Origin of the sequence: Soonwooa sp. (assembly GCF_030151385.1) — a bacterium.
Classification (GTDB): domain Bacteria; phylum Bacteroidota; class Bacteroidia; order Flavobacteriales; family Weeksellaceae; genus Soonwooa.
This window is the reverse complement of record NZ_JASLDS010000026.1, coordinates 115,344-161,231: the sequence shown is the minus strand read 5'-3', so window position 1 is coordinate 161,231 and position 45,888 is coordinate 115,344. Positions and strand designations below refer to the sequence as shown.

At 33.7% G+C, this 45,888-nt stretch carries 43 protein-coding genes, 1 tRNA gene and 1 pseudogene; 14 read left to right on the top strand and 31 right to left on the bottom strand.

Going from position 1 to position 45,888, the window contains the following annotated elements; translation table 11 throughout:
- Positions 1-117: pseudogene (locus tag Q1V95_RS16285) on the top strand (DDE transposase); the annotation flags it as partial.
- Positions 118-250: 133 nt separating this feature from the next.
- Here Q1V95_RS16285 and Q1V95_RS04380 read toward each other — a convergent pair.
- The 10 genes from Q1V95_RS04380 to Q1V95_RS04335 all read right to left on the bottom strand — a co-directional run bounded on the left by Q1V95_RS04380 (position 251) and on the right by Q1V95_RS04335 (position 8,439).
- Positions 251-335: transfer RNA gene (locus Q1V95_RS04380), tRNA-Ser, on the bottom strand.
- Between the two features lie 287 nt (positions 336-622).
- The gene (locus Q1V95_RS04375) at positions 623-1,474 is read right to left on the bottom strand and encodes a GLPGLI family protein (protein ID WP_300670756.1); all 852 of its coding nucleotides are present in this window, start codon (positions 1,472-1,474) and stop codon (positions 623-625) included.
- Positions 1,475-1,554: 80 nt separating this feature from the next.
- Positions 1,555-2,055: an SRPBCC domain-containing protein gene (locus Q1V95_RS04370; protein WP_300670753.1), complete on the bottom strand. Its 501-nt coding sequence runs from the start codon at positions 2,053-2,055 to the stop codon at positions 1,555-1,557.
- 113 nt (positions 2,056-2,168) lie between these two features.
- Positions 2,169-3,275, bottom strand: a complete 1,107-nt coding sequence (locus Q1V95_RS04365; RefSeq protein WP_300670752.1) for a prolyl oligopeptidase family serine peptidase — start codon at positions 3,273-3,275, stop codon at positions 2,169-2,171.
- A gap of 61 nt (positions 3,276-3,336) precedes the next feature.
- Positions 3,337-4,155 carry a helix-turn-helix domain-containing protein gene (locus tag Q1V95_RS04360; protein ID WP_300670716.1) on the bottom strand — a complete coding sequence of 273 codons (819 nt, stop codon included), beginning with the start codon at positions 4,153-4,155 and terminating at the stop codon, positions 3,337-3,339.
- Positions 4,156-4,222: 67 nt separating this feature from the next.
- Positions 4,223-4,828, bottom strand: a complete 606-nt coding sequence (locus tag Q1V95_RS04355) for a hypothetical protein (RefSeq protein ID WP_300670714.1) — start codon at positions 4,826-4,828, stop codon at positions 4,223-4,225.
- Between the two features lie 228 nt (positions 4,829-5,056).
- The gene (locus Q1V95_RS04350; protein ID WP_300670711.1) at positions 5,057-5,851 is read right to left on the bottom strand and encodes a hypothetical protein; all 795 of its coding nucleotides are present in this window, start codon (positions 5,849-5,851) and stop codon (positions 5,057-5,059) included.
- A gap of 15 nt (positions 5,852-5,866) precedes the next feature.
- Complete coding sequence (locus Q1V95_RS04345; RefSeq protein WP_300670709.1) at positions 5,867-7,027, bottom strand: hypothetical protein; 1,161 nt, start codon at positions 7,025-7,027, stop codon at positions 5,867-5,869.
- A 39-nt stretch (positions 7,028-7,066) separates the two neighbouring features.
- A complete protein-coding gene (locus Q1V95_RS04340) occupies positions 7,067-7,597 on the bottom strand; it encodes an NADPH-dependent FMN reductase (protein WP_300670706.1) in 531 nt (176 codons plus the stop codon).
- A 335-nt stretch (positions 7,598-7,932) separates the two neighbouring features.
- Positions 7,933-8,439 carry a GNAT family N-acetyltransferase gene (locus Q1V95_RS04335; protein ID WP_300670704.1) on the bottom strand — a complete coding sequence of 169 codons (507 nt, stop codon included), beginning with the start codon at positions 8,437-8,439 and terminating at the stop codon, positions 7,933-7,935.
- Between the two features lie 336 nt (positions 8,440-8,775).
- Between Q1V95_RS04335 and Q1V95_RS04330 the strand changes: the two genes are divergently transcribed.
- The 3 genes from Q1V95_RS04330 to Q1V95_RS04320 all read left to right on the top strand — a co-directional run bounded on the left by Q1V95_RS04330 (position 8,776) and on the right by Q1V95_RS04320 (position 12,188).
- Positions 8,776-10,290 carry a glycosyltransferase family 39 protein gene (locus tag Q1V95_RS04330; RefSeq protein WP_300670701.1) on the top strand — a complete coding sequence of 505 codons (1,515 nt, stop codon included), beginning with the start codon at positions 8,776-8,778 and terminating at the stop codon, positions 10,288-10,290.
- A gap of 133 nt (positions 10,291-10,423) precedes the next feature.
- Entirely contained in the window at positions 10,424-11,224 is an 801-nt protein-coding gene (locus Q1V95_RS04325; protein WP_300670699.1) for an AraC family transcriptional regulator, read from the top strand.
- A 124-nt stretch (positions 11,225-11,348) separates the two neighbouring features.
- On the top strand, positions 11,349-12,188 hold the full coding sequence (locus tag Q1V95_RS04320; RefSeq protein WP_300670697.1) for a hypothetical protein: 840 nt from the start codon (positions 11,349-11,351) through the stop codon (positions 12,186-12,188).
- Here the strand turns inward: Q1V95_RS04320 and Q1V95_RS04315 are convergent.
- The 8 genes from Q1V95_RS04315 to Q1V95_RS04280 form a co-directional block, all read right to left on the bottom strand.
- On the bottom strand, positions 12,160-12,468 hold the full coding sequence (locus Q1V95_RS04315) for a 2OG-Fe(II) oxygenase (RefSeq protein WP_366143266.1): 309 nt from the start codon (positions 12,466-12,468) through the stop codon (positions 12,160-12,162). The two genes, Q1V95_RS04320 and Q1V95_RS04315, sit on opposite strands and share 29 nt — an antisense overlap.
- On the bottom strand, positions 12,465-13,217 hold the full coding sequence (locus Q1V95_RS04310; RefSeq protein WP_300670694.1) for an SDR family oxidoreductase: 753 nt from the start codon (positions 13,215-13,217) through the stop codon (positions 12,465-12,467). Before Q1V95_RS04310 ends, Q1V95_RS04315 begins: the two co-directional genes overlap by 4 nt.
- A gap of 72 nt (positions 13,218-13,289) precedes the next feature.
- The gene (locus Q1V95_RS04305; RefSeq protein WP_300670691.1) at positions 13,290-14,135 is read right to left on the bottom strand and encodes a methylated-DNA--[protein]-cysteine S-methyltransferase; all 846 of its coding nucleotides are present in this window, start codon (positions 14,133-14,135) and stop codon (positions 13,290-13,292) included.
- A gap of 558 nt (positions 14,136-14,693) precedes the next feature.
- Positions 14,694-15,230 (bottom strand): MFS transporter, encoded by a 537-nt coding sequence (locus tag Q1V95_RS04300; RefSeq protein ID WP_300670688.1) that lies wholly within the window; start codon positions 15,228-15,230, stop codon positions 14,694-14,696.
- 63 nt (positions 15,231-15,293) lie between these two features.
- Positions 15,294-16,247: a helix-turn-helix domain-containing protein gene (locus Q1V95_RS04295; RefSeq protein WP_300670687.1), complete on the bottom strand. Its 954-nt coding sequence runs from the start codon at positions 16,245-16,247 to the stop codon at positions 15,294-15,296.
- 289 nt (positions 16,248-16,536) lie between these two features.
- Positions 16,537-17,706: a serine hydrolase domain-containing protein gene (locus Q1V95_RS04290; protein WP_300670684.1), complete on the bottom strand. Its 1,170-nt coding sequence runs from the start codon at positions 17,704-17,706 to the stop codon at positions 16,537-16,539.
- Between the two features lie 342 nt (positions 17,707-18,048).
- Positions 18,049-18,519, bottom strand: a complete 471-nt coding sequence (locus Q1V95_RS04285) for a DUF4259 domain-containing protein (protein WP_300670682.1) — start codon at positions 18,517-18,519, stop codon at positions 18,049-18,051.
- Positions 18,520-18,732: 213 nt separating this feature from the next.
- Positions 18,733-19,674 (bottom strand): hypothetical protein, encoded by a 942-nt coding sequence (locus Q1V95_RS04280; RefSeq protein ID WP_300670680.1) that lies wholly within the window; start codon positions 19,672-19,674, stop codon positions 18,733-18,735.
- A 387-nt stretch (positions 19,675-20,061) separates the two neighbouring features.
- Between Q1V95_RS04280 and Q1V95_RS04275 the strand changes: the two genes are divergently transcribed.
- Both Q1V95_RS04275 and Q1V95_RS04270 read left to right on the top strand, forming a co-directional pair.
- Positions 20,062-21,516: a serine hydrolase gene (locus tag Q1V95_RS04275; protein WP_300670677.1), complete on the top strand. Its 1,455-nt coding sequence runs from the start codon at positions 20,062-20,064 to the stop codon at positions 21,514-21,516.
- Positions 21,517-22,142: 626 nt separating this feature from the next.
- Positions 22,143-22,355, top strand: coding sequence for a hypothetical protein (locus Q1V95_RS04270; protein ID WP_300670674.1), 213 nt, complete (start codon positions 22,143-22,145; stop codon positions 22,353-22,355).
- Between the two features lie 152 nt (positions 22,356-22,507).
- Here Q1V95_RS04270 and Q1V95_RS04265 read toward each other — a convergent pair whose 3' ends face one another.
- The 5 genes from Q1V95_RS04265 to mnmE form a co-directional block, all read right to left on the bottom strand.
- A complete protein-coding gene (locus tag Q1V95_RS04265) occupies positions 22,508-23,740 on the bottom strand; it encodes a type II toxin-antitoxin system HipA family toxin (protein WP_300670669.1) in 1,233 nt (410 codons plus the stop codon).
- Positions 23,737-24,042 (bottom strand): helix-turn-helix transcriptional regulator, encoded by a 306-nt coding sequence (locus Q1V95_RS04260; protein WP_300670668.1) that lies wholly within the window; start codon positions 24,040-24,042, stop codon positions 23,737-23,739. The genes Q1V95_RS04265 and Q1V95_RS04260 overlap by 4 nt, the downstream gene beginning before the upstream one ends.
- Before the next feature lie 121 nt (positions 24,043-24,163).
- Positions 24,164-25,426, bottom strand: coding sequence for a type II toxin-antitoxin system HipA family toxin (locus Q1V95_RS04255; RefSeq protein ID WP_300670667.1), 1,263 nt, complete (start codon positions 25,424-25,426; stop codon positions 24,164-24,166).
- Positions 25,427-25,428: 2 nt separating this feature from the next.
- Entirely contained in the window at positions 25,429-25,695 is a 267-nt protein-coding gene (locus Q1V95_RS04250) for a helix-turn-helix transcriptional regulator (RefSeq protein WP_300670664.1), read from the bottom strand.
- A 213-nt stretch (positions 25,696-25,908) separates the two neighbouring features.
- A complete protein-coding gene (mnmE, locus tag Q1V95_RS04245) occupies positions 25,909-27,366 on the bottom strand; it encodes a tRNA uridine-5-carboxymethylaminomethyl(34) synthesis GTPase MnmE (RefSeq protein ID WP_300670662.1) in 1,458 nt (485 codons plus the stop codon).
- A gap of 231 nt (positions 27,367-27,597) precedes the next feature.
- Between mnmE and Q1V95_RS04240 the strand changes: the two genes are divergently transcribed.
- From Q1V95_RS04240 to Q1V95_RS04215, 6 genes are all read left to right on the top strand, one after another.
- Positions 27,598-27,750 carry a hypothetical protein gene (locus tag Q1V95_RS04240; protein WP_300670659.1) on the top strand — a complete coding sequence of 51 codons (153 nt, stop codon included), beginning with the start codon at positions 27,598-27,600 and terminating at the stop codon, positions 27,748-27,750.
- 12 nt (positions 27,751-27,762) lie between these two features.
- Positions 27,763-28,845, top strand: coding sequence for a hypothetical protein (locus Q1V95_RS04235; protein WP_300670657.1), 1,083 nt, complete (start codon positions 27,763-27,765; stop codon positions 28,843-28,845).
- A gap of 97 nt (positions 28,846-28,942) precedes the next feature.
- Positions 28,943-30,856 (top strand): M12 family metallopeptidase, encoded by a 1,914-nt coding sequence (locus Q1V95_RS04230; RefSeq protein WP_300670655.1) that lies wholly within the window; start codon positions 28,943-28,945, stop codon positions 30,854-30,856.
- Positions 30,857-30,864: 8 nt separating this feature from the next.
- Positions 30,865-31,659 carry a hypothetical protein gene (locus Q1V95_RS04225; RefSeq protein WP_300670653.1) on the top strand — a complete coding sequence of 265 codons (795 nt, stop codon included), beginning with the start codon at positions 30,865-30,867 and terminating at the stop codon, positions 31,657-31,659.
- A gap of 283 nt (positions 31,660-31,942) precedes the next feature.
- Complete coding sequence (locus Q1V95_RS04220; protein WP_300670650.1) at positions 31,943-33,163, top strand: S-adenosylmethionine:tRNA ribosyltransferase-isomerase; 1,221 nt, start codon at positions 31,943-31,945, stop codon at positions 33,161-33,163.
- Positions 33,164-33,349: 186 nt separating this feature from the next.
- On the top strand, positions 33,350-34,240 hold the full coding sequence (locus Q1V95_RS04215) for a 3-hydroxyacyl-CoA dehydrogenase (RefSeq protein WP_300670647.1): 891 nt from the start codon (positions 33,350-33,352) through the stop codon (positions 34,238-34,240).
- Positions 34,241-34,352: 112 nt separating this feature from the next.
- On the opposite strand, the gene Q1V95_RS04210 is transcribed toward Q1V95_RS04215, so the two are convergent.
- The 4 genes from Q1V95_RS04210 to proS form a co-directional block, all read right to left on the bottom strand.
- On the bottom strand, positions 34,353-36,122 hold the full coding sequence (locus Q1V95_RS04210; RefSeq protein WP_300670645.1) for an aminopeptidase P family protein: 1,770 nt from the start codon (positions 36,120-36,122) through the stop codon (positions 34,353-34,355).
- 140 nt (positions 36,123-36,262) lie between these two features.
- Positions 36,263-37,597, bottom strand: a complete 1,335-nt coding sequence (locus tag Q1V95_RS04205) for an Nramp family divalent metal transporter (protein ID WP_300670643.1) — start codon at positions 37,595-37,597, stop codon at positions 36,263-36,265.
- Positions 37,598-37,701: 104 nt separating this feature from the next.
- A complete protein-coding gene (locus Q1V95_RS04200; protein WP_300670640.1) occupies positions 37,702-39,042 on the bottom strand; it encodes an OmpA family protein in 1,341 nt (446 codons plus the stop codon).
- Positions 39,043-39,121: 79 nt separating this feature from the next.
- The gene (gene proS / locus Q1V95_RS04195; protein ID WP_300670637.1) at positions 39,122-40,597 is read right to left on the bottom strand and encodes a proline--tRNA ligase; all 1,476 of its coding nucleotides are present in this window, start codon (positions 40,595-40,597) and stop codon (positions 39,122-39,124) included.
- Positions 40,598-40,742: 145 nt separating this feature from the next.
- Between proS and Q1V95_RS04190 the strand changes: the two genes are divergently transcribed.
- Positions 40,743-41,780: a prolyl-tRNA synthetase gene (locus Q1V95_RS04190; protein ID WP_300670629.1), complete on the top strand. Its 1,038-nt coding sequence runs from the start codon at positions 40,743-40,745 to the stop codon at positions 41,778-41,780.
- 53 nt (positions 41,781-41,833) lie between these two features.
- Positions 41,834-43,264: a hemin receptor gene (locus tag Q1V95_RS04185; RefSeq protein WP_300670625.1), complete on the top strand. Its 1,431-nt coding sequence runs from the start codon at positions 41,834-41,836 to the stop codon at positions 43,262-43,264.
- A 55-nt stretch (positions 43,265-43,319) separates the two neighbouring features.
- Here Q1V95_RS04185 and Q1V95_RS04180 read toward each other — a convergent pair whose 3' ends face one another.
- The 4 genes from Q1V95_RS04180 to Q1V95_RS04165 all read right to left on the bottom strand — a co-directional run bounded on the left by Q1V95_RS04180 (position 43,320) and on the right by Q1V95_RS04165 (position 45,885).
- Positions 43,320-43,442: a hypothetical protein gene (locus Q1V95_RS04180; protein ID WP_300670622.1), complete on the bottom strand. Its 123-nt coding sequence runs from the start codon at positions 43,440-43,442 to the stop codon at positions 43,320-43,322.
- A 52-nt stretch (positions 43,443-43,494) separates the two neighbouring features.
- A complete protein-coding gene (locus tag Q1V95_RS04175) occupies positions 43,495-43,833 on the bottom strand; it encodes a HopJ type III effector protein (protein WP_300670620.1) in 339 nt (112 codons plus the stop codon).
- Between the two features lie 87 nt (positions 43,834-43,920).
- Entirely contained in the window at positions 43,921-45,255 is a 1,335-nt protein-coding gene (locus Q1V95_RS04170; RefSeq protein WP_300670618.1) for an MFS transporter, read from the bottom strand.
- 21 nt (positions 45,256-45,276) lie between these two features.
- Positions 45,277-45,885, bottom strand: a complete 609-nt coding sequence (locus tag Q1V95_RS04165) for a bifunctional nuclease family protein (protein ID WP_300670615.1) — start codon at positions 45,883-45,885, stop codon at positions 45,277-45,279.
- Positions 45,886-45,888 lie beyond the last annotated feature (3 nt).

Genomic DNA, 45,888 nt, shown 5'->3' with positions numbered 1-45,888 from the left:
AGCACAAATGCTTCAGCAGAAAGTTTCAATGCCAAAATCAAAAACTTCAGATTACAACTTCGCGGCGTAAAAGATAGATCCTTTTTTCTATTTAGATTATCCAATCTTTTTGCTTAGTCCCCAGGTTTTGTTCTTGATCCGATTTAATTATTTAAGTGAAAAGTTACAGTATAATTCTATCTGTTAAAGCTCCTACTTTTTAATCACAAAAAAAACCTAGAACTTTTGTTCTAGGTTTCTTGTAATTCTGCGGAGAGAGAGGGATTCGAACCCCCGGACCTGTTACAGTCAATAGTTTTCAAGACTACCGCAATCGACCACTCTGCCATCTCTCCAAAACAGCGATTGTGTCGTTGTTTTGAGTGGTGCAAATATATAAAGCTTTTAGATATTGACCAAATTATTTTTTAAGTTTTTTTCTTAATCTTAATTTCACATCATTTATCGCGTAAAAAGGCAGGTGCTTAAAAGACAAATATAAAATCAACAAATGATTTGTAATATTAAAATGTTATGATTTTTTTGATTGGAAATAGTAGTTTATTTTTATGATGTAACAGGGGAACTTTAAATCCCTTATTGAGGACTTCTTACAATAGTGAATCAGCGATTTTCCTCAAACTTACTTATAATAATCTAACTCAATAAAGTTGTTGTAATTTTTGAAATAAGCCTTCGCACCCTCTTCTTTTCGCTTTATCAAATCTTGCTTTGTTAATGGACTTCCATTTGGTCCCATAAAAATGGTTTCCGACATTTCAGAATTTCCATGGAGAAGCTTTATGACTTTGGCTGGATCTTTTTTATACTCGTTCCAATACTGATTAAACTTTTCTTTGCTAATCGATATTTCTTGTCTTTTCAATTCCATAATGGCTGGTTCTTCGCTAATTTTTTGACTTCCTACGAACTTAAAATTATGATCACCTTTATCATCTGCAACATTTAAAATAAGACCTGGAAGATTAGCAAATTTATAAGGACCATCCTGAATCGGAATCACAGATGTAAACCAAGCTGTCCATTTTCTTCCTCCAAATTCTGTGGTCGCTTTTTGAGACTTAAATCCCTCAATACTCATCGTGTCTGGAAGAATTTTCCAAGAAATTTTGTTCAATTCTTTTATTGAGAAATTATCAGCATTAATGGAAGTATGATAAAAAGTTTCAAAAGAAGGATACATCTTAGAAATTCTAAAATTCGCTTTCGATCTTCTAAGGCTTGTGGCATCCAAAACGATCGATTTTGAGGCACGACCTCTTTCTATTTGCGCATGCAAAAGAGAATCGCGAGATACGAGAAGAGCACTATAAAAGTTAGAGCCGCTTTTTGTAATATCAAGATTCATAATTTCTTTTTCGACTTTGTCTTTATGAAGCGAGTCTAAACGGTAACTATATTCGTACATAAACCTTTGACTCTGTGAGAAAAAAAACACAGAAACAAAAAGAAAAAAGATGCTTAAAATTTTCATATTTAAATAAAAGAATAAAATGTTTTAATACTAAAAGACGCTGAAAACAACAAGATAAAATTGGGATAACAAATTCATTATTATTTGTTTTCTGACAATTGCGCCAATAGTTTTGGTAATTTTATGCGTAACTGCTTTTTCCAACCCATTTGCATAATATAGCTTATCAACACGAATTTTAAACCTTTGTAACCCGATTGTTTCATTGTTAAAATTGTTCCACCACAAGTGGGTTCAAGACTAAAACTTAAAATAGTATCCAATTTAGCAAAAATCCCCTTTGTTAATTTATCAGCAGCATCAGAATGTACACCTGCGCAGGCTAAAGCTTTTTCGCCTGTAGCTTCGCCACGATACGTGTAAGATAAAAACGCTTGTGGCTGAATTTTAAGAACTTGACAATGCGTGATGCCATCCCAACCTTTTTGAGGTTTCATTCTAAATGTAAACTCACGTCCCAAAACAGGTTCAAAATCATTTTCCATAAACCAAGTTCCCAAAAGTTTTGAGTCTGTAACCGCCTTCCAAACAAGGTCTTGATCATATTCTAAAACCGTTTTTAGTTTTATCGTCCTTTGCATTGTAACTTTTTGATATATTGAATGAGGTCATTTAAAAACTTTTCAAAAATATAAAAACCTCAATAAATTTCGGTTTACTGAGGTTCTATTTTTCTAAAATTTAAATATTTTTTCTACTTCATTGTTTTACGAATAATGTCAGTCAAAATTTCTCCACCATTTTCGTTATAAATTAAGCCGTGACCGCCAGTTTCCTGAGTTTCGAAATGCCAATTTTTATTTTTGTTTTGTTCATAAATTTGGTGAACTTCATCATACTTAAAAATATCATCATCTTTGGCATTAATGGAATAAAAGGATTTTGAAATCTTTTTAAAATCTACATTTTCAACTTTTAACTTCGGTGTTGCCGAAACTGCAAAGTAGCCACTGTAAGGCATATTGGGCTGTGTCGCAAACCAAAATGTCGCCGTTCCACCATTTGACATTCCACCAAGTACAATTTTGTTTTTGTCGATATTATATTTTTTTTCAACCTCTTTGGTAATCGCCACAACATTCTTAAAAGCTTCGATTTGATTGACCCAACCAAAATCTTTTTTCGCAAAAGGATAAATAATGATGGTATTTTCGTCCTCACCAAATTTAAAAATCGGTTCCGTAACCACATCTGGTTTATCATAATAATAGTCAGAAATGCTTACAACACCACCATGGAGAAAAACCACTGCTCGACTTGCCTTTTTTTCATCATAGGTTTTGGGAACAAAAACCAAGTAAGGAACATTTTCGGTGCCAGCTTTTGATAAATATAAGGCATAACCAGCATTTGCTTTTTGAAAATGCTTTGACGTTTTGTTTGCCGGAAGCGCATTTTGAGAAATTAATTTTATCCAATCGTCTTTTTTCTTTGCAAGATTAGCTTTAATGGAAGATATAATTTGCTTCCACGCTTCGGTATCATGGACTTTTTCAAAATTTGGATCTTTTTCCAAATAGTCCACCTCACCTTCTTTCATGCCAAGTCCTTTATTTACGGCTTCTTCCAGCCAAGTCAAAGCGAGTTTATCATTATTACAATTAATTGCGGAAACCGAGGCATAATAATATTCGAAATTAGAGCTTTTATCCTGCTTTAGATTTTTCTCGAAAACTTTAACAGCACTGCAATAATCTTTATTTTTTATAAAATTGTCAGCCGCTGACATTTCACTTTCATAAGATTGAGATAAGCAAAAAACAGAACTTAATAAAAGTGTCGATATAAAGAGATTTTTCATTTTAAAATTTTATTCGAAAATAGATAAAATGAATAACCAGTAATTGTAAAAATGGGACATCTTAGTCTTTCAAATGCCAAACGATGTCTTCTTGTCCCAGCAATGAAGCTTTATTGAAAAAGGCTTTCGGCGAATTGTTGGTGAAATTTTTGTAAACTTTATTAAAATGTGATTGATCAAAAAATTGAAATTCGTGCGCAATTTGTGTGAAATTCTCCACCGAATTTTGATGTAACTTTTTCTCCACTGTTTTTCGAAATGCTACAATCTGATGAAACTTCTTAATAGGAACGCCTATATTTTGTTTAAAAACACGATTAATATGTTTTCTACTAATCCCAAGTTCTTTAGAAAGCTTTTCTACATTGAAATTTTCAGTATTCTCGAAAATGGAAATAAGACTTTTTTCGATAATAGGATTGCTAATTTCTTGAAATCTCAAAAGAAGAAAACGGTCCAAATATTTTGTAATAATCTCCACATCTTCAGATGATAACAAATCCTGAATTTCTGAATCCGTAAAAAAACTATAATAATGAATAATTGTGCTAAAATCAATGTTTTTATAAAATTGATTAATCCCGAAAGCTTTAAAAACAATAACAATCCGATGGACTTTTCCCGTTTGTTTTACATTCAAAACTTTCTCGCGAACTGGCGTAAATATTTGAATTGGCTTCGCGATTTCGAGAAATTTCATATCAGCAATATCAAGCCGATTATGTGATTTGTACAACGAAATTGTATTATTATAATGCGGAAAACACTCGTATTCGGTGATGATATTTTCTGGTTTTATGTCCAAATAATAATAGTCAACATACTTCTGAACCTGCAAATCTTGAGGTTTAAAGGTTCGAAAAATGTTTTGATTATTCATGGTCTTGATTGAAGTATTTTTGCAAAAATAGAAAACAAAATATAGTCTTGAGATTTATACTTTAAACTCATTCCCTGTCAATAAATTTAATATCGACGATTTTCCAAGTATTGTTTTCTTTTTCTAAAATTACAGTTGACAAAGGTGATTGCGAATTGTTCTGTTTATAAGTTTCATAGATATCAACGGATGCAGAATTGTCATTAATCTTTTTTACATTTTTAGTAACAAATCCATCTGGCGTCTCTTGACTTTTTAGCCAGTACATATAATACATATCTGGACATTCCTTGTCATAATCATAAGCTTCGGAATTTTCATAATCCGAATACTTAAGAGTGGAAATAAAAGCAGCACAACCAGATAATCTTTTTCGCTCTTTTATTATTAGTTTTTCGGAAACCGTACCCAATTTTCTCAATTCGGTAAAATAAGAAAGTGTGTCAAGTTTGGACATTCCATCTTTATCTTTGATAACATCACAATTGGGAAACTCGTTCTTAAAATACCAATCGTAGAAAGACTTTCCGTTTTTTTCAATATTAGCAAGATCATCTTCATTGCTGATTTTTTCAATATTCTTATGTTCGGAATTTGACACTTGATTCTCAGCTTTTTTATCACAAGAATGGAGAATTAAAAAGGATCCGAATATATAGGCTAATTTTTTCATGTGTTTTTATTTAATAGTTTTAAGTGCTCTTTTATTCATTATTCGAAGTTGTTTCCAAAACTTCTTGTTTGCGTTAAGTAACAGCATCGTTTGTTTTAAAGAAGATTTTCTCAAAGTCAATATAATGTTCGTTTTCATCTAACAAGTTGACAATTTCATATTCCGATTATTCTCAAAATTAATTTGAAAACCTGCAGCATGAAGGGCAAAAAATATTATGATATTACATTATTTTGAAATTTTATAGGCTTTAATCTCCCCAAAAATTGACCAGATTGCAAAAATATAAAAACCAATATTTGCGATGGCTGTTACTACAAGCTGTGCGCTAAATCCATCTTTGGGAAAAGTTTTAATAACATAAATCGAAAAAAGTGGACAGATTAATAAAATAACAATACTAATGATGAGCGATTTTTTACTAAATTTTTGTTCCTCTTTTATCTTTGGAATATACCTTTTGTCAAGCGTTTTTTGATAGGATTCAAGTTTTGAAAATTCTCCATCAGTAGTCATGTCAAAACCAGTTCCTTGTCCGATTAAATCTTCAACAATAAGAAATCTGAGTTCACCAGCTTTATCTGTTTCAATGGCGTTAATCTCATTTTCAAGTTCTTGAAAAAGCTCATCCTCAGAATTATAAAAACCGAAAAATTCCCAAATATTAAGCTCCAAATAATCGTCCGTTTCGAATTTTGATTTTATAAAATCTACAAAATCACTATAGAGCGGAAAAACGCTGGGATAATTCTTTCGGAGAAAAACCCGACTCCTATTCACATTCTTTTCAAAAGTTGGCAAATCAATTTTAAAACTGGGCGATTTTTTTTCTAAATAGTCTTCGGCTTCTTCTTCGCTGTGATTTTTCTCAAATTCAACAAGTTTTTTCCAATCTTGCTTATTTTGTTCAATGATATTTTTATCCAAAAATGTCACCCAAAAAAATGGTAAAGCATTGTTAGCTTCAAAAAGATAGTTTTCCCTTTTTGGATTTTTCAAATACAAATAGCTGCGGTTTCCCATACTTTTTTTAATATATTAAAAACTATTTTCAAACAATTCTTTGTAAAAATTAATTTCGTTTTGATAATAATTAGCAGGCATTTGCTGAAGTTCCGGAAATTCCTTAAAAATAAAATAGTTGCCCGACTTTGATTTACTAATCAAACAAAAAGCTTGTGCGTCGCCTCTCTGATAGATTAGACTTTTGTCAGTCTTAGAAACAAGTTTGCAATTTTCGGAGTAGAAAAATCTAAAATCATTATCAAACAGATACTTAAAATCGTTTTCATTAATCTTAAGCTTTGTATTTGGAGAGATTGTGCTAAGCTTTTTCCAAACGTCCTCCATTTTTTGATTAGTTTTGAAAACACTATAATATTTCGTATTCCCTGCGTCAGCAGGAGAAAAACTCTCTCGATTTGGGTCAGATTTATAAGCGTTAACAACTTCGGTATTCAATTTTTCAAAAAAACTATTTTCTAATTTTGACAATTGAGATTTGTACATTGACCAATTTTGCGTTTGAGAAGTAATTGGTTTAAGCACATTTTTAGCCATTCTTAAATGATAAATTAATTGATTAACTTCTAAATCTGGACTTAGCTCAGGCCGAATATTCCAAAAAGGAGAATCGCTAGAAAACAAGATATATTCTTTCTTATCAGCTAAATAGTCAAAATATATTGCCTTGTATTTACCATCAATTATATAGATTGCGCTGTTGTTGTCTTTGTAAATTACTTTGTCAGCAGGTTTGATGAAATCCTCAATCTTAACGTCAGAAGAATTGTTTTTCTTGAAGATATAAAACTCGCCTTGGTCAGACGAAAACGGTATTATGTCTATAAAATTATAGACTTGGAATCTTCTAAAACCCTCAGATTGACTGTCAATTTCGAAGTCAGGTTTTACTTTCCAGCACATTTTAAAATAATGATTTGGAGTATTCTCTGTGGATAGTTCATTGACTCTATAATTGAATGGAAGATTGAATTTATAATCATCTAATACCTGTGTATATCTGGTTGTCGGGAGATTAAGTATTGCCGTAATCTCATTAGTATTAACTTTCGTATCCTCCGATTCTTTAATTGTTGTGATTGTAGCCTCCTCAGTTGTCGGCAGCGGCTTTTTGTCTTTGCTATCACAGCTGAAACATACTGCTAAACAAATAAAAGTTGAAAAAACTTTTGACATAACTTATTATATTTTCTGATAGTTAAGATAAAAAATATTTTACTTCCTCAAGCAATTTTCAAGACTATTATTAAAGTTAAACATGATTTGTTTAATCTGTTTTTCCAAATCGGCATTCATCAATCCATTTTCATCAAAACGACCTTTAATTCCTTTTATTAAAAGACAATCATTGTCATTAATATTTGCGCCAAGGGTTTTAAGAATTAAATTTAGTTCTTCATGACCTTTTTCGCCACTAGCCGAAGCAGTAATAATTGAAACTGGTTTTTCGTCAAAAATTGTCGTCGAAACACACCATTCCAAAAGGTTTTTTAAACGACTCGGAATACTAAAAATATATTCTGGCGTCGAAAAAATTATTCCATCGGCATTTTCAATTTTCTCACGGAAAACTTCTACTATTTCTGGTGTATTTTCGGTGGTAAGTTCGGTGTCAAAATGCGGTAAATCCGAAAGATTATTAATAACCTCGATTTCAAAATGTGGCATTAGCGCTTTGATAGATTCTACCAACTTTAGATTTGAAGAATTTTGGGTCGCACTCCCAATAAAGGCTAAAATTTTCATTTTTTAAAAAATTATATTCTATTTTTCAAGTCAAAAAAACACATTACAAAACTACTTCTAGCCTTTTCCAATCTCCTTTACAACAAAATCCATTTGTCTATCGAAACCTGTTTTTAAATCTTCTGCTTCAATTAAATAATTTTGAAGATACAGTAATTGTTTCTCTCGAAAATCTTAATCAAAGCCAAACCTACAAGACAAGATTAGTGATTAATAACTTTCTAGGAGTCATTTGGTTAAGTTATAATTTCAAACGGATTTTGGTCTATAACGAGTTTCGAAATATAACCAAACTGTTTATAATTTAATATTTGGGTTGGTTTTTAAATTCAATTTTATAAAGCAACGCGTTTGCCTAATATTTTCAAGCCATATTCTTCTCCCTTGAGTAATGCTATGTTTGGAAGAGTTGCCCAATCTTCGAATCCAAAATATCTGAATAGTTTTAAGCTTGGTTCATTATGTGAGAAAATAAAACCCAGCAAGGTTTTTATACCTAAATTGGGAGCCGCATCAATGCAATATTGTAAAACTTGTTTGCCAAGTCCTTTGCCTCTTTGGTTTTCGTCCATATAAATGCTTATCTCGACGGTTGCATCATAAGCAGGACGCCCATAAAAAGACTGAAAACTGACCCATCCAATGATTTCCTGCGCGTCGTTTTCGATAACCCAAAGTGGACGATTGCTAGAGTTGTGCTCGTGAAACCATTTTTGTCTGCTCTCAACCGAAACTGGCGTTGTATCAGCAGTTACCATCCCTGAAGAAACAGTAGTGTTGTAAATTTCTACAATTCGGGGCAAATCCGATATATTAGCATTTCTATATTGTAATGTTGTCATGTGATTTTTGATTTTAAGGTTGCTTCTCTAATACAATTTGATTCCAAACATTCGATTTAAAAGGAAAAGAGCTGTAATGTTTTTGCAAATTTACGAAAGGGATTTCTTTTTTTATACATTAAATTGGGCTGCTTTGCTTTTGTAAATTAGCTTTAACTTAAAATTTGGTAAAATAAATGACAGGTTATTTTAGCTCTTTTAATTCTTTAAAATACTTTGAATTCGTCTTTTTACTAATTTTGTAAAAGCTAAAGATTTGGATTAAAGAGCGATTTTTTATTTCAAATATTTGTAACAAATTGAGATAAAATGTTGTCTAAATGATAAACAAGCGCCATGAAGAACAAGATTATCTTATTATGCTTTATCCTAATCAAATTTCTCATTCAATATTCGCTGATTAGTCCTGATTATGAACTGCAAAGAGATGAATATCTTCACTTAGACCAAGCCAATCACTTAGCTTTTGGATATTTGTCGGTGCCACCTGTAACATCTTGGATTTCGTACATTATTCAACTTTTTGGAAACTCTGTTTTTTGGATTAAATTTTTTCCTTGCCTTTTTGGTGCTCTTACCATTGTGGGTGTTTGGAAAACTATTGAAGAACTGAAAGGTAATCTTTTCGCACTTATTTTGGGTGCTAGTTGCGTTACGTTTTCGGTTTTATTTAGGCTCAATATTTTGTATCAACCCAATTCTTTGGATGTTCTTTGTTGGACGTTGTTGTATTATTTCGTCATTAAATATTTGAACAGCAATAAGTCAAAATACTTGTATTTAATAGGCTTAAGCTTTGCATTTGGCTTTTTGAATAAATACAATATTATTTTTCTGATTTTAGGAATTCTTCCTGCGATACTTCTAACAAAGGAAAGAAAAATCTTCACCAACAAGAATCTTTATTTAGCAGCTGCTTTGGCATTTTTCCTTATTTTGCCCAACCTTATTTGGCAGGTTAATAACGACTTTCCTGTGCTTCGACATATGAAGGAACTTTCGGATACACAATTGATCAACGTTAATCGTTGGAGTTTTGTACGATCACAGTTTGTATTTTTTCTCGGAACTTTCGTGGTGATTTTTATTGGGCTTTTTGCGTTATTAAAATATCAAGAATTTAAAAAATATCGTTTATTCTTTTGGTCATTCATTATTACTATTGGTATTTTCTTATTTCTGAAAGCCAAAGATTACTATGCCATCGGAGTTTATCCTATTTATTTTGCTTTTGGTTCTGTGTATATTGCCAATCTTTTGGAAAATAAGGCTGGAAAGGTTTTAAAACCAATCGTCATCATTTTGTCAATCGCTTGTTTTATTCCTACTTATCTTATCGCTTTTCCGAATAAGAGTCCAGAATACATCGTAAATCACCAAGAAAAATATCGAAAATTCGGAATGTTAACTTGGGAAGACGGCAAAGAACATCAATTGCCACAAGATTTTGCCGATATGCTGGGTTGGAAAGAGCTTGCTAGAAAAGTTGATAGCGTTTATGCAACAATTCCAAATCATAAAAACACCTTGATTTTATGTGATAATTATGGACAAGCTGGTGCAATTAATTTTTATACAAAAAAGCAGTTGCACGCCGTTTCATTTAGTGCTGATTATATTAATTGGATTGATTTGAGTAAAAAATATGAGAATTTAATTCGTGTAAAAAATGCCTCCGAACGCGAAGATGAATTAAAAGAAACATCGCCATTTTTTCAGCATTCTGTTATTGCAGATTCTATTACAAATCCATATTCTCGAGAGTATAAAACCTCCATTTTCTCCTTTACCAACGCGAAAATTGATATTACGGAAAGAATAAAAAAGGATATTGAAGAGGAAAAGAAGTGATGAAAATTAAGAATTGGTTATTTTGTATTTTTGCAAAGCCTAATTTTAGAAAGCCAATTTAGTTTTAATCAATCAAAACGGAGTGCGCGTTTTTCGAATGTAGAAGAAGTTTTTCAATGTTGATAGTCAAATCATGAATATTCATTTTTATAAAACCCAAAATCCAATTCTAGCCAAATATATCGAGGGATATTATTTTATTTCGGAAGACGAAAACATCAATGATATCAAGTATTGGACGTTTCCTAATAACTACGTAGTTTTTACGTGCAATCAAAATATTGATGTTCAAGTTAATGACAATCATGTTAGCATACAATTATCGGAAACCGAAAACCTTTTGACGAGCCTTGTTCCGAAGTATACGAAGCCAATTCTGATTCATTATAAGCAATTAATCAATGAGTTAACGATTTACTTTAAACCTTTAGGAATCAATTATTTTACAAATGAAACGGACATTATTTTTTCAAAAGAGATAAATGTTGATTTTAAGTTGTTTCCTGATTTTGATGAGGTTTTACTCAATATTTTTAATTCTTCTTTAGAAGATAAAATTGAAATTCTAGAAAACTATCTCGTTTCAAAACTTCAAAATAAAGATTTCAAACTTGTCGAAAGCATTCTTTTATCTATCGAAGATGATTTTAGCATTCAAGAAATTGCCGAACAGCACGAGATTAGCAGACAATATTTGAACAAAGTTTTTAAAAATCATGTTGGTAAATCTTTGTCTGAATACCGAAAAATACACAAATTTCGTCAGTCAATTATTCAACAAAAGGAAAGCAAAAACTTCACAGAACTTTCGCAAAATAGCTTTTATGATCAATCACATTTTATAAGAAGCTTTAAAGATTTGACGGCTATAAAGCCCAATACATTCTTTAAAAACGTAGATACCGAAAAAGAAAATATTTGGTTATTTTTTTAAGAACATGTTTAATATTTTATCAATAAATTTTTAAACAAGTTCTAAGAGGTTTCCATTTATACAATTCTAGTATTAATCGATGTTTTAGCTTTGTAAAGTAATTATTAATTAAAGCCTCTACATTATGAATTGGAAGAAAATCCATGCGTTACTCTATACTTTTTGCAGATATTTTTTAGCGACAATTATTATCTCTTATGCCTCAGCTAAAATATTCGAAACGCAATTTACCGCTCAACCAAGCGTTTACGACAAACCTGTTGGAACATTGACAGGCTTTCAATTGACGTGGTTTTACTTTGGATATTCTTATTGGTACGGTGTGGTTATCGCTTTTACGCAAATCATTAGTGCGTTACTTTTATTCTTCAAAAAGACAACCCGAATCGGAATTGTGTTGTATCTGACCTTTATGATCAATATTTTGTTAATGGATTTCGCATACGACATTGAAGGAGCAAAGGGAATGGCAGTTACATTGACCCTTATGGCGCTTTTTGTCTTTTTCTCCGATTACAAAACATTACTCAAATATTTTGTACAAGAACCACCATTATTTGACAAGGAAGATTTTCCAAATTGGTTAAACAAAATAAGCAAGGCTAAATTTGTTTACATTCCTTTGGTATTTATTGGCTTCGCTTGCTTAGCCATTACTTTGAAAAACAAATACATGGGAAAAACGCCTTTTTATGGGGCTTGGAAAAATGTCGAAAACGAAGATAAATTGTATTTTGAAGCAATGCAAACTTTTCAAATCATTAAAAAAAATGAGCAAAACAATTATGTTAATGGCAAATATACTTTCACAAAAGATAGTGTAACATTAGCGACTTCCGACGACAATGATAATAAAAAACAAACTTTCCTAAAAGCGAAATATGTTTTGAAAGACAGCATTATGACGTTATATACGCCGCAATCTAAATTAGAATTTAAGAGGGTTCGGTATTCAAAGCATTAAACCATGCGTTTGCAATAGGGGCAAGGTATGGATAAACGTTTGTTCTGATTTGTTGAATGATATCAGGTAAAGGATAATTGAAATATTTGTATTCGCCCAAACCAAAACGGTAGCGTTCCATAACTACCGTTTTCCTGTAAGCTTTTGAGTTGTTGTATTCCGATTTCAGCGTTTCGCATTGTTCGTCTGATAACAGATTTTGAATAATGGCGTAACCGTTTGCATGCATTTTTTCGGTTATATTTTGCCAATCTGCATTTTGTAATTTTTGTGTTATCATCTTATCACCGAAATACCTGCGTCTACTGTTAATTCTGTTCCATGAATGTATGAAGCCTGATCCGAAGCAAGAAAAAAAACCGCATTGGCAATTTCTGTTGGCTCGCCCAATCTTTTGAATGGAATTGTAGGAATAATGCTTTTAATTGCACCCTCAATTTGTTCCGTATTTAACCCTGTATTATTGAAAATATTAGTTTTGATATGCCCTGAACTGATTCCGTTGACACGAATACCTTTTTCAGTAAGTTCGGAAGCAAATGTTTTAATAAAAGACTTCACAGCTGACTTTGCTGCGGAATAAACCGAAAAATTTGGGGTTCCAATTTCAGTTACAAAAGATGTGTTTAAGACAATTGAACTTCCATTTTTCATTAAAGGTAAAATTTGCTGAACCGTAAAAAAACTTCCTTTTACTAACATATTGAATAACTCGTCAAAATGCTTTTCGTCTGCAGCTTCAATAGAGGAAAATCTTCCGTAACCCGCATTCACAAATAAGAAATCAATCGTGTCTGTGAATTGTTTTACTTGTTCTTGCAAATTAAAAATGTCATTCATGCTACCTGCATTGGACACAATACCATGAGAATTTTCATCTAATTTTTCTACGGCTTTGCTTACCGTTTCATTACTTCGTCCTGTAATGATTACTTTACCACCTTCATCGATGAATTTCTGTGCTGTGGCAAATCCCATTCCGTTAGTTCCCCCCGTAATAAGTGCGTATTTGTCTTTAAATCGTTGCATTGTTTTTTGTTTTAAAATCTATTACAAAGATTGGAATGCTATAGGTGAAAAGAAACCCGAAACTTGCTATGTTTACAAAATATCAACTTTTGCACTTTCCCAGCCAATAATAGCGCTTTTTCGAGTAGTTCCCCACATATAACCGCCCAAATTACCCGTAGATTGAATAACTCTGTGACAAGGAATGATAAATGCAACAGGATTGCTTCCAATCGCTGTGCCAACGGCTCGAAAAGCATTTGAATTACCGATTTGATCTGCAATACTACCATACGTAGAAAGCTGCCCCATCGGAATTTTCAAAAGCATCTCCCATACTTTTAATTGAAAATCAGTTCCTTTTAAGTGCAGTTTTATTTCATTTGGTTTAGTCCAATCATTTTGAAAAACGGACAACGCATTTTGTTGAAAAAGATCGGTTTTTTGTTGAAATACAGCATTCGGGAATTTTGCTTCAAGCTTATTGAATGCTTTTTCTTCATCCTCCTCAAAAGCCATATAACAAACACCTTTTGAAGTAGAAGCAACGATAATAAAACCAAATAAACTGTCCGAAAAGCTATAATTGATGTTTAAATTTTTACCACCGTTTTTGTATTCAGCAGGTGTCATTCCCTCTATATTTACAAATAAATCATGCAAACGTCCTGTGCCAGAAAGCCCAGTTTCCAAAGCAGCGTCAAAAAGTGTCGTTTGTTTGTCAGTTAATAGTTTTTTTGCGTGTTCGATGCTAATGTATTGCAAGAATTTTTTGGGCGTTGTACCTGCCCATTCGCTAAACAAACGTTGAAAATGAAACGGACTCAAATGCACTTGCTCCGCCAATTCATCAAGATTGGGTTGGTCTTTGAAGTTTTCTTTGATATAATCAATTGCCTCAGCAATTCTTTTGTAATTGATATGTTGTTGCTCGTTCATCGTTCTGAATTTTATCTTGCAAATGTCAAAACTACACCTTTATTGTAAAACCCGAAATTTGCTATTTTTTGAAGTTTTAGTAATAAAAAAATTTTCAGTGTGTTCAATTGAAATAAATGCAAAGACTATCTTCTTGATATAATTTTGGAAATATTAAATTGATAATCAGTAATTTACAAAAATAATCACACCAATTCTTTGTGTTTGGAAATATTTAGTTTTTTACAGCTTTGCCGTTTTTACTCACATGTATTTCTGTAAACAACTCAATGATTAGCACTTTCTCTTCTTGAGAAAGTGGAACATATTTCTCAATCAGTTTATTCATCTATAATATTGTAGTATCTGCTTTAAGATAAGCCAATTTAATGAAAAACACAGTACATTTCACGCACAAAACTACTTATTCACTTCATTGGATGATGACCCGTTATCAAAATTTTGACTTAATTGCAATAGCTTTTTCAATGGATGTATTATTCATGGTTTAGTTCATGTTTGATTTTTTTTAAGTGTGAATGGCAAGATTTTTATTCTTTTTTACAATTTCATGAATGCCTAAATCTCTATCGTTTTAGACAACATGCTAATTCCTTTTCCGCCAGCCATTATTTTTGTGATTTTGCCATTGTTAATACTGAGATCAACTAGGATTAAACTTTTCGATGGAGGCATTATAAACTTTCCTTGCCGGATAGCGACACTAGTTGCTTGTAACATGGACGCCCCTATACCTTGAATCCCACGTGCAATAATAAGCCAAAAAATAGAAGGAGAAATGGCACAAAATATAGAACCTAAACAAAATACAGCTAGACCTATTTGATATATCTTTAACTTACCGATTTTATCTCCTAATTGTCCAAAGGCTAATATAAAGACACCTAATAATATCAAATATAATGTTACCGTCCAAGAAACAATACTAATGCTAGTATGGAAATATTGTACAAATTTTGGCAAAGCAATATTTATTATTCCAGAATCCAAAGTGGACAAAAACATTCCTGCTCCCGAAATAAGAATAATTTTCTGATGAAGTTTATTTTCTAATTCAGGATTTGTAATTTGTTGAGGCGTATCTGCTTTTTTCATTTCATAAAAATGAAAAAATATAGACGAGAATAATTTAGATTATTAAAGGAGAAATTTAGAAAATCAAATACTTTTCTCCTTTCTAAATTGTAAAGGTGTAGAGTTTGTGAATTTTTTGAAAAATTGATTAAAGTACGAAGCACTTGAAAAGTCCAATATATCAGAAATTTGGTCTACCGTGTAGGAAGTTGTGATTAGCAAAATTTTTGCCTCGGTCAAGATTTTTTCAAGTAACAAATCATTTGCTGTTTTACCGTATTCTTTTTTTACACATTCATTTAAATAATTAGCATGAATATTAAGTTTTTCAGCAAAGTATGAAACTGGTTTACGTTCTATAGAATTATATTTGATAATCGTTTTATAATGATTCTGTAATAGTTGTTTGTATTTCGTTACTGTTTCGCCACTTATTGATTTTTTTGATAATCGAATAGCATCATGTTTGTAAAAAGCTTGCTCAGCTATTTCAAAAATTATCAATAAATAATTCCTTATTATTTTTTGATTAACTAAATAATCTTCCAAGAAGAGTTGTTCAATTTTTGTAAACAAAGAAAGTATTTCCTGATAATTATTTCTATTTAATTGTAAAACAACTGGCGTTTCTATTTGAAATAATGGAGATTGATTTAGTTGAAAATCAGCATTTAAATAACTATTGAAAAACAAATCATCAAAATAACAGGTATAGCCATCAATTTTTTGTTCAATTTTCCAAGATTGTATTTGTTCATAAGGAAGAAATTTTAAAGAGTATTTGGAACAATCAAAATCATCAAATCCAATTTTATTCTTCATTTTTCCGGCCGTATATAATGCAACCATATTAAATTTCATCCTATAAGGCTGCATTTCGTCCTTTTTAATATTTTCTGTGATTTGTTTTAGTTGGTATAATTCAAAAAAATTCTCGTCCGACTTTTTATTTGAATTAGAATCAGGTGATGATATCAACGACCTGTAAGAATCAATTGTAAAATGTGAAATATTATTCTCTTTTTTTGGCTTAGTCATTTTACAAAATGAATTTATGTTATTGCTACTTCAACATTGTGAGTGATGAAAGCAGCATGGCAAAGTACAGGCTCTCAAAAAGCTAAAAGTTCAAAAGTAATCAATCGATTCCAACACTTTTTCACTTTGTCTAAATTAAGAAAAAACAATATGAAACTGAAAGTTCGCTGATTCCGTAAAAAACAAATTAGCGAGAGGAAAAAAGCAGCGGCGGGTAAATTTTACAAAATGTTCTATTATACATTTAACGCCACATTTTGCTAAAATAATGCTCTATGCAAGGCTTATCTTACTCTACAGTATCAAGAACATTTGCTATTTTCTTTAAATTTTCTAATATCTCTTTATTATTTTCAGTATCAATATTTGTATTCAGTAATATAATTCGACCAATATTGGATTTTAAATCGATTGAGATAACAGTATAGACACCTGGATCACTACCTGTATGATTCAACCTATCTTTTCTATTATATTCCCAAAAAACAGCTTGATTCGTTTGACTTTTACTCATATTTTGTGGAAACTTTCCATCTGAATATTGTTTCTTATAAAGTAATTGATAAGAATTATCAGCCAACAGTTGCGATGAGTGATTATTCCCTTTTATCAGCTCTTTTACATATTTAGATAAATCCTTTAAAGAAGATTTCAAACTTCCATCTGGATATGTAATTGAGCTATAAGTTTTTAAGCTACTATCCTTATTTAAAAGTTTTTTATAGTAAGATTCTTTTGGTGGATTAACTTCGTACAATGTGGCATAATTTTTTGAGGCGTTTTCATCATAAAACCAATGCGTGTTTTCCATTTTTAAAGGTTGGAAAATATATTTTTTTGTAAACTCATCAAATGACAAACCAGATTTTATTTCGATAAGATAGGCTGCAAGTGCTGAGGCGATATTTGAATAATTCCTTTGTGTACCAATATTAGCTTTGCTAAAGTTTGACTTAGAATAAAGATTTCCATCTTCATTGAGATAATTCTTTAAAAAATTGTCAAGAGATATTGTTGGCCTTTTTGTGACTTCATAAGTTTTTAAATAAGTTTTCTCATCATCCAAAATAGTGGAAGTATGTGTATATAAATGTTTTACTCTAATAATATCGTCAGAAAAATATGGATTTTTTACTGAAAAAGGTAAAATGTCATTAATTGGCGTTTCTTCTGTGAAATAACCTAATTCGATTGCTTTCGCAATAGAAAATGCAATAAATGTTTTGCTTACTGAAGCTAAGGGAATAATCGTATTTTCTGTGAAAGGCGTTTTTGATTGCACATTTGCCCATCCATATCCTTTAGAAAAATAAACTGAATCGTTTTTGATGATGCCAACTGCAAAACCTGGAAAAGTAGAATTTTTATAGATTGCAGATAATTCTTTATCTAAATTATCATTTGCTGTTTGTGAAAATAATATGATTGGAAAAAATAGCAATAAAAGGCAAACTTTCATAAATGGTCATTTTATTTTTAGCATTGCACACAATAGAAAAAGTACTAGCATAGTAAGCGCTTTCAAACAACTAAAAATTCAAAAGTAATCAATCGATCCCAACACTTTTTCATGTTGTCTAAATTAAGAAAAAAACAACATGAAACTAAAATTTTCATCGAAACATAAAAAATTAACATGGACTTAATATCTACAGTATCATAGCATTACAGAACGTTCTATTATACATTTCTCCTAACATTTAGACTTAACTTGCACTTGTTGATCGGCAAGACAAATGTGAAGCAATGCTACTTTTAATATTTATTTTTTTACAATTTTTTTTGTCAAGTTAAATGATAATTATAGTTCTGATTTTAGTCCATTTATTAAATAATTAAGATGCTCTTTCCATTGTTCATATTTTGGTGCATCTTTCCATAATTCTACGAATTCTCTTTCTCCATCTTCATCTGGAACTTCATTTTGGATATCGGTCAAATATCGTAACAAAAATTCCAAAGCGTTTTTATCTCCCGAAAATGACTCTACTCTTTTTCTTAAATTTAGATTTTCTTCTTCGTGGTCATAATCTAATTCTCCATTTTCTTTGAACATGAGATATAGTTCTGTTAAAGCCATTGCAGAATTGTCATACAAATAGTCTATATCTTCAAATGTTTCTCCCAAAAAACCATCCTCTTTCATTTTTGCGATTAATTTTGATAAACTTAAATCTACTTGATCTTTAGATTCTGAAATGTAATCTGTCAAAAAATCAACAACGTCCAATCCATTGTCACTTTCTAATGCTTTGTATCCCCAGCTTCCCATATTTCTTTATTTTTTTTTGATGTTTCTATTTACGTTTAATTTTTGAAGTGCCGTGCATTGTATTAACATACTGTATAACTGCTTGGTATTGTGAATTTACAAAATTCACTCTCAAAAAACAAAGTTCGTTTAAAAAGGCTTAAACGAACTTGAATATTTTAGTTTTCTGGAAATCTTTGGCTTTGTGCGACTTTATTGATGTTATATGAAGTGCTACTGTGCATTTTTCCATTTAGTTTTTTTATAAACCTCCGAAATGAATTCTAAATCTTTCGCAGGGCGTTTGCCCCAAGCTGTATAGACTGTTGTAAGTTTTTTTAATTGCATAAGTTTTTCAAAATCTTGTATTGCAACTTGCAAAGGTTTGTCATAACTTGTTAACACAAGTCGTTCAAGATTTTTGAATTGTAAAAGGCTGTCGATTGATGAAAAATTTGGACAAGTAAACATTTCAATAGTTTTTACCAATTCGGGATTTAGCATTTTCGGGAATTCAGTAATATGGCTATTGTAACTGATATTTATTCGTTCAATTTTTTCAAAACTTTCTAAGAAATTATGATTTGTTAAACGACTACAGCTATGCAAGTGTAGATTTTCTAAACTAGGAAATTTTTCAGAAATCAAATTTTCAGATTTTAGTACACTTTCCACTCTCAATGTTTCTAGATTCTCGTTTGTAGTTACTAAGTCTAAATCAATATTAGCAATTCTTAATTTTTCTAATTTCTTCTGTTGGTTAAGAAATTTATATTGATTCGAGTTTACTAAGCCTCTAACAAAAGTAAATTGTACTAATGTGTCAACATGTTCAATAGGCTTAAATGATAAACTTTTTTTAGTATAATCTCCCGAAAGTTCTAATGAGATTAAATTCTTGAAGTTTTTTAGAAAGTCAATATTTTCTAACTGCACTTCAAATGAGGGATGAATAAGTAGTCTTTTTACATTAAAAATGTTTTTCCAAATCTCAATTGGAGTATGTTCATTCAGAGAAACATTTAGAGAAACTTCTTTATCACTATTTGCGTTATTTATTGTCTCCAAAAATGAAATGTCAAAAGCTTTTTCTACTGAAATAGTTACATCTTCATTTTCTAACAATAAAGCAAGTTTTTCAGCATTTTCTATTTCGTGCAGTTTAATATTTATCACTTTGTCTTTTTTAGCATTGCAGATAGTGTTTGACAGCTTTGCGAAAGTCGCAAAACTAATATCGAAGATACGAAAGCGCAGTTATTTTACAAAGTTTAAAAAAATCACCTTTGCGTTCCAGAATCCTAAAGAACTATTTCCCAATGCAGAATCTATTATTAGTAGTTAAAAGCGGCCCTATTCCATTTATAATTCTTTCTATGAAGATATCCTCGCAACCAAAGCTAATAATTATTTACTTTATTATCCAGAATCTAAAACTTAAACAATCTGTTATTAAAGAAAAATAGCTTTTATAGAATCGTTTGAAGAAAGGACTAAATCATTTTTGGATTATCAGAGCAAATGGAATTTGTCCTGAATATCATTTTCCTTACATTTGAATTTATGCAAAACCTACAAAACAAGATTAGTAAATTAGAAAACGATTTGTTTCATTGGGATAAATCCAAAAATAAACAGTGGTCTTTGCAAGAAAGAATGGCTCATTTTGGCGTTAATGCGGTAAGTATCGCGGTTGTTAAAGATTTTAAAATAGAATGGGCAAAAGCTTATGGTTATGCAGATTTGGCTGAAAAAAGATTGGCAACTTCCGAAACTCTTTTTCAGGCCGCGTCAATTAGCAAATCTCTTAATAGTTTGGCTTTGCTGAAACTTGTTCAGGATGGAAAAATCAGATTAAACGAAGATATTAATAACTATCTTAAAACTTGGAAATTCCATTACAACACTATTTCAAAAGGACAAAAAATAACTCTTTCCAATTTGTTAAACCATACTGCGGGCTTATCTGTTGGTGGTTTTATGGGATATGAAAAAGGCGATAACTTGCCAACAATACAACAAATTCTCAATGGTGAATCGCCTGCCAATTCGAAACCTGTAAAATCGATTTTTGAACCTAATTTAAAATATGAATATTCTGGAGGTGGAACAACAGTTTCACAGTTGATTTTAGAAGATGTAACTAGGGAAAAATACGAAAATTTTTTACAAAAAAATGTATTGAATACACTGGAAATGTTGAGCAGTTCGTTTAATCAACCTCCGAAAATTGAGCAAGAAAGTGAGTTGGCAACTGGATACATTTACGAAAATGAAATAAAAGGAAAATACCATGTTTATCCTGAAAAAGCAGCAGCTGGTTTGTGGACGACCCCGACAGATTTGGCGAAGTTTGTTATTGAAATTCAATGTTCATTACTTGGGAAATCGAACAAAGTTCTGTCCAAAGAATTGACGAATCAAATTTTAAACAATAACTGGGGCGTTTTTGAAAGTAAATTTGTTGGCGAAGCATACTTCGAACATAGCGGTGGCAACGAAGGTTTTGTGAGTTATTACACTGGAAGTCGCCTAAATGGCGATGCTATTGTGGTGATGACAAACGGCATGAGTGGACAATTAATAGACGAAATTGTAAAGAGTATTGCCAATCTTAACCAATGGGAAAATTTTCCTTTGGAGCCAATAAAAGAATCTATCGCTTTGGCAATCAGAAAAACTGCGGTTCAGGATGTTGATAAAGGAATTGAACTTTACAAAGACTTAAAAAGAAATCAATCAGAAATCTATAATTTCTCAGATGAGGATGAGCTTAATTCGCTTGGTTATGAGCTTTTGAATATGAAAAACTTTGATGCTGCAATAAGAATATTTGAACTCAATATTTCCAATTTTCCTACTTCTCCAAACGCATACGAAGGACGTGGTGAAGCATGTTTCTCAAAAAAAGAATACTCATCTGCCCAAAATGACTATTTAAAAGTGTTGCATTTAGTTCCTTACAATCAAGATGCGAAAGACATGCTTTTGAAGATTAATGAAATTTTGAAATCCTAAGCCAAAAACTTACTGATTGTCGACCCTTGTATCTGAATTGAATTTTTCAGTTATGTATGTCATTCCGACGAAGGAGGAATCTCTAAAAATCAAAGATTTAGATTCTTCACTCCGTTCAGAATGACAAATACTTTTAATTTTAGGTATACAAACGGATAATCAAAAAAACTTTGATTTGTACAATTTTCCCTTGCATTTGTAAAGGAAATATTGGGGGTTTAAACCTTAATTTTGCTAAACAAATCACAAGTTTATACAAATAATAGTTGTGATAGAATATTTAACAATTTTAAAATATGAATATCAATAAATTAAATACAACACGGTTTTCGGATAGAGTCTCAGATTATATAAAGTACAGACCAAGCTATCCAGCGGAAATTATTGAAAAATTAAGTGCTATTACTGGTCTAAACAAAGATTTTGTAATCGCCGATATTGTACCATGCAATTTGATGATACTCTTTTGTCTTGCCATAATCTTAATTATTTGTTTTTAAATGAATCCTCAGATGTTAGGTACATCTGCTCAAACCTTCGTGATCACAGCACAAAGATTAACTTTAATCCACTGATTTACAATCAACTAAGCCAAAACGAGCGCTTTTTGCCGAAAACGACAACTAATGCCAATTACGACAACAACTATTATCATTCCGAGGAAATTTGTCATTCCGAGGCACGAGGAATCTCATCAAGTATTGTCATTGGCTTCGCCGAATCTTCGATTTCCGAGGAACGAGGAATCTCAACAAGCAAAAAAAGAAGTCCATGTACATAGTAGATACGACACGGATAAAGTATGGATAAAGCACGCTTACTGTATGATTAATGCATGAAGACACTATTAATTAAAAAAGCGAAGAAAACCAATTCTTCGCCTTGAATATGTTTAATTCGACAATTCTAACCTATTTACCAATGCGGAAGCTAAAAAAATCTTTATTAATAGGGTTTTCAAGATATTTAATCATGTGACTGTAATAGAATACTATTTGAATATTAGCAGAGACTTTTGAATTAATGCTCTGTTAGATTGACTAACGCCAAATTCTTTTGATAATTCTGACCACTTAGAAAGCGCAGAAACAGTTTGCTCCATCACATTCTCAATGAATTCTTTTGATAATTTAGCTTCTAATCCCAGTTTTTTTAGATGTTTTGCGGTAATATTCTTACCCGCTCCCATTACCATTGTGCTTTGTTCTCCTCCTGGTCCAGATGAAAAGGTAAGATCGTAAGCAGGTGATAATTTCCATTCTCCAAATTCATTCATCAGAAAAGAAAAATTCTTAGCATGATCGTCTCGATTGTGCGCCATCACATTGAAAACGGCTAACCGAAACATTTTTTCTACCTCACGAATATCTTTTGTTAAAGCACCCGTCAATGCTAACAAGTCCTCATAATCAAGATTTGGCAATCTAAAATTACTGTGAACAAGCCCGCTCACTGTATGCATATGGAGGCGCTTATTTCCATCTGTATCAAAACGCTTTACGGCAAAATAGCCATTACCTTTCTGTGATGGAAACAAATGTACTTCAGGCATATTAATTCCTGCGTCTGCAGCCATTAAAGCATAAACATATTCTATTGCTCCCGCATCTTTTCCATCTTGAGAATTAGGGAATTTTACCATCCAATGTTCTAAACCATCGCTCAATTGATCTTTGCGATACGTTATTTTTGTTCGATCAGTGTTAACACCAATCAATGCTTTTGGTCGTGCTCCTGCAGAAGATCCATTCAAAGCCAAAAGTTCGGCAATTACGTCTTCTGAATCACCTTCCAAAACCTCCTCGGTCTGTGTTGCCAAGATATCTAAATCAATCATCTCATTACTAGTATCTGGACTTTGATCTGGTTCATAAACCAATGCGCCCATACCTTGCAATCCAACGCATGCTAAACGGTCAAGTGGTGAAATATCCGATGGTAAAATCCCTTCTGACCGTAACATACGATCAAAAAGTAATCTTCCCCAACCGTCGGGCAAACTATCATTGAAAACACCTGCCAAACCTTCAAAAGGATCTCTTGGAAGCGCTATTAGGTCTCGTTGCAAAGGAAGTTTTATAGGTGAAATTTCGATATTGGCTTGCAGAAATTCTTCATCGTATTGAAAATAGATAACACCATCACTAATTGCCAGACGACCAACGTGTTGAATCCCTGAACCAAAGTTCAGTCCTACTTTTATTTCTTTAATGCCTATTCTCATTTTCTGCTTCCTCGTTTTTTAATTGGTTTTTCCTCTGATTTTAGTACATCATCAATAGATTTAAAACTTTGTTCCTTCGGTTTTAAAACATCAACCACTTCTTCCAATCCACCAATTACGGAAAGAATTTTTAAAAATGATTCTAAAGAAATCACTCCTTTCTGTTCAAATTTCCTTAAAGTAGGTAACGGAACCCCCGATCTTTCTGCCAACCCTTCCTGCGTTAGATTCATTTGCAATCGCCTTTGACGGAGATGAACCACTAGTTTTTTTTGTATTTTAGACAAAGAATTAAATAACATAATGGTATTATTTAATGAGAATATTTGATTTTAAATAACATTATTGTATTACAAATATAATGAATTTTTTGACAGATAACTTATGTGAAAATAAAAGGATTTACATCTAAATACATACAATTCAAACCAATAGAAACTCTGATTCTATTTTATCAATTACTTTAGGAGGAAGTTTATAATCCTCAGCTAAAACTCTGAATTGCTTTGTTGAAGAAACAATCTCATCAATAATAGCCTGTGGATTCTTAATCGTAAATTGTTCTGCAATATATAAAAGATCTGCCTTCGTAATAGCTGTCCTTTTTCCATTAATAGACATCGCTCTAGAAACACGTAAGTAGTTTTTTAAAGCATCCAAAGGATAAGTCAAATCATAAGCCGGAGACAAGTTCCAGCGGTCTTTTTCTTGATTATAAATAAACGAAAAGTTCTTTAGATGATCATCCGTATTGGCAAAGACAATATTAAAAACCATCCTTCTGTAAAGCTGTTCTATATCTTTATGAGGTAATCTTAAATCAACAGCTAGTTTGAAGAGGTTTTCATAAGACGAATTTTCAGGTTTTTTAAAATCCCAACCTGTCATTCCAGATGCTGTTAGAATATGAGCTTTCTTCCCATTCTGTCTATCAAAACGTAAGGTAGCAAAATGTTTGTCATCTATCAACTTAGACTCCATCATCCAAATACCTACCGATTTTGCAATCTGATAATAGATATACTCTACTTTTTCTTTAGAATAACCCTCATCTTCATCAATAGAAAGTTTAACAAGGTAATGATTATAGTCTTCCGAAACTTCTAAATCTCCCGCTTTTAACTGTCCTGTTTCTTTATGTTCAGAAACAAGAATTTTTGGCCTTGCACCTCCTGCCGATGTTCCAATTTTAAAAATATTTAGTAACGAAGTATCGCTTAGACCTTTTTCTTCTACTGAAGTTTTGACATATAGAACTTTTTTTACAACCTCGGTTATTTCATCGATATTTATAGAACTATTTGCAAAAATTTCTTTTGCTGGATAAAACTCTAATGCACCCATCCCACGTTGACCAACATAGGTTAATTGTTCTAATGGGGAAATATTTGTAAAATCTTTATTTGTAGCCTCTAGCCATTCTTTAAAAATGATATTCCCAAAATAATCTGGCAACGAATCAGCAATCATTGGAGGCAAACCTCTAAATGTTTCACCCTCAAATTCTGAATAGACTTGCACATTTGGACTTCTTCTAATAACATACGGAAAAAGCCTTTTGTTGATGTCTTTTTCCAAAAAATCAGGATGGTATTGAAAGGACGATTTACGTTGGTTCTCGTCGTAACCAATCTTTCCTATTTCTATATTATTGAAGAAAACGGATATGATTTGATTCTTAGCCATAATTAATACATTGATTGAGAATTAGTCAAACCTTCATTTTCCTCCAAAACAAATTGATTAAATGATTTTAGCTTGTCAAAATATTGTAAGACTTTCAGTAATGTTTCGAGTGTTGGATTCTCTCCGTTTTCTAATTTAGCAATAGTAAATCGAGACAGACCAATCTCTTCTGCTAGTTCCTGCTTAGTCAATCTTTCTGCCTTGCGCATTGATCTGCACCAAGCGCCTACATTCGATTTAACATCTTTTATCGTTACAAAATCAAGCATAACATGAGTATTATAATAAACAAATATACTGAATTTACATTTAATTGATTATTATAATAAACAAAACTATTGATAATGTTACTTAGTAAAATTCGTTTTGTAATAAGGAAACTAACACCAAACCTAAATCATTTGACCCTGCTTTTGTAAACAAAAACAACTCGATTTAAACAATTGATAATCAAATAAATAAAACAAATAAAAGAACTGAATTTATTTGCCGATACAGAATTTCGAGAAGATATTACCCAAAACCTCATCATTCGTGAACTCCCCAGATATCTCACCAAGATGCTCCAAAGCATTTCGAAGTTCATACGCCAAAAGTTCCGTTGTGATGTTATGCGAAACAGCCTCTTCAACACGAGTTACCGAATACAAGGATTTTTGCAAAGCTTCATAATGACGCTGATTGGTGATCACGACGCCTCCTTCTTGAGCTTTTAGATTTTCAACATAAGAAGACAATTCATTCTTAAGCTCTTGAATGTTGCGGTTTTCAACCGCCGAAATCTTAATAAAGTCAAATGGAGAATCAATTGTATCGCGGAACTGATTTTCAATAGTGTCAAACTCAGTTGGAATCACCTCATCGATCTTAGTAAGGCAAATAATCAATTCCAAATCTTCACGAACTAAAGAGTTTAGCATTTCGAAATCCTCACTAAAATCAGTGGAGTTCGCCGCAGCCAAATATACCAAAATCTCAGCCTGACTAACCTTTTCACGAGCTTTTTGCACACCGATAGCTTCAATCTCATCTTCGGTATCGCGCAATCCCGCTGTATCAATCAATCGGAAAGCATGACCTTTAATATGTAATATTTCTTCGATGGTATCACGCGTCGTTCCAGCGATGTTGCTCACAATCGCGCGCTCTTCTTTCAGCAAAGTATTTAGCAAAGTCGATTTTCCCGCGTTGGGTTTCCCAATAATCGCAACCGCCGTTCCGTTCTTAATGGCATTCCCGTATTGGAAACTGTCGATTAAAGATTTTAATTTAGCTTGTATGCGCTTAATCAAAGCTACCAAAGCCGTTCTATCTGCAAATTCCACATCTTCCTCAGCAAAATCCAATTCCAATTCGATAAGCGAAGTAAAATTCAACAAATCGCCTCTCAAAACAGAAATCTCTTGGGAAATACCACCTTTTAATTGGTTCAATGCCACTTTTCTTGAAGCTTCATTTTCGGCAGCAATCAAGTCTGCAATAGATTCGGCTTGCGAAAGGTCGATACGTCCATTCATAAAAGCACGCATCGTAAACTCCCCGGCTTTCGCCATTCTGGCTCCGTTTTTAATCAAAACCTCCAAAATCTTCGCACCAATATGCGGCGAACCATGAAACGAAATCTCCACCGAATTCTCCGTCGTAAAAGTCTTCGGCGCATGAAACACCGAAACCATCACCTCATCGATAACTTCGTAATTGTTGGATGTCATGCTGAGCGCAGTCGAAGCATCTCCTGTTTCTTTTTCATTGTTTCCTGTCTCTTGACTTCCATCTATGATAAATCCATAATGCACCGTATGTGACTTTACTTTTTCAAGGTTTTTACCTTCAAAAACTTTGTTCACAATTTCAAAAGATTCAGCGCCCGAAACTCTAATAATCCCGATGGCGCCAACGCCGTTCGCCGTGGCTAATGCGCAGATAGTGTCATGATTCATACTGCAAATTTACAGCTTTTTGTTCAATATTTTTAGGAGCCAAGAACCTGCTTTCCGCTATATCTTTTTTCACCACACCATGCCCAAAGCAAAAAAAGGATGTCGCTTCAATCAGGGCTAATGTTTTCAAAAATGATAAAATGTTATTGGTGGGCAATTTCTCACCATTCAACAACTCAAACACACCATTCAAACATTCTCACACCAATACAATCATTTTTATAACAACCTTTGTTTAATACTTTTGAGCAGAAACAATTGTTTTTGTATTTGTCACCAGAAGTCTGCTATGCGACCTTAGCACTTCAGATGAATAATATAGTAGATCAAATCAAAGCGCAATTCCGTGTTCCAGAAGGTATAACGCTTATGCTTTTAAAATAAAAATCCAACAGTATGAAAACAACATTTTTTAAAACAGCATTGGTATTTGTAATATGCCTATTGGCTTTTACCTCTTGCCGACACAACAACAATCTTAACGAAGACAATCCTAACCAAGATAATACAACGATCAAAGGAAAAGATATCTACATCCTCGGATATGAAGGCAATGCGGATAATCGATCAGAAAGCAGACTTTGGAAAAACGGCCAACTTTTCGATTTAAAGATTAATCTTGCCACGACTTACATCAACGACATTTTTGTTTCTGGAAAAGATCTTTATGCCGTAGGTACAGAAACCCTAAATCAAAAATCTACTGTAAAACTTTGGAAAAATGGCACGCTTGTTTATTCCAGTCCTTCTGCAGTCAACACGATTGGTTTGCAAATTTTTGCAGCTAATAATTCGGTGTACTTCACATACTATGAAAAGTTGGCAGATGACATACCTAGAAATAAAGCCTTCCGACTGTGGAAAGATGGTACCATTACAAATCTTACAGACTATGTGCATTCTAATTCTACTTGTGCAGGATTATTCGTAAATGGACCTGAAGTGTATATCGGTCTATCAGAATACTACGTTCCAACGAATCAAATGGCTGCTTATATTTGGAAAAATGGCGTAAAAACGCAATTGACCGATGGTACTCGAGATGTATATCTTGGTGATATCTATGTTTCAGGCAATGATGTTTACGCCACGGGAAGAGAATTTTATGCCAATAGAAATGGTAAAGCAAAACTTTGGAAAAATGGTGTAGAGACCAACTTAACAGATGGTGCCTTTGACGCTGCTGGTTATCATGTTACAACTTCTGGCGCAGATGTCTTTATTTCTGGTTTTGAAAAAAATGCGAATGATGACGCTATTGCAAGTGTATGGAAAAACGGAATGGTGACAAAATTATCAGAAAACAGAAGCTATGGAACTTCCATTGCAATAGATAGAAATGACGTGTATGTGGTTGGTACAGAATATATCAATAATAAAGGATATGCAAAACTTTGGAAAAACGGAAAACCAACAAATCTTACCAACGGAAACTTTTATGCGGTAGCAGGCAAAATTATAATCGTTCCGCAACAATAAACTCGAGTTAAATCAAAAAAATATTATAAAAAAACAATTATACTATGGAAACTAAGTGGTTTCATTCAATGAATATTAACTATTAAAATAAAACAAGATGAAAAACAATAGAATTTTATGTTGCTTTTTTTTGTTATATGTAGTGTCACTACAGGGACAAATAGATAAAGTAAAAAAGATTGACACCAGTAAAGTACATGCTGCTTTTAATAATGGTTACATTAAGATAAAATTGACATTACCTATGTCTGACAAAGAACAAGAATATCTTGTCAAAAAGGAAAATCATAATTATATTCTCAATGGGGACATTATCGTGGCGACTGACCTTATGACAACAAAGAGCTACTCATCTGATGAAAAAAATTTCAAATGGCCTAATGCAGAGATTCCTGTTTTGCTTAGTGAATCATTATTCTTAAAGAATAAGCAAGATATGGTTTATAAAGCTATAAATATTATAAATCAAACTACAAAGCTATCAATAGTACCTAAAACTAATCAAAAGGATTTCATTCTAATAAAAAATGACGATAGCATCGCAGGCGCTGGACTTTCGAGAGTTGGAAGACAGGGAGGTGAACAAGAATTATCCATTAAGGCTTCCAAAGCCAGTGTTGGAACTGTAATCCACGAAATATTACATGCTGCAGGTTTTTGGCACGAGCAAAGTCGAAAAGATAGAGATGATTTTGTTAGGATAAACACATCCAATATTTCAGAAAATGAAAAACATAATTTTCAGATTGAACCAGGTAATCCGCAAGGTTCCTATGATTATGTCTCTATTATGCATTACCCTTCTACTGCTTTTTCTAAGAATGGTGAAACAACCATCGACTGCAAAAATAACGGAAAAATAGTCCCATGCGATCCAATGATGGGTCAACGAAGCAGCTTATCAAATGAGGACATTAGCGGTATTTCCAACTTTTATAATGAAGTGAAGCGTGAACCATCAAATTATGTTTTTGACCCACCAACCTTTGCAATGAAATCGATTTGCAGCGTTTCTAGAAAACCAAATGCAATGGAAAATTGGTGGGTAGATAGAGATGGGCAGATTCATGCTGGGTTTTGGTACGAAGGGCTTAACTGGAATCAGTATCAACGTAAAGGCTATGCAGAAGCTTCGCCTCTAGGAGGCATAACAGCTATATCGCGAAAATCACCGTATTTAGAGTACTGGTACATTGGTAAAAATGGTTCTGTACAAGGTGCTGCTTGGAGCGAAGACAAAGATTGGTTTAACTATGAGTTAGCACCTGCAAATTCTGCGGCAACTACAAGTGGGATGGCTTCAGTTTCTAGGAAAGATATCAATATGGAAGTATGGTGGATTGGAAGTGATGGTTCTGTACAAGGCGCTTACAAAACAGAAGGAGAAAAATGGAGTCGCTACGAGTTGGCTCCTGCTAACAGTGCTTCTACCACAAGTTCGATTACTGCATTGTCCAGAAAGAAAAATTATATGGAAATATGGTGGGTGGGAGCAAATGGATCTGTACAAGGTGCTTTTTGGCTCCCTGACAAGAATTGGACACGTTACCAAGTTGCACCAGCTAACAGTGCTTCTTTGCTAGGAGGTATTTCTGCTGTATCTAGAAAACCAGATGCTATGGAGCTCTTTTGGTTAGGAAAAAACGGATCTGTACAAGGTGCTTATTTTTATGAAGGTAAAAACTGGAACCTATATGAACTTGCGCCAGCAAATAGTGCTTCTATACATACAGGAATTTCTTCAGTATCAAGAAATCCAAATACAATGGAAGTATGGTGGATTGGGCAAAATGGCTCTGTTGAAAGCTCTTTTTGGTATGAAGGTAAAAACTGGAGTCGATACCAGCTTGCTTCAGAAAAAAGTGCAAGTACAAGTGGAGGGATTACTTCATTATCTCGTAACCCAAAAACGATGGAAGTATGGTATATTGGAGCTAATAACTCCATTCAAGGGAAATATTGGTATGAAGGCAACAATTGGAAATCCTATCAATTAGCAAAATCTAAATAGTTGTTAGTATGAAAACTCAATTTATAGTTTTAGTATTCTTTATATTTCAGTATTGCGCTGGTCAAAATAGTGCTTTACCGAAATGCATCAAAGAACGATTGACAGAGAAAAAAGTTCCTGAAAAAGAAACAAAAAAAATTCTCATTCCCCAACCTATAGAAACCTACAAGGGCGAATTAAAACTTCCTAATGGAGAAACCGTATACAAATTTTCCATCAAAAGACCAGAAAAGTGCATGGATTGCCCATCAGGAACCATTTACAAAGATAGCCTTTGCAAAACAATAGTAAATTTTACGATAGCCAATGCACCTAATAAAAAAGTCGAAGATGGCTACGAAATCAGTTGGTTTCTCCCTCGCGATTCCAATAACAAACCTCCCGAAACTACTTCGGCAAAGGATTCGGAAGCTCGCTTTTTAGAACAGTTTAAAAATCCAGTGAAATTTACAGTAAAAAAAAGTCTCCAAAAAACCAATCCTTTAAAAATACAACTCCAAGACATCCTCACAATTTCGTCATCGGACGGACTGACCATTACCCGAAACGGAAAAAAAATATCACAATACAAATTAATTCCGGAGACAACCAATTTCACACAGCAAATGCAATGTGTGACTACACCTTGTCCAAAAAGGATAATTCCAAAATCATATTTTCGATGGGATAATTTTGGCCTCAATTTGTTGCAAGACAGAGACAAAATCTATTCTCTTTTCTTATACGATTTCAAAACAAATGAAAACTTAGACAATACAGCATGGACCAGAGTATTGCAACTAGAAAGAATAACAATCAACTAAAAAACATTGCATCATCTATTTTGGTGCAATGTTATTTTTAGGAGCCAAGAACCTGCTGTCGCTAGTCGCTGTTATGTGCCCTAGCCTATTCCATCGCTTACATAACGAGCTCCAACATGCCGCTCCATCAGGGCTACGAATACGAATTGAAAAGATTTATCTGCCAATAACGAAACACCAAAAACTAAACACTAAACACTAAACACTAATAGCTAGAAGCTAAAACCCAACAACTAAAACCTGCTACCTTGTGTATTTTTAAAACTTTTCAGAAATTTGCACGATGCATCCACGAGAACTGAAAATCGAAAACTTCACTTACGATTTACCCAACGAAAATATCGCTTACAATCCTGCAAATCCTAGAGATTCGTCCAAGCTTTTGGTTTACAAAAACCACGAAATCTCAACCGACATTTATCAACATATCTCGGAATATTTGCCAAGTGATGCCGTTTTAGTTTTTAATGATACCAAGGTTATCAAATCTCGATTGTTTTTTCAAAACGAAACAGGTGCTACCATCGAGGTATTCTGTCTAGAACCTTATGGCGAAAATATCAATTACGAAGATTACTTTCAGAAACAAGGAAGCGTGCTTTGGACTTGCCTTATTGGGAAAGTTGCAAAATGGAGAACACCAAAGCTTTCTAAAGTTTTAGAAATTGATAATCAAAAAGTAGAATTAACAGCTGAGATTATCGAAAAACTTCCCGACTCTTATGTGGTAAAGCTAGCTTGGTCTCCAGAAGAAATTCCGTTTGCTGATGTGGTTAATGCCGCTGGTGTTACCCCACTTCCTCCTTATATCAAACGGCTTGCAGACAAAACCGATGAAGAAACTTATCAAACCGTTTACTCCGAGCACGATGGGTCAGTTGCGGCACCAACAGCTGGATTGCATTTTACCAACAGAATTTTAGATGACCTTCATAACAAAGGAATCAAAACGCTTTTCACAACTTTGCATGTCGGCGCAGGAACCTTCAAACCTGTGAAATCCGAAACAATGGACGAGCACATCATGCATTCCGAATGTATGAACATCACAGTAGATTTTTTAGAACATCTTTTAGAAAATATCAGTCGTCCAATTATTCCTGTTGGGACAACATCCATGCGAACTGTCGAAAGCATTTTTTGGATGGGAAACAAAGTTGCAAACAATCCCAACATTTCTTTTGAAAGCCTAAAAGTTACACAATGGGAACCTTACGAAACCGCAACGATTCATTCTGCGGAAGAAGCAATTTCTGCTTTAATAACTTGGATTAAAAAACATGAGCAAAGCCATATTTCTGTAGAGACAGAAATTATTATTGCGCCAAGCTACAGCTTCCGAATCGCCAAAGGTCTTATTACCAACTTCCATCAACCACAATCTACTCTATTATTATTGGTTTCGGCATTAATTGGTGAAAAATGGCAAGAGCTTTACGACTATGCTTTGAAGAATGATTTTAGATTCTTAAGTTATGGTGATGGTAGTTTACTACTACCCTAACTTTACTTTTCAGAGAATTATTTTCTGCTGATAAAAGTCAGAAAATCGCAATCCCAACTTAATGAGTGAGATACACAAGTTATCACAAAGATTAAGATTTTTTAATTTCTAAATCCCCTATTTGGAACGATTTATGAGTCTATTTAAGTATTAAAATTAATTTCAAATTCTTAAAATTTCAGACTTATGAATTATAAAAATATTTGTGTTGCTGGTAGCGGTGTTTTAGGTTATCAAATAGCTTTTCAATGTGCATATCACGGTTTTAATGTGACTGTATATGATATTAATGATGAGGTTTTAGAAGAAGCCAAAAAGAAGTTTGATATTATGGCAAATCATTTTCGACAAGATATGGCTGCTTCTGATACCGACCTAGAGAAAGCGAAAGAGAATCTACATTATACTTCCAATCTTGCCGAAGCTGTTAAAGATGCAGATTTGGTAATTGAAGCAGTGCCGGAGAATCCAAAAATAAAGATGGAATTCTACCATCAACTTGCTGAAGTTGCACCCGAAAAAACAGTTTTCGTAACCAATTCTTCAACCCTCCTACCAAGTCAATTGGCAAAAGCGACTGGTCGTCCAAGCAAATTTTTGGCACTACATTTCGCAAACGAAATTTGGAAACATAATACCGCCGAAGTTATGGGACATCCTGAAACTTCAAAAGAAAACTTTGACGATATTATTGCTTTTGCAAAACAAATCGGGATGATTGCCTTGCCTGTTTACAAAGAACAACCTGGTTATATTCTTAACTCACTTTTGGTTCCATTTTTGAGCGCTGCCACAGAGCTTTTGGTTAACCAAGTTGCAGATGCACCAACAATTGACAAAACTTGGATGTTGGCAACTGGTGCGCCTTTAGGACCTTTTGCAATTTTGGATGTGGTTGGTATTACAACAGCTTACAACATTAACAAAATGGCTGCATCAACAGACCCTGAAAAACAAAAAGCTGCTGATTATTTCAAAACAAATTTCATAGATAAAAATAAACTTGGTGTATCAACTGGCGAAGGTTTTTACAAATATCCAAATCCAGCTTATGCCGATAAAGATTTCTTAAAATAGTTTTAGAGCTTGTTTTAGTTTTAATACAGAAATTTTTTAACAAAGTCTAAAACCAAATAAGAATCCTCGCAAGTTAACTTACGAGGATTCTTATTTAATAATATTTTAAAATTTACAAAGGACTTACTAAATCCAAGAACCAAGTTCTGATTTCGCCATCCAAATGCGGTCCAATTTTTTCTTCACATTGCTTGTGATAAGCATTTAACCAATCTATTTCATCTTCAGAAAGCATATCTTTCACAATAATATCCTTGAAGAATGGGCAGAACGTCAAGGTTTCAAAATCATAGAAAGTCCCGAAATCAGTCGTCTCAACTTCTTTTACAACCACAAGGTTTTCGTGACGAATTCCATATTTATTTTCAAGATAAAAACCTGGCTCGTTAGAAACTACCATTCCTGGAAGCAATTCTTGAGGATTAAGGTCTTTACGTATATTTTGAGGTCCTTCGTGTACGTTCATGAAACTGCCAACGCCATGACCAGTGCCATGCGCATAATCTTTACCAGCCATCCATAATGGAAGTCTCGCAATAGCATCCAATTGTACACCTCGCGTGCCTTTCGGGAATTTCACCATCGATAATCGAATCATACCTTGCAACACCAAAGTCGAATCTCTTTTGAACTCTTCCGAAACTTCACCAATTGCCAAAGTTCTTGTAATATCCGTCGTTCCTTCCAAATATTGACCTCCCGAATCTACCAAGATAATTCCTTTGTTAGTGACTTCAGAACTTCCATCTTTCTTCGCAGAATAATGTGGTAGCGCAGCATTGCCTTCGTATCCAACAATACTTCCAAAACTTTCACCCACAAAATTATCAAGACTCGCACGGAAATCTTTTAATTTAAGTCCAATCGAATATTCGGTCATTGGCTCTTTGCCAACATTATGTGTTAACCAATATAGGAATTTCACCATTCCAACACCGTCGCGCTCCATAACCGTTCTGAAACCCGCCAATTCCGCTTCGTTCTTTTGAGCTTTCATAAGATTACCAGGAACTGCAGCTTTTAACAGACTATTATCACTAACCAAAGTATTAATAATAGCTTGATTCGTATTTGGAGAAACCAAAACTTTTTGATTTTTTATCGATTTTAAAAAAGAATAAAAATCAGCATAAGGCATCATTTTAACATTAGAGGCATCCAATAGAGATTTTGCTTCATTGTTAAGTTTGTCCAAGTCCACAAACAAAATAGCTTCTGTTAAGGACAAATAAATGTAACCTAAAAATACTGGATTGGATTGTACGTCACTTCCACGAAGATTAAGCGTCCAAGCAACATCATCCAAACTAGAAATGATATGCGCTGTCGCTCCCATCTCGTCCATTTTTTGACGAATATCAGAAAGCTTTTGACCAACAGACTTGCCAGCACGTTCTACTGGATGTACAAATACTTCGTTTTTAGAAGGCGTTCCTCTATCTGTCCAAATGTTATTTAACAAAGCTAAATCAACTAAACTAATATCAGCTTTCTTCAATTGATTTTCAACCAATTCCCAATTGGCATTAGAAGTTGCGATTGCATTAACAGCAACTTTTCCAGATTTTGGAATTTCAGAAATAATCCAATCTACAAATTGTGGTGTTCCTTCTACACCTTCCTTCATCAAATCAATTGTCGAATCTCTTAACTCCGCATTAGCCTGAACAAAATATCGACCATCGGTCCAAACACCTGCTTTGTCCTTAGTAACTACAGCAAAACCTGCCGAACCAGTAAAGCCAGTTAACCAGCTTCTTTCCTTCCACTCATTAGGAAGATATTCACTCATGTGTGGATCTGCAGAAAAAATGATGTACGCATCGACGTTTTGTGCTTGCATTGCTTCACGAAGCTTTGCTAATTTATCTTTTGTTGTCATAATAAGTTTGAAAATTTTCAAAACCTAAAATTAGTCAATATTCAGGACTAGACCAATTTTCAAATCTTATAAAAATCCTAAATTTTCCTAAAGAAAAATACAAACTTCTCTTACACTAACTTGCGTTTTTTTTTAAGAGCCTAAAGTTCTTCTATCGTTAAATAAAGAAGATATAAGTTAAGACAAAGGATAATCGCACTGATGATAATTACCAAAACTTTTAGCCAAGACTTGTTAGCAAAAACGCCCATTTTCAATTTAGAATTTGTAAACTGAACCAACGGAATTACAGCAAAACTTAACTGCATGGATAAAATAATTTGGCTAAATACAAGCAATTTGGCAGCGCCTCTTTCACCATAAAGTATAGCAACAATCATCGCTGGCACTACAGCGATAAGTCTTGTAATAAGGCGTCGCACCCAAGGTTTTAATTTAATATTAAGGAAACCTTCCATAACAATTTGACCAGCCAAAGTTCCTGTTAATGTTGAGTTTTGACCAGATGCCAACAAGGCAACACCAAAGAAAATACTCGCTAAAGTTGTTCCTAAAAGTGGTGTTAAAAGTTTGTAAGCATCGGTAATATCAGCAACATCGTGATTGCCAGAAGTATGGAAAGCCGCTGCCGAAAGAATTAAAATAGAAGCATTAATAAAAAATGCCAACATTAATGAAAAACTACTATCAATAGTCGCGAATTTAATCGCTTCTTTTTTCCCTTCGGTAGTACGTTCGTAATCGCGCGTTTGGATAATACTACTATGCAAATACAAATTATGTGGCATCACCGTAGCACCCAAAATACCTATCGCGATATACAACATGTGTCGATCCATCACAATTTCTTTTTGAGGAACGAGACCTTGCAACACTGGGAAAAGTTCGGGTTTGCTGACAATAAGTTCGTAAACGAAACAACCCAGAATTATAAATATTAATCCACCAACAATACTCTCGATAATTCTGAAGCCTTTGGACTGCAAAAATAAGATCAAGAATACATCCACAACTGTAATCGCAACTCCCCAAGTCAAAGGAATCCCAAATAATAAATTAAGCGCAATAGCGGTACCAATAACTTCTGCTAGATCACAGGCAGCAATAGCAATTTCGCACAAAATCCAGAGCATAAAATTGACACCAGGTTTGTAATGATCACGACAAGCTTGCGCCAAATCTCGTTCTGCAACAATACCTAACTTAAGTGACAAGTGTTGCAAAACAATTGCGAAAAGGTTTGATATCAAAATGACAGACAAAAGCGTATAACCAAATTTTGCACCTCCTTCGATATCGGTTGCCCAGTTTCCTGGATCCATATAGCCTACTGCAATCATTAATCCTGGTCCAGTAAAGGCAAAGAGCTTGCGCCAAAAGCCTGCGTCTTTCGGAACTTTTATTGTTGAATAAACTTCTTGAAGAGAATGTTGGTGTTTTTCTCTTCGCCAAGCTTCTTTAGATTTTTTGAACATTCAAAATGTTTTGTTAGAATAATCTAACAAAATTACATAATTAATTCATTACCACAAAAAAAAGCTGCTCAATTGAGCAGCTTTCTTTAAAATATGGATCTATATTATTTTACGAAACGAATCGCTGTTTTTCTGTCAGCTTCTCTTTCTTTGTCAGAAGCAGTTGCAGGAACTGTTGCGAATTGCGAACCGTAACCAGCAGCTTCTTTAACTTGCGGTGTACCTAGAGCTGTTTTAACAGCTAAAGCACGCTCTTGAGAAAGTTTAAGGTTAGCAGCTTCGTCACCTTTTTTGTCAGTGTAAGCACCTACTTTGATGTTAGCATCTGGGAATTCTTTAAGAATCGCTTTCAAATTATCTAACTGAACTTGAGATTCTGGTGTCAACTTAGTCGAATTAAATTCGAAGTTTAAGTTATCGAAATTAAACCATTTGTCTTTAAGTTGCGCTTCAGTATCATTTTTGTACTCATCAGATTTTAAGAAAGTTACAATTTGATCTTCGATACCACCTTTGTAAGCGTTAAGTGTTTTACCGCTTGGCAATGTCACAACAACACTTTCTCTTTGTGCTGGCACAGTTGCAGCCTTCGCAGTATCACTCGGACTCGCCGTACTTACTGTATCAGTATGGACAGAAGCACTATCCGATGTACCTGTTGGTGCTGTATCTGCTTTTTTGCCACATTGTTTCCATAAGAAGAAACCTACCAATAACAAAAGTAATAATGGAAGTAACCACTTAAGGATTGAACCTCCGCCACCATTATCATTATTATTTGATGGAGGTGGTGTTGGTGTTGGTTTAGAAGTCGGTGTATGCACATCGCCACTTCTTGTTACATGTGCACCAGATTCAACATACTCAGTTTCTGTATTAACAACTGGCTTCGGAACTTCTACTGTTGGCGTAGCTGTGCTTGCCGCAGCTGCTGCACCTCCAAGACCTAAACCTGCTAAACTAAGACCTGCTGGTAACAAACTAGAAACGATTCCTTTTTGATCATTTAATAGATTTGTAAATGCATTATGGTCAAGGTTGTTATCAGAAATATACTTACCTAAAAAACCAAAAGTACTACCTCCAACCAAGTCTAATAGTTGATGACCTGAAGCTGGACTTACACCTGCAAAATTAGAAACTGTATTAACAACAGTATCTGTCTTGCTACCAAAGATTGTTGAAATGACTGACTTAATGGTTGCAGCAACACTGTCAGAACCACTGGTCATCTGTGAAACAAAATCGGAAGATGCAAGACTTTTCAAACTGTTGAAAATACCTCCATCTCCCGAATTATTAGCCATACCACCTACAATTGCAGGTAAAAATGCGCTGATTGCATTGGACACATTCGAATTGTTTTCACCTAAATGTGTTGATACTTGTGATACAATTTCAGGGGTAAGTTGACCCTTGATAAGATCGATTAAGTTAATTGCCATAAGTGTTTATTTTTTTGATAGTACTAATGTAATCAAAATCCACACCAAAAATTAACTTTTTCTCAAAATATCATCAATTTTAATATGCTTTCGCAAATAGAACACGTTGTTTTGATGCTTTACCCGTAATTAAAGACACTCCCTCTTCCATTTCGTTTTCTAAAGGAATACATCTAATGGTTGCTTTGGTTTCTTCTTTAATTTGAGCTTCTTCTTCTTCAGTTCCGTCCCAGTGTGCAGCAACAAAACCACCTTTCTCTTCTAAGACTTTTTTAAATTCTTCATAAGAATCTACTTTTGTAATATGAGAATCTCTGTATGTTTTTGCTTTGTTATAAATATCTTCCTGAATCGTTTTCAACAAAGTTTCAATATAGACATCGACATTGTCAATAGCTTGTACTTCTTTTGTTAAATTATCTCTACGCGCAATTTCTACTGTTCCGTTTTCTAAATCTTTTGGACCAATTGCAACTCTTACAGGTACACCTTTTAATTCATATTCAGCAAATTTCCAACCTGGTTTGTTTTGCGTATCATTATCAAATTTAACAGAGATACCTTTTGCTTTTAGTTTATCTTGAATATCCAAAGCAACTTTACTGATAGCTTCCAACTGTTCTTCTCCTTTAAAAATAGGAACAATAACAACTTGGATTGGTGCTAAACTCGGAGGTAATACCAAACCAAAATCATCCGAATGCGTCATAATTAAAGCACCCATTAATCTTGTTGAAGTTCCCCAAGATGTTGCCCAAGCATGTTCAATTTTCCCTTCTTTATTGGTAAATTTAACATCAAAAGCTTTAGCGAAATTCTGTCCTAAAAAGTGAGACGTTCCTGCTTGTAATGCTTTTCCGTCTTGCATTAATGCTTCAATACAGTAAGTTTCTACAGCTCCAGCAAAACGTTCCGATGGCGTTTTAACCCCTTGGATAACTGGAATCGCCATGAAGTTTTCTGCGAAATCAGCATACACAGCATTCATTTTAGTTGCTTCTTCTACCGCTTCAGTTTCTGTTGCATGCGCCGTATGTCCTTCCTGCCAAAGGAATTCTGCTGTTCTTAAGAAAAGACGTGTTCTCATCTCCCAACGTACAACATTAGCCCATTGGTTGATAAGGATTGGTAAATCTCTATAAGATTGAATCCAACTTTTATAAGTGTTCCAAATAATTGCTTCCGAAGTTGGGCGAACAATAAGCTCTTCTTCCAATTTAGCATTCGGATCTACGATTAGTTTTCCTGGATTGTCTGGATCATTTTTAAGACGATAATGCGTTACAACTGCACATTCTTTGGCAAAACCTTCTGCGTTTTTTTCTTCAGCTTCGAACAAGCTTTTCGGGACAAACAAGGGGAAATAAGCATTAACGTGTCCTGTTTCTTTGAATTTGCGATCCATCTCGTCGCGCATTTTTTCCCAGATAGCGTATCCGTAAGGCTTGATAACCATACAGCCACGCACGCCAGAGTTTTCTGCTAAGTCAGCTTTTACAACCAATTCGTTGTACCATTTGCTGTAGTCTTCTGCCCTTGTTGTTAACTTTGCCATAATTTTTTAAATATTTCTTTTAACTTTTCTTTATTTTCCTAATCTAAAATAAAAACAGTAATTTTACTGTCCTATTTATCGTACTTTTTGGTACAAAATTGGTATAAAGAAATGCAAATATAATAAACTTAATACTCTGTTGAAAATGAAAACTTTTAACAATTATAACATTTTTAATCTTATTAAGTCAAAAGCCTTAATAATGATTTCCAGCAGCTTCTTGCTAACTTCTTGTGTTGTGTACACTGGAGGCTATTCCGAAACTGATGGTGTATATTATGACCCTAATAGAGATAGCCTTCCACAAGGATATTCTGGAAACTATGGTAACCAAGTTGATCAATATTATGATTACAGTTCTTCTGACACTGGTCTTGTTGAACAAAATATGAAAAATCAACAACTTAGTAATGGAAGATATGGTACTTATGATTCTGATTGGGGAAATTATACAGGAACTGACACTTACATAACCAATAACAATTGGGGATGGGGACCTAGCTATTATGGTTGGGGTGCTCCTTACTACGGATCTAACTGGGGATTCGGTTGGAACGTAGGATTTAACTGGGGTTGGGGAAGCCCTTGGTACTATAATAGTTTCTATAATCCTTATTGGGGTTATGGATACGGATATGGTGGCTATTGGGGCAACTACTACTCTCCTTACTCTTATTACGGGTATGGTGGCGGATATTATCCATATTATGGATCATCTTACTATGTACCAAGAGGAACAAGAAACACCAATGGTAATCGATTATCTGGAATGTTAAGAGAAACTAGTGCTAGAAATATTAGCAACTATGACAATTCTGGAATCAGAAACTCTAATGGAGGTAGCCGTAACCAAGGAATGATTAATAATAACGGAGGAAGTAGAAATCCAAATAATACTGGAGGTTTCAGAAATCCACAAGGCTATCAAAATCAAGGTAACAATACTGGTAGCATTCGCTCTAACAATGGAGGATTCCAAAATAGTGGAGGCATGAGAAATGACGGTGGTATGAGAAATACTAGTCCTATGCAAAACTCTGGTGGTTTCCGTAGTGGTAGCTCTAACAGTGGTGGATTCAACTCTGGAGGTGGTATGCGATCTGGCGGAGGCAGTATGGGTGGCAGCACTGGCGGAGGAATGCGCTCTGGTGGCGGAGGCGGCATGAGATCTGGTGGCCGTTAATCTATTTAAAATTATAAATTCAAAAAAATAGTCTTTATACAAAGAACTTTAATATGTTAAAAAGAACATTACTGATACTGACTTTACCTGCTGCTTTCTATCTACAAGCGCAAGATATATCAGAAATTAGAAATACGACTGATGTCTATAACAACAACAGCATCAATGGAACTGCAAAATATGTTGGTATGGCTGGATCGATGGGTGCACTTGGAGGAGATATATCGAGTGTTAGTACCAACCCAGCTGGTTTAGGTGTTAATATTGCGAGTGACCTTAGTTTGAGTCTTTCGACTTTCTCTAACAAAAATACAAGTACAATTGCTGGCAAATCGGCATCGAACACCACTAATAAAACAGACTTAGGAAACGCATCGGCTATTATTTCATTTGACTTGAGCAATCTTAATTCTAAATGGAAATTTGTTAATGTCGGTGTAAGCTACAATTCATCATTTTTGAATGAAGCAATTGGCACACCTGGTAATAGCAATATTGTTATTCAGAAAGATTTGATCGATGCTAACAACAATCCTTTAGTTGGTAATCTATCTTATCAAGGTCATGTCTACAATAGAGATGGTAGGTCAGACAAAACTAATTTTACAATTGGTGCCAACTATGATAACAAAATCTATCTAGGAGCTGGTGTTAATATGAGTAATATTAGTTATTCTCAGGATGATTATTCGTTCTTTCATTTGGATGCGAACAATGTGACCGACTCTTTTGAAAAACAATACACGCCATATCTAGAACAAGCAAAAGGTTTCTCAGCTAATTTTGGTATTATTGGTAAAATTAGTAATCAATTCCGTTTGGGCGCTGCAATCGAAACACCAACTTGGTGGAATATCGATCGCGTTTTCAGAGAATATGGTACGGCTAATGATGGTTACATTAATTCGTCAGATTTTTCGGAATCTAGAGATTTGAGAACGCCATTTAAAGCGACTTTGAGTGCTGCTTTTGTACCAAGCAAAAATTTTGCTTTCAACGTGGATTATATCCAAGGACTTAGCAAGCCAAAATACACAACAACAAGTGCAGTTAATACAGACTTAAATGCTTTTTATAACCAAAATTATAATAACTCATCCGAAGTTAGATTGGGTGCAGAATACCGTTACGAAGGTTTCCGTCTAAGAGCTGGTTATGCCTTTGCGAACAATCCGTTTAACAATATGATGTTGTTGAGTTATAATGATGCAGGTGCAATGCAAGATAGCAACTACTCTAACCTTATGCTTTCTAAAAGAAATACATTGGGAGTTGGTCTAGGTTATGATTTCAAAGCATTTTATATAGATGCTGCTTATCAAAATGTATCTTCGGAATATAACAATCCATTCCTATATGGATCAGCAGCTAATGGTACAGGCTATTACAGTAATAACTTTGATGTTAACTCTCCTGCTTATGCAGTTTCGAAAGTTAAAAATCAAATGAACAATTTGGTATTTACATTGGGTTGGAAATTCTAAACCAAACTTAAACATAACAAAAAAGCTATTCGGATTTCGAATAGCTTTTTTTATGTTAAGATTGTTGCAACTCTTTATCGGTCGGTTGCGTTTTCTTCTTGGTAACTTTTTTAACAACATAATCAATCACGATTGGTGCCAAAATAGTCAGAAGTGTTCTAAGTAATCTCGATTTCATAATGTTAATATTTAAGACATTAGAAACAAGATTTAAGCCAATTTACTTTTCTTTATTTTTCGACTAAAGCTTCACCATCGAATTTCACATCATCCCAACCATACTTCATAAAGTTGCGAATATTTTGATGGTCATTGCCCTCTGGATCTTGTAATACTTCTTTTTTATAGTAATCTCCAAACAAATCTAAAGTCTGCTCTTTATTAAGATTATTCATTTTGGCAAAATAAAAAATCTTGCACGAACCATTATTTTGATTGGCTATATTAATTTGGTCACCGTTGGTAAATTTGGTTGGAAAGAAATCATAATGTTTGTCAATATCAGCGATAACATTATTAAAATCGAAATTCGTTTCTCCGTTTTTTATTTGTTCTAAAATTGTACTCATTTCTATAAAAGTTTAAATTCAAATTTACAATAAAAAAACTCCGAAGCCAATGACATTCGGAGTTTTATATAAGTTAAATATTCTCTCTTAATGAGAAATATTACTTGTATCTTCTGGTTTGTGCTTGTGTTTAAAAATCAAAGCAAACAACACTGTTACTACCAACGCATAAGATGCAAAGATGTACCACGATGTTTTCCAACCATCCAATTGTTCTAAAAGATCTGTTTTGCTAAACACAAAATGATTTACAATTTCTTGAGCACCAAGCATACCTATTGTTGCACCAAAACCATTGGTCATCATCATAAATACACCTTGTGCAGACGAACGAATTTCTTTGTTGGTTTCATTATCAACATAAAGTGAACCTGATACATTGAAAAAGTCAAATGCAATACCGTACACAATCATCGAAATAACAAACATCCAAACGCCCGATCCTGGATTCCCTAGACCAAACAAGCCAAAACGTAAAACCCAAGCTGTCATTGCCATTAGCATTACTGTTTTGATACCAAATCTTCTTAGGAAAAATGGAATCAAAAGAATACAAAGCGTTTCAGAAACTTGTGATAAAGATATCAAAGCATTTGCATTGTGTGCTCCCCAAGTATTTGCGTATTCTGGGATTTCTTTAAATGTTGTAATAAATGGATTTGCATATCCATTTGTAATTTGCAACGAAACGCCCAATAACATTGAGAAAATAAAGAAAATTGCCATTTTCTTATCCTTGAATAATGAGAAAGCTTTTAAACCTAATGCATCACTCATCGATTTCTTTTCAACGGATTTGTCGACAGCGCAATTCGGTAGTGTGAAACTATATAAGAATAACAAAATTCCTAAAACTCCAGAAACATAAAACTGATTGTAGTCTGACTGAAAACTTTTGAAACTAGGGTCTCCCGAGAAATTGAAAGTGTAGCTTCCGTTTTCGACACCGAAGAAATTCACAAAAAGCATTGCAACGATAAAACCAACAGTACCGAATGTTCTAATCGGTGGGAAAGCCTTAATCGTATTGAGATTATTTTGTTTCAGAATGGTGTAAGCCGTGGAATTCGACAATGCAATTGTCGGCATAAAAAAGGCAACACTTAAAGAATACAAGGTAAAAATCGTTGTAAAATCAACATTAGCACCTGCTGATTGTCCGTAATATCCGGCACTGATGATGAAGATTGCTGCCAAGAGGTGATTAATCCCTAATAATTTTTGAACAGGAATCCAACGGTCAGCAATAATCCCCATAATCGCAGGCATAAAGATTGAAACAATCCCTTGCATAGCGTAAAAAAGTCCTATTTTAGGACCTAAACCGACAGAACCAAGATAATTCCCCATTGAGGTCAGGTAAGCACCCCACACAGCGAACTCTAAAAAGTTCATGATGGTTAAACGTAATTTTATGTTCATAGTAGTTGAAAGTAAATAGAATTATTCAATTTTTCGGTTACGCTTTTTGATTTCTTCTTGAATCTTTAAAGCGGTGTCAAAATCTTCTTCTTTAACAGCATCGTCCAAGAGTTGTGATAAGTCTTGTGATGACAAACTGGATAGATTATTGGTTTCGGTTTGTTCTTCTTTTTCTTCTTGCACTTCCGCAGAAAATTCTTCGGGTTCGCTAATTTCTAAAAGAATACCTGCTTCGCTAAGGACTTGCTCGGTTGTGAAAATTGGTGCATCAAATCGTACAGCCATCGCAACAGCGTCTGATGTACGCGCATCCAAGATTAACTCTTCGTCCGAAATGTTATTAATAAACACCAAATTCGAGAAGAAAACGCCATCTAAAATTTGATAGATGACAACAGAACCAAGCTTGTACTGCGTAGACTTTACAAAGCTTGTAAACAAATCATGGGTTAATGGTCTAGGAGGTTGTATGTCTTTTTCTAAACCAAGAGATATGGATTGTGCTTCGAAATTACCAATAACCACAGGCAACTTGACACCTGTCTCTTCATGTTCCAAAAGTAATGCATAAGCACCAGATTGTGTCTGGCTATAGGAAATTCCTCTGATGATAAGTCTTTTATAATCCATCTA

Bases quoted from the DNA above. Each gene is read 5' to 3' on its own strand.
- Q1V95_RS04375 (WP_300670756.1), bottom strand. From the start codon at position 1,474: ATGAAAATTTTAAGCATCTTTTTTCTTTTTGTTTCTGTGTTTTTTTTC.
- Q1V95_RS04370 (WP_300670753.1), bottom strand. From the start codon at position 2,055: ATGCAAAGGACGATAAAACTAAAAACGGTTTTAGAATATGATCAAGAC.
- Q1V95_RS04365 (WP_300670752.1), bottom strand. From the start codon at position 3,275: ATGAAAAATCTCTTTATATCGACACTTTTATTAAGTTCTGTTTTTTGC.
- Q1V95_RS04360 (WP_300670716.1), bottom strand. From the start codon at position 4,155: ATGAATAATCAAAACATTTTTCGAACCTTTAAACCTCAAGATTTGCAG.
- Q1V95_RS04355 (WP_300670714.1), bottom strand. From the start codon at position 4,828: ATGAAAAAATTAGCCTATATATTCGGATCCTTTTTAATTCTCCATTCT.
- Q1V95_RS04350 (WP_300670711.1), bottom strand. From the start codon at position 5,851: ATGGGAAACCGCAGCTATTTGTATTTGAAAAATCCAAAAAGGGAAAAC.
- Q1V95_RS04345 (WP_300670709.1), bottom strand. From the start codon at position 7,027: ATGTCAAAAGTTTTTTCAACTTTTATTTGTTTAGCAGTATGTTTCAGC.
- Q1V95_RS04340 (WP_300670706.1), bottom strand. From the start codon at position 7,597: ATGAAAATTTTAGCCTTTATTGGGAGTGCGACCCAAAATTCTTCAAAT.
- Q1V95_RS04335 (WP_300670704.1), bottom strand. From the start codon at position 8,439: ATGACAACATTACAATATAGAAATGCTAATATATCGGATTTGCCCCGA.
- Q1V95_RS04330 (WP_300670701.1), top strand. From the start codon at position 8,776: ATGAAGAACAAGATTATCTTATTATGCTTTATCCTAATCAAATTTCTC.
- Q1V95_RS04325 (WP_300670699.1), top strand. From the start codon at position 10,424: ATGAATATTCATTTTTATAAAACCCAAAATCCAATTCTAGCCAAATAT.
- Q1V95_RS04320 (WP_300670697.1), top strand. From the start codon at position 11,349: ATGAATTGGAAGAAAATCCATGCGTTACTCTATACTTTTTGCAGATAT.
- Q1V95_RS04315 (WP_366143266.1), bottom strand. From the start codon at position 12,468: ATGATAACACAAAAATTACAAAATGCAGATTGGCAAAATATAACCGAA.
- Q1V95_RS04310 (WP_300670694.1), bottom strand. From the start codon at position 13,217: ATGCAACGATTTAAAGACAAATACGCACTTATTACGGGGGGAACTAAC.
- Q1V95_RS04305 (WP_300670691.1), bottom strand. From the start codon at position 14,135: ATGAACGAGCAACAACATATCAATTACAAAAGAATTGCTGAGGCAATT.
- Q1V95_RS04300 (WP_300670688.1), bottom strand. From the start codon at position 15,230: ATGAAAAAAGCAGATACGCCTCAACAAATTACAAATCCTGAATTAGAA.
- Q1V95_RS04295 (WP_300670687.1), bottom strand. From the start codon at position 16,247: ATGACTAAGCCAAAAAAAGAGAATAATATTTCACATTTTACAATTGAT.
- Q1V95_RS04290 (WP_300670684.1), bottom strand. From the start codon at position 17,706: ATGAAAGTTTGCCTTTTATTGCTATTTTTTCCAATCATATTATTTTCA.
- Q1V95_RS04285 (WP_300670682.1), bottom strand. From the start codon at position 18,519: ATGGGAAGCTGGGGATACAAAGCATTAGAAAGTGACAATGGATTGGAC.
- Q1V95_RS04275 (WP_300670677.1), top strand. From the start codon at position 20,062: ATGCAAAACCTACAAAACAAGATTAGTAAATTAGAAAACGATTTGTTT.
- Q1V95_RS04270 (WP_300670674.1), top strand. From the start codon at position 22,143: ATGCCAATTACGACAACAACTATTATCATTCCGAGGAAATTTGTCATT.
- Q1V95_RS04265 (WP_300670669.1), bottom strand. From the start codon at position 23,740: ATGAGAATAGGCATTAAAGAAATAAAAGTAGGACTGAACTTTGGTTCA.
- Q1V95_RS04260 (WP_300670668.1), bottom strand. From the start codon at position 24,042: ATGTTATTTAATTCTTTGTCTAAAATACAAAAAAAACTAGTGGTTCAT.
- Q1V95_RS04255 (WP_300670667.1), bottom strand. From the start codon at position 25,426: ATGGCTAAGAATCAAATCATATCCGTTTTCTTCAATAATATAGAAATA.
- Q1V95_RS04250 (WP_300670664.1), bottom strand. From the start codon at position 25,695: ATGCTTGATTTTGTAACGATAAAAGATGTTAAATCGAATGTAGGCGCT.
- mnmE (WP_300670662.1), bottom strand. From the start codon at position 27,366: ATGAATCATGACACTATCTGCGCATTAGCCACGGCGAACGGCGTTGGC.
- Q1V95_RS04235 (WP_300670657.1), top strand. From the start codon at position 27,763: ATGAAAACAACATTTTTTAAAACAGCATTGGTATTTGTAATATGCCTA.
- Q1V95_RS04230 (WP_300670655.1), top strand. From the start codon at position 28,943: ATGAAAAACAATAGAATTTTATGTTGCTTTTTTTTGTTATATGTAGTG.
- Q1V95_RS04225 (WP_300670653.1), top strand. From the start codon at position 30,865: ATGAAAACTCAATTTATAGTTTTAGTATTCTTTATATTTCAGTATTGC.
- Q1V95_RS04220 (WP_300670650.1), top strand. From the start codon at position 31,943: ATGCATCCACGAGAACTGAAAATCGAAAACTTCACTTACGATTTACCC.
- Q1V95_RS04215 (WP_300670647.1), top strand. From the start codon at position 33,350: ATGAATTATAAAAATATTTGTGTTGCTGGTAGCGGTGTTTTAGGTTAT.
- Q1V95_RS04210 (WP_300670645.1), bottom strand. From the start codon at position 36,122: ATGACAACAAAAGATAAATTAGCAAAGCTTCGTGAAGCAATGCAAGCA.
- Q1V95_RS04205 (WP_300670643.1), bottom strand. From the start codon at position 37,597: ATGTTCAAAAAATCTAAAGAAGCTTGGCGAAGAGAAAAACACCAACAT.
- Q1V95_RS04200 (WP_300670640.1), bottom strand. From the start codon at position 39,042: ATGGCAATTAACTTAATCGATCTTATCAAGGGTCAACTTACCCCTGAA.
- proS (WP_300670637.1), bottom strand. From the start codon at position 40,597: ATGGCAAAGTTAACAACAAGGGCAGAAGACTACAGCAAATGGTACAAC.
- Q1V95_RS04190 (WP_300670629.1), top strand. From the start codon at position 40,743: ATGAAAACTTTTAACAATTATAACATTTTTAATCTTATTAAGTCAAAA.
- Q1V95_RS04185 (WP_300670625.1), top strand. From the start codon at position 41,834: ATGTTAAAAAGAACATTACTGATACTGACTTTACCTGCTGCTTTCTAT.
- Q1V95_RS04180 (WP_300670622.1), bottom strand. From the start codon at position 43,442: ATGAAATCGAGATTACTTAGAACACTTCTGACTATTTTGGCACCAATC.
- Q1V95_RS04175 (WP_300670620.1), bottom strand. From the start codon at position 43,833: ATGAGTACAATTTTAGAACAAATAAAAAACGGAGAAACGAATTTCGAT.
- Q1V95_RS04170 (WP_300670618.1), bottom strand. From the start codon at position 45,255: ATGAACATAAAATTACGTTTAACCATCATGAACTTTTTAGAGTTCGCT.
- Q1V95_RS04165 (WP_300670615.1), bottom strand. From the start codon at position 45,885: ATGGATTATAAAAGACTTATCATCAGAGGAATTTCCTATAGCCAGACA.